Here is a 57,671-nt window from a genome sequence, read left to right as displayed (position 1 = left end):
TAGGTTTAAGCACATTAGGTTTCGCTTTTTCCGAAGGATTTGCCACTGCGAATATCTCTCGGATTATCATGGGTATTGCAAGTGCACCAGGGGTGGCATGTGCGATGTATCTTGCTGCACGTTGGTTCCCTAAGAGATTCACTATTGTCGCAGGCCTAATTGAAATGATGGGCATGCTAGGAGGTGCCGCCGGAGATTACTTTTTGGAACATGCAATAAGTGATTATGGCTGGCGTACGGCAATGATTATTTGCGCTATTATTGGCTTGGTTCTTGCGGCTTTGATTTTAATTTTCGTCAAAGGAAATGCGCATGAATGCTGTGAACCCGAAAAACAAGACAACTGTCAAACACATACATTAAAGCATTTTGTAGCATTATTGAAAAATAGTGACGTATGGCGATATAGCTTATTTGGTGGTTTGATTTTCACCATTATTAGCGCCTTTGCCTCTCTTTGGAGCATTGGCTTTATCCAAGTGCTTTATCCTGAGCAAAGCAATCATGCATCACATGCTACTGCACTGATTTTTATTGGTGCAGCTTTAGGCGCTGCATCCAGTGGCTGGCTTGCTAATAAAATTCGCTGTATTCATGTTATGCAAATATTTAGCCTTATTGCTCTGATTAGCTTTATTATCCTTTTGTATATCGCAATTCCTTTTTATCTTGGTAATATTTTACTTTTTCTACTTGGCTTTGGTTCTGGCGCTTATATTCTACCCTTTGCTTCGATTGAGAAACTATCTCATCCTGATGCTCAAGGCATGGCAATGGGTTTTACCAATATGATCATTATCGGTTTGGGTGGACCAATACTTCAGCCTTTAATCGGTTGGATTTTAAGTTGGTATCAATCTGCCTACCAATGTAACGCTAACACCTTAGGTGGATTTCAAACGGCACTATTGCCTATCTTAATAGGGCTAATTACTGCCGTGATCTTAAGCTTTATTCCTGCAAAGTCGGCAAACGTTTGCAATTAGTTTCTTTGACAGCCAACAAACCAATAACAAACGCAATAGCAAAAAACAAAGTGCAGCCAATAGTAAGCGCGACTTGATAGCCATGGACACTAATACTCTCACCACTCTTAGAAAATTGATTTAATACAATACCAGTAACATTTTGCGCAGCCCATGCACCTAACAAAACAAACATATTATTAAACCCTACAGCAGTTGCCGTTAATGAGGCAGGAACATTCTCGATCATAATGGCAAAAGACAAGGTTTGCGCACCTGCTGCAACACCAAGCAAAAACATCAACATTGAAAATATCACATAGCTATCAATCGCTAACCAATTAAGTAGCAAACTAACAACCACACCAAATACAGCACAAGCCAAAAGCACTTGTTTACGCTTACCTAGCTTGTCTGAGATTAATCCAACTAATGGACTGCCCAAACCCAAACCAAGCCACACAAATGACACGGCACTTGCAGACACTGTTTGACTAAAGAAATGCTCCAAATAACCAACACCACTCATTGAACCAATTACTTCAACTGCTGGATAAACAAAAAAAGCAAAGATCGCGATTAACCACACCTGCTTAATCTTTATCAACATCACAAGCTTTTGCTTAACCGTTAATGCATTCTTGCTATTTGATTCTGTCTTATCCACTTGACGTTTAGACTTATCTCTAACAAATAAAAAGAAAAATAGTGCCAAAATACACCCTGCAATAAACACACCATGGAAGATTAATCGCCAGTCATTATCCGTGACAACAAGCATGAGTACAAAAGGCGCACCTGCTAAAATAGGTCCAATCATTCCAAGTATTTGCGTCATACCACCCATAACACCTAGATGCTGATGCGGAAACCAATCAAGAATAATTTTAAACATCATCGCAAAAGCAAATGCAGATCCCAAACCAACGGCAAAGCGTCCAATCCAAGCGACAGCTGCTGTTGTCGCAAAACTAAATAATAACGCACCAAGCGCGGTAACAATAATGGCAAACGTACCGACCTTGCGCACACCAAAATGATCAATGAGTATTCCCACTGGTAACTGCATTAAAGAATAAGCAAGGAAATAGGCTGATGAAATACTACTTACTGTTAATGCATCTAGATGCAAATCATGGGCAAAAATCGTATTCATCGAGCCAAATGAGGCGCGACAAAAGAATTCATATAAAAAGAAAATGCCAGCTAATGAGAAAAAGAGCCAGCCTTTAAAGAGGCTACGTGAAAAAAGATTAGATTGAGCTAATGATAACATATGGTGATTTTTTAGATTTAAAGTGTCTTTAAATTACCACAGCCAAAGACATAAAAAAATATAATTAATTAATTTAGATTTCAATTATACACTCGCCTAACAGCAGCTCAAAGCCAGACGCTTAAGCGAAGTCGGAGGGAAAATATTATACAAAAGAAACACATGGCTTCGACTAATGCTCAGCCAGCGTTAGTTTTAGATCAACTCTTTTGGCCAATCATCAACGATAGTACCTAATGAATAACCATAAGAAGATAATTTTTCTTTAATTTCATTCAAAGACTTACGACCAAAATTTGGTGTTTTCATCAGCTCAGACTCAGTGCGCTGCACTAATTCACCAATATAACGGATGTTCTCTGATTTTAAACAATTTGCTGAACGCACCGTTAAATCCAACTCTTCAACTGTTTTCAATAAGAATGGGTCGATTTGTGGTTCTTCTTCAACATATAGACGCTCTGCCAACTCATCTTCATCGACGATATTTGACATTTGTGTTTGAATTTTTTGTGCGGCCAAACTCAATGCTTCAGATGGGGTTAAACTACCATCTGTTTTAATCTCAAGAATTAACTTATCCAAATCTGTCTTTTGTGCAACACGTGCATTTTCAACATTATAGCTACAACTTACAATCGGCGAATAAGACGCATCTAATACAAAACAACCATCAACAAACCCTTGATCTGCAGCAACATAGCCAACACCTAGGTCAATTTGCCCATCAATTGAAAGTTTTTCTTTACCTTCATATTGGCAAATATAAACATCAGGATTTAAGATCTCTAAGCCTTCAGAAACCGTTAAATCTGCTGCATAAACATCTTTTGCCTTACCTGAAAGTTTAATCGCAATCTCAGCTGTTTTATGTTCAGGTGAAAGCTTAAACTCAATCGCTTGCAAGTTAAGTAAGATCTCTTCAATTGTTTCAACCGTTGGTAACTGAGCAGATAGATCATCACCATCATTGAACTTAACACGTGTTAACGCAGCCCCTGCCAACGCGTTAGCTAAAATCTGCTTTAATGAGAATCCAAGCGTGTAACCAAAGCCACGTTCTAAAGGCTCCAAAATAATCTTTGCTTCTTTGTCATTTTTCTCGAGATTATTCACTGTTGTCGGATGTAGCAAATGCTCTAATGCCATCGTTTTATATACCCTTTTGTTTATATATCTTACATCTCAATGCTTCTTAATTGCCTGACTATTTCAAGCACCAACTCGCACGATTTGATAAATACGGATGTCGAAATTTTGCAGCATTCTATCAAATTTTTTCTAAAAAACCTAAAAGAAATTGACATTTGATTAAATTCATATTCAAAGCAGCGCAAGAAAGACTATAAAATGCTTTATGCGCAGTATATAATTCAGGGCAGTTACAATAAATCTAACATTAACAATAATGAATAGCTTTCAACAACAACTTAAGCATTTACGTGAACAACAACAATTAACCGTCGACGGTGCTGCAAGCAAAATGAGCTTCACTGCACAAACCATTCAGATGCTAGAAGATACTGATGATCTATTTTCACTGGAGTTACCCACGCAATCACTTAAAAACTATTATCGTAAATATGGCGAATGTCTTGGGATGCCTGAGCGCAAAATTGTGAGCATGTTAAATAGAATTGATTACTTGGATTATAAGCGCTCACGCAAAGGCAAAATGAAACCCTTTGATTACATTAATCGCTTGATCATTTTGATTTTGATTGTTCTGTTAGGGCACACGGTTTACGTTTTATATCAACAACAAAAAGCCAATGCTTTAAAACAAAGTGTCGTTACTTTGAGTTCACCTATTGTTTCTAGTTCAACCGAACAAGAGAATCCAACAATCTTGCCTCCAACGAATAACCAAACAAGTGATTCTACTGCAACACCAAACACAACAACAGCTAATACAAGTAATGCAACTACAATTAACTCCACAAGTGCGTCAACAACAATAAATTCTGCAACACCTACAACACCTCAAGCAAATGATGCAATACAGCAACAATCAGATCAGCAATAAAATGCACACTAACCCAATCACTGCTCGCTTTATCATTGGTATTGAATCCACTGAATTAACCACTCACGATATCAATCGCTTACAAAACAAACACGTGGTTGGCGTGATTTTGTTTAGTCGTAATTTCATAACCTCAGATCAACTAAAGAAACTAACGACAGCCATTAAATCATGTCGTAATGATCTTATTATTTGTGTTGATCAAGAAGGTGGGCGCGTTCAACGCTTTAAAAGCGATCAATTCACACCACTATCCTCACTCTATGAACTTGTACAAACAAATGATAAAACACAACTTAAACAACATGTCGCCACACTTGCCAATGAGCTGAAACATCATGGTGTTGACTTTAGCTTCACTCCGGTAGTTGACTTGTATTATCAAGATAGTCGCGTGATTAACACACGCGCTTTTGCTGAAAATGCAGATGACGTCATACATTATGCCAAACAGTATATTGACGCCATGCATCAATACAACTTACCGAGCGTTTTAAAGCACTTCCCAGGGCATGGCAGCTTAGCTGCTGACTCCCATACAGAAAGTGTTATTGATCATCGAATCTTAAGTGATATTGAACAAACGGATTTACTGCCCTTCATCACGCTTATTAATGAAAACAAAGCCGATAGCATTATGGTTGCCCATCTATCTTACCCGCAAATCGATACTGAGATTGCTTCACAATCGAAGTTTTGGCTTACGACTTACTTACGTCAAAAAATTGGCTTCAAGGGTATCATCTTTAGCGATGACTTTGGCATGGCGGCTGCAACTCAAACAGCTAAGCACCCACTAGAGAATTGTCAGAGGTTCTTTGGCGCTGGAGGTGACATTGCTTTATTATGCAATGAATTTAGCGTGATGAATGAAATACTCGATGTTTTTAGTAATACTTGCTATCAGCATAATAACGCCTTTAACCACCGTTGGCAGTGCTTTCAACATTTTTTTGACAACGGTTTGTAACAATATCCATATTGAACTTCTCAAGAATTTCCCTAGAATAATATTCATTACAAAAGATTATTGAGTGACTTATGGACCCTATTACACAATATATGGATGTTAACAAAGCTTATGCTGAATATGTTCATGCGCTAATTGTAATTATCGCTATTTTACTGATTAATGTGATTATTCGTATTGTACTTGCTATTTTTGATAAAAGCCTTGCCAAAAAATCACCTTATTTGCGCATATTTTATCAAGCAGTTAATCGCCCTGTACGCTACATCACATGGATAATTGGATTATGGATTATTCTCACTCAATTCATAAATTGGCAAGGTGAGCAGCCGCAAATGATTTTTGCAATTGCCAACAAAACTGTAAAGATCTTGGTCATCCTATGTATCGCATGGATATTATTACGATTTGCTCGCGGCATGCGTAAATTATTTATTGAAAAAAACACACGCACTGATGGTGGTTACAATGACTTTAGTATGATTGAGACGGTCTATAAGGCTTCCCAAGCAATCGTTGTTATTTTACTATTTTTCAGTGTACTTGGTGCACTTAATATCCCGATTGTCGCTTTAGCTGGTATGGCAACCGTAGTAACGGGCTTTTTTGCAATTACACAACAGGAGCTTATCAAGAACCTTTTTGGAGGTACCGTACTTTATCTTGATCGACCTTTTGCTGTAGGGGATTGGATTTATACCGTTGATGGTAGTATTCAAGGAACGGTTGAAAAAATAAGCTTTAGACTCACCATTATTCGAGGATTTGATCGACGTCCTATTTATGTACCAAATGCTACTTTTCTAACCGCTGCGGTTGTTAATGCCTCACGTATGACAAACCGCCGAATTTTGCAATATATTGGTGTACGTTATAAGGACTTTAGCAAGGTACACCAGATCTTGCATGACATTCGCCAGATGCTTAAGAGTCACCCTGCAATTGATCAAACGTGTACAACATTGGTTTGTATTGTTAATGGCAACACCAATATGGGCTCAAATACTGAAGGTGTCTTTGGTTCATATTCGATTAATTTTATGGTTTATACCTTTACCAAAACAACCAATTGGGTGAAGTTCCAAGCCACACAAGATGAAGTCATGCTAAAAGTCGGTGAAATCATTGAGCAAAATGGCGCACAAATCGCTTTCCCTACAACCACTTTAGACATCCCTGAAGGCGCATTACATGAAGTCAATAGCAATTAGAGCGCAACTTATTCTTGATTCATTACTTAATAAATTTTAAAAGCACGTCGGTTAACTGTGCCTGAACTTCTTCAATGGTGTTATTGGCATTAATAATGACACTTGTTTGCGGGTTATCTTTAACAAGCTTAAAAAACACCTCGCGCGCCCGATTAAAAAACGTTATCTTTTCCTGCTCGATCCGATCAAGCGCATTTCTTGATCTAGCGCGCTGAAGCCCAAGTTCAGGATCAATATCCAAGTAAATCGTTAAATTGGGTTGAAAGGATGATAGTAATAAATCATTTAACTGCTTAACCTTATCAAATCCTAGCGCTCTACCGCCTCCTTGATAAGCCAAACTTGACCAGTTAAAGCGATCACTCACTACCCATTTGCCACTGTTAAGTGTGGGTTTAATTAATCTTTCAACATGCTGCATACGTGTTGCATACATAAGGAGCAATTCAGCCTCAGGACACAGTGCTTCCTCCTCATACGGTGTAATTAAAAGCTTACGTATCTTTTCAGCTAAAAAAGTACCGCCTGGTTCACGCGTAAAAACGGACTCAATTTTCTCTTGTGACAATATTTCACGAATAAATTCAATGGCGGTACTTTTTCCCGCTCCTTCTAAGCCTTCAATAGCAATAAACTGTGCTTTTTGATTATTTTGATTATATTCTTTCATCTCTAATAACTGCTTGTGCTTGACTCAAGGTTTAATAAATTATCCAACAAACCGCTAACGCCAAAGCGAAAATATTGTTTATTGATATAATAATCATCACATATTGAACGCGCCAATTGAATGTACTCAAGTGCCTCAGCATAACTTCTAATACCACCCGATGCTTTAAAGCCAATCGTACGACCTGATAAAGCAATTTCCTGCAGAATAATCTTTGCCGCTTCTAGCGTTGCGCCAACAGCTGTTTTACCCGTTGATGTTTTAATAAAGTCTGCTTTAGCATTAATCATATCACGACTGACGATTTGGATAAGCTCAGATGATAACTCACCTGATTCTATAATCACCTTCAGCGTACGATCGTGGCACAGCTCTTTTGCCGTTTTGACCATATTTATTGCATGTGGCGATGTGCTATTTTCAAGGTATTCTGTATAGGGAATGACTAAATCAATTTCATCAGCGCCAAGGTTAATCGCATTGTTAACTTCCATAGCAACAGCATCAACAGAAGCCTTTCCTTCAGGGAAGTTAACCACTGTTGCAATCGCAATATCTGGATGAACTTTAGATTTAATATATGAAATAAATTCCGGATAAACGCAAACTGCAGCGACTGTACCTAGATGATTAATGCTCTTTTGTAACAATTGATCCATACTCGCCTGAGTATCTGACTTATTCAAAGATGTCAGATCAATAAGAGAAACAATTTCCGTGAACTGACTGTGATCAACCAACATGTGCCATATCCGCTGATTTGAAAATCGACTGCCCACAGCTTAAGGGTGTTAATCCCATGTAATCAGCGATGCTCTGGCCAATATCAGCAAAGCTCATACGCTCGCCAATGCATTCAGTCGTGATATTTTTGCCCCACACCAGAAAAGGAATATGCTCACGCGTGTGATCTGTTCCCTGCCAACTTGGGTCACAACCATGATCCGCTGCAATAATAACAATGGTATCATCATCTAGTAGTTGATCAAGCTCAGGCAGGCGTGAGTCAAAATACTCCAATGCTTTGGCATAGCCCTCAATATCACGGCGATGGCCAAAACTTGAATCAAAATCGACAAAGTTTGTAAAAATAAGCGAGTTAGGCTCAGCTTTTTGATACGTTGACAGTGTGACATCGAATAACTCTGTTAGCCCCGTGGCTTTAATGCTTTGCGTAATTCCTTGATTAGCGTAAATATCTGCAATCTTACCAACTGAAATCACCTCTCCACCTGCTTCTTTTAATTTATCAAGCAAGGTTGGCTCAGGCGGCAAGACCGAATAGTCTTTGCGATTTCCCGTACGCGCATATTCATTTGCTGACTCACCAATAAAGGGACGAGCGATCACGCGTCCTACTACTAATCCCATTTCATCCAGAAGCTCACGTGCAATCTTGCATATCTTAAGCAAACGCTCTAAACCAAAGTATTCCTCATGTGCTGCCACCTGAAAAACACTATCTGCTGAGGTGTAGATAATCGGCTTCTTTGTTAAACAGTGATTAACACCATGTGCTTTAAGTACCTCAGTACCTGATGCGTGACCTGCGTCAATCACACCTTGCGTTAATTCACTGCGTTTTAGCCATTCATCAATAAATGCTTTAGGAAATACCGATGTGTCTTCAGCTTCAGCATGATTATTTTGCGCGAAATAATGCCAATCAAACATCACTGGCACACCGGCAATCTCCCAATGACCACTTGGCGTATCTTTACCCTTACTATTCTCAACACAATAACCATATTTGGCCTCTACAACAGGCTCTTCTTCATATAAATCAATCGTAAGTTTACGCGCACGACTTAGCTCTGCAGCTTTCTGCAAACCACGTTTAGCAAGATTTGGTAAATCTAATGATCTTTTATACTGCGCACGATAATCGACAATATGCCCCAAGGTATCAGCACCTTGATCACCAAATAGTTTGGCATCCTTAGCTTCGCCAATACCAAAAGAATCCATTAATAATATAATTACTTTTTTATTATTTAACACGAATGCTTTTCCTCAAAATATATTTATGAATATATACCCACCACAAATCATTTTACAGAACTTTTGCGTTGCAACTAAACATCGCAAAATAATTTACGATGGGTATAGGCGTTTAAGTCCAAACTCGCTATGAATAAGAAGTACCGCGACCTTCGTATATTCAACTAGCTCCATATAAGCTTTTTCTTCATCTTCTTGTCCGGTGACTTCATCATCATATTGCAAGCGCGACATATCAATTAAATCAACGATTGCCTCTTGTACTTCTATAGAACCTTTGGTGTAATCGATCTCCATTAAGCCCAGCCCTGACAAAAAGCCTTGACTCCACATCGCCAATGCATCAATTCGCATATAGAATTTTTCATCATCATCTGGCAGCAGCAAATCAAAATGCATATCCTGTGCCAAAAATTGTGCTTTCGTTACCTGATACATTTCAGCTAATACTTTTAATGCATCTTGTGCAACAACGTCACCTGCCTCGATGGGCTCAGCCATCAGCGAGTCCATCCACGCTTCAATGCGCATCTCAGCACCCCCTGTAAAAAGCGCACACAACAAAGCATGTGCCTCAGAAGCTTCAGACAAAGCATTGATTTTGCGCAGTGCAGTAGTCACCTCCTGATAATCAGGTAAAACTTGTTTTTCTGTTATTTGCATGAGTGTTTTTATCATTATAATCAAGATGTCTATATCGTATCATTTTTTTTACAACAAATCACTTGCACTTAGTAACATATGCTTCTATGATTTCAAGTGTAAGTTTAGTGTTGCCTGTGCTGTTAGCCAGTCCTTACATTCTTGAGCCGATGTATTTATATCGGGAGCGTAGATACTTGTTTTAGCGTGCATGCTCGGCCTAGCTGAGAAGCCCAACGAACAGCAAACGCACCCACTTGGTTCTTGAGGGTTCAAGAGCCATGTAAGCAGCGGCAGATATGGGCGGCACTATAAAAATTCCTTTCTCTTTTTTCCATTTTTCCCCTAATGCTGAATCATTAGCAATGATCTTCACTCATTGTCAAATTCATTAATTATTTTTATTCATCCAATCATTAAAGATTAATTTTAGTAATTGAAAAGCCGCTATATAATTCGATCTTGTACATAAGGCACTCTCATCATGTGAGTGTGGAAAATCAAAAAAATATAAATTGGGGACATTTGTTATGAGGTATAAATCTTACTTCTTTAAAAGATTACGTAAATTCAAAAAAATAAATCCAGTGAAAACACATCACTTCATTGCTAAATCAATTGGATTATCTGTGCTCTTTAGCCTATCTTTTTGCTCCTTGAGCTACGGCACAAACTCTGCAACAGAATGCACTAAGACCTCATTAAGCCTACAGCTTTTGGGCTCAGGCGGTCCGATAAGTGATGATAAACGCGCCTCATCTGGGGAAATTATCTGGATCAATGGCAAAGCTCGAATCTTAATCGATGCAGGAGGTGGAACTTATTTACGTTTTGGTCAATCTGGCGCCAAACTCGAAGATCTAGACTTTATTGGCATTACACATTTTCATACTGACCATGTTGCTGATCTTCCAGCAATTTTAAAAGGCGCTGAGTTTTTTAAGCGTGAACGCCCAATTGCAATCGCAGGCCCTAAAGAAAATGCACGTTTTCCAAGCCTAACGCATTATTTGAATAATTTATTTAATGCAAAAAATGGTGCTTATGCCTATCTTTCTAACCTGCTGACACCTAATAACAAAGATGGCGTTTTGACGCTTTCACCAATCGTAGACGTTGATTATCAAAGTCCTCAAAAAACCAAAGTATTTTCTAACGCAGAATATACCATATGGGCATTAGGCATCCCACATGGCAATGTACCTGCACTTGCTTATCGCGTTGAATCAAACTATGGCAACGTTGTCATCTCAGCCGATCAAAATGGTAGTAATGATGCGTTTATCGATTTTGCCAAAGGTGCCGATATTCTTGTTATGCCTTTAGCCATTGACGAGAAGGCAGATAAAATTTCAAGCTTTGTACATGCCAAGCCATCAGTAGTTGGGCAAATTGCTAACAAAGTTAATCCGAAAATGCTGATATTAAATCATTTTATGGGCAAAGGCCTATTATACAAGAAGGAATCGATCGAAATTGTTAAGCAATACTATAGCGGTCCAACGGTTATTGCGCGAGATCTTAGTTGCATACCATTAACCCAAAAATAAAACATATTAAAGGAAATATAACTATGAATAATACAATAACTTTATCTATTGCAATAACATCATTACTTAGCCTATCTATGAGTAATATTGTGAGTGCCAACACTTCAACAACAACACAAGTAAGCTCTGTTTCTACAGATTCTGGAGGAAAATGTGCTGCGGGAAAATGTGGTACAGAGAAGTTTTATGCTGAAGCTAAAATAACACATGATCCACAAGGGAAGCTTGTCTATGCGCGTGATGGTAAATGTGGCACAACAGGTTATGGGATAAAGCCTAGTGATGAAGTTTTAGTAGCTCAAGCTAGATCGGTAGGTGGACGATGCGGCCAATAGCACAGACTGCTTATGGTATTGGGTTACGTCGCGAACACCTAGAAATACTTGCTTGTAAGCCAAAGCATGAGTTAATTAACTTTCTTGAACTAGCGCCTGAGAACTGGATTAACATGGGTGGAACCTATCAATGCCTATTGCAACAAATCGCTAGTAAATATCCACTTATTGCTCATGGACTTAATTTATCAATTGGCAGTTCAGTAGCACTTAACACATCATTTCTTAAGGAGGTTAAATTATTCTTAGACGAATACAATATTAGTATATATAGCGAACATCTGAGTTTTTCTCAAGATGATAAAGGTTATCTTTATGAATTATTACCCGTACCCCGCTATAAAGAAATCTTGGGCTATTTAGCTGATAGAATTAATCAGGTACAAGATATTATTCAACGTCCTTTGGTACTTGAGAATATATCATATTATCACTGTTACCCTGATCAAATGCCTGAATATGAATTCATCCAAGAATTAATTAAATTGAGTGGTTGTGAGCTACTACTGGATATCAATAATGTATATGTTAATAGTGTTAATCATAATTATGACGCACTTGAGTTTGTTAAACAGATGCCTACAAAAGCGATCCGTTATTATCATCTTGCAGGTTATTTAAAAGAAAGTGATACTTTTTTGCTCGACACACATGGTAAAGAGGTGACTCCAGAGGTGCTAGCACTCACACAAGAAACCATTAAATTCCATGGCACTAAGCCAGTTCTACTAGAGCGCGATAATAATGTGCCACCGTTAGAGCAACTTTGTAATGAATTATTACAGATAAAAAGAGGAATTCGCAATGCTTAGCAATACTCACCAAAACTGTAAGATCGCACCATCTCTCTTAGTGATCGCAACTAATCGCTTATGCCAAAACATTCGCTGCAAGCAACATGATTTAACCTATGAAAATAAACCTATTTACCGCAACTTTATTCTGGGCAATATACAATCCGTTATTGAAGGTACTTTTCCTTTATTCAATAAAATGACTTGCCCTAAGTTACTTACTTTACTTATTGAAGATTTTCTTATGCACCACCCTGCAAATGAACCGCAGTTTCACCATATTGCAACAGAATTTCTACGTTTTGCACAGTCCAGTAAAGCAGTACCAGCGCTATTATTAGCAGTACTTGAGTATGAATGGCTATTATTTTCAACTGAAATCAATCCCAAACGGCTCGATTCTAAAGCTCAAGAAACTTATTTTGATGCTATTAATGCCAATGTCAAAATAGTCTTAAACCCAACTGCTCAGTATATTTGCCTACCTTTTGAGTTAGCTGATTGCAATAACTATTGTCCCATTGGCCAAGGACAATATATTTATATTGTATTTCGAAATATTAATGGTTGTGTGATAACAAAAAATTTATCAAACATCGAAATACAATTTCTAAAAAACATTAAATCCACTGGCAATAATACATATCAAAAGAGCTATCAACACCGCAATAGTGAAATGACTAAAGAAATCATGAAGTCATTTATAAAAATCAATTTAATTCACATTGAATACGAGGAGTAAATTATGATACACAACACAATAACATGGATCAATTCAACACTATATAAAGCAAAATCTTTTGACTTTATTGCTCTTCTTGCCGTTAGGCTTTTTCTCTTACCTGTTATCTACGAAGGCGCACACTCAAAAGTTACCGGTTTTAGTAAAACAGTTGCCTGGTTTGGCGCACCTGCTGCTGAAGGAGGATTAAACCTACCATTTCCAGAGTTATTAGCATTTTTGGCAACATCAACTGAAGTGTTTGGTTTAATTTGTATTGCACTTGGTTTATTTACACGCTTTATTACCATCCCTTTAACCATACTTATGTGCGTTGCAAGCCTTATGGTACATTGGTCTCACGGTTGGTTGGCAATTGCCAGTAATAATATGGAGTCTGCAATACGTCTTGGTGACTTCTTAAACTGGTTATCTATAAACTTTCCTGGTAGGTATAATTATATTACTGGGCTGGGAGATCCAGTCATTCTTAATAACGGTATCGAGTTTGCTACTACTTACTTTATTATGCTTTTAGTACTTTTATGTTATGGTGGCGGACGTTATGTGAGTGCTGACTACTGGTTAAGTAAAGCTTTTAATCGTAAAAAGAAAAAATAACATTCATCATATCAACCAATAGCATCTAACTCAGCTTTTGATTTATGAAACTCCTGCTCTTGATAATTATTTGAGTTATTCTGATCAGCATTATTATTTGCTCCATCTTTATCATCACTATCTTGATCACTTCTATTATATTTATAGATGCTGTTGTTATGTATTTTTTCATGAATATCTTCTGGCAACTTATGGTCAACCCAAACCGCTCCTTTAACTAACCACGGCACCAGTAATGAATCCTGCCAAGCTTCTTGCTCAGTGAGCGCCTTGTTATAACTAAGCACACCAACAATTAAACTCACCACAAGTGTTGATTTAACAATGCCAAATAAAAAACCCAATAAGCGATCCGTAACCGTCTGATGATCTTTACGAAAGACACCAAAAATAATATGTGCGACACCTCCTAGAAGCCAAACAAAGAGTACAATCGCAGAAAACGACATCCAAAACGCCACTTCAGGTGAATTAAACCACTTTGTAACAAAATTCATATCAAGAGAATCTGCAAAAAAGTAGGCAGATACTGCAGCAATCAACCAAGTTAGCAAAGAGATTAATCCGCGCACAAAGCCTTGCGAAAAACCAATAATCGCAAAGCCAAACACGATAATAATAAAAATCCAATCAAGCCAATTTAGCAGTGACATTATTTTTCCTTATAAGCCCAAAACAGCTTTTATTGTAGCGTCCTTTTGACACTTATCAATCATTGCGCTGAAACAATGCTTAAAAAGTTCCACACGCTCATAGTCCATATGCTACAATTTGCAGCAAATTTCAAGAAAGGCGTAAATACCATGCAATTCGATTCTTTTGACTCTTTTGACTATGATGTCATTGTCATCGGCAGTGGACCTGGTGGTGAAGGTGCAGCAATCAAAGCAGCTAAATCAGGTCTTAAAGTAGCGATTGTTGAATCCGAGACTATCGGCGGCAACTGCACACATAAAGGCACCATTCCAAGCAAAGCACTGCGACATGCAGTATCTCACTTTTCTTTTCATGCGAAATATCATGATTATAGCTACCCACAAATGTTAGAGAATGCATCACGTGTCATCAATGCTCAAACCGAGCTAAAAACAGGGTTTTATAAACGCAACAATGTGGATATGCTGCATGGTTTTGCACGCTTTATCGACCCACATACCATTTGTATTTGTTCAACACACGAAGAAGAGCAAACCAAAGAACAGTTCAAAGCAAAATACTTTGTCATTGCTACTGGCTCAAGACCTTACCATCCTAAAGATATTGATTTTAATCATCCTCGTATTTTAGACAGCGATAGTATTTTACATCTTGATGATAACCCCAAGACCATCTCTATTTATGGTGCAGGTGTTATTGGCTGCGAATATGCCTCTATTTTCCGCACATTAAAAATCCGTGTGAATTTGATTAATAACCGCGAACGACTATTATCTTTTCTTGATAATGAGATTATTGATGCCTTGAGTTACCATTTTCGCGAGCAAGGTATTCGCACGCATCATAATGAGCATTATGACAGCATTGATGCCAATGATAACGAAGTAATCTTGAAGTTAAAATCAAATAAAGTCATCAAATCAGATTATCTATTATTTGCCCAAGGACGCACTGGAAACACCGATCAATTAGGGCTTGATGCAATTGATATTGATACAAATATCCGTGGATCAATTGAAGTTAATCAGAACTATCAAACCCTTAATCACCCCCATATTTATGCTGTTGGCGATGTAGTTGGTTATCCATCTCTTGCCTCTGCGGCTTTTGATCAAGGACGCTTTGCTGCAACGCATATTGCAGAAGGCAAATGCACCAACCATTTAATTAAAGATATTCCAACTGGAATTTATACCTTGCCTGAAATTAGTTCAGTTGGTAAAACCGAGCAAGAACTCACCGAAGAAAAGATTCCATACGAGGTGGGACATGCCTTTTTTAAAGATCTTGCTCGCGCGCAAATCTCAGGCAAAACTGCCGGCATGCTTAAACTTATTTTTCATCGTGAGACACTACAGCTATTAGGCATTCACTGCTTTGGTAGCCAAGCTTCTGAGATTATTCACATCGGACAGGCGATCATGTCACAAAAAGGGAAAGCCAATACATTGATGTACTTTATTAACACGACATTTAACTACCCTACCATGGCTGAAGCCTATCGAGTTGCTGCATTAAATGGATTAAATAGATTGTAGATTTATTGCCAAACTTCCTTTAATCGTGCATCGCGCCCACATTGCCAACGATAAAATGCATAACTGATAGGATTTTTTAGATAATATTTCTGATGGTATTCTTCAGCTGGTGTGAATATAGTGCTCGGACGTAATTGCGTATATATTGGCTTGTTTAGATAAGTTTTAGTTTTTTCAATCACCGTTTGTGCTATTTGCATTTGTTCATTGTTTCGATATAGAATTGCACTTTGATATTGCGCACCCAAATCGCAAAATTGCCGATCTTTGACCGTTGGATCAATGTGCTTAAAGAAATAATTCAAAAGTTGAGTATAACCCAGAATATCATCCTCATACCAAACTTTAACAACCTCTAAATGGTCTGTTTTCCCTGTTGATACCTGTTTGTAGTTTGGATATAAAGTTGTCCCACCATCATATCCTACCTCAGTTTTAACAACGCCCTTAAGCTTATCAAAATCAGCCTGCACACACCAAAAACAGCCTCCGGCAAAAATTGCTACTTTTGACTGGGCATAGCCAACTTGCATCAAAACATAAAACCCTATCAAACTCACAAACTTTAAATATCGCGACACTTTATCACTCCAATTCATTCATCTATCAATCTATTAAGTTATAGATCACAAAGAAGCCAAATACAATTAAGCGTAAATTACATAAAGCACTAAAAACACTAAAAGCACATTCGATCTGTTTTTATATTTTTTATCTGTCAACTTACAACACATTCTGAATAATAAATCACTTTTTAAGCAGTTATGCTATAAACAACATGGAAAATCCGAAATATTTTAAATATAATTATGCTCAATACGATCATGTGTTACTTAGTTCAATCTATTATTAACAATGATCTGGGAGATTTTTTTAACCTAAAGATGATGAGAGACGCCATGAAAGAAGATAATAGCATATTATTGGTTAGTACCAATAAAGAAAATACCAAAGATCTACAAACGTTACTTCAACGTTACTTGCACCAAACAAACATTGCACTTTCAGGACAAGAAGCCTTGGACTTATTAGCTGCTAATAAAAACACCACAGTAGTGCTCCTTGATTTATTGCTGCCTGATATGTACGGCATTGAGCTATGCAAAAACATTCGTGAACGCTATCCAAACATGGCCATTATCTTTGTCTCAAAAAGCACCGATGCCACCGAAATCGTATTGTGCTTTGAAGCAGGCGCTGATGACTATGTTGAGATTCCGTACAACCAGCACGTTCTTATGGCTCGCATCAAGGCTAAACTACGTGATCGCAATACCACGCAATCACCATACGCTATTACAGGGTCAGTCAATATTGAAGACATAAACATCAGCGATTACAATCAAATCCAATTTGGTAAATGGGTATATCATCCACGTAAGTCATTGGTAACACATCCTGATAACTCAGATATTTACCTAACAGATAAAGAAGGCGCCTTGCTTAAACTTCTACTGTCTGACCCGAGCAAAACCTTTATGCGTGAAGAAATTGCCAAATATTTGAATTTAAATATCAAAGAAAGCATGGTGCGTGATGTTAACATTCATGTTCATCGACTCCGCAACAAATTAACGCAAGGTCACAACTCAAGCTCGCCAATTAAAGCAGTACGTTCACAGGGTTATACATTAGATTCATATTTGACGTATGTTTATGACAATAAAGAAGTTTCGTTTTTGTAATTTCTCTTCCTAAATCACTCCAAATCAGCTAAATTCCCTTGCTGCTCCAACCAATGTTTGCGGTCTAATGAGCGCTTCTTAGCAAGCATCTCATCCATTTCCTCTAGATCAAAGCGCTCATCATTCGATAATGTCAATTGCACAAGACGTCGGGTATCCATTGCCATTGTTGATTCTCTTAATTGCATCGGGTTCATTTCCCCCAAGCCTTTAAAGCGCAAAACATTGGCTTTAGCTGATTTTTTATTTTGGGCAATTTTATGCAGAATAACATTCTTCTCAGCCTCATCTAGCGCATAATAGACTTCTTTACCGACATCAATTCTAAATAATGGTGGCATAGCCACATAGATATGCCCTTTTTCAACCAATGGTTTAAAGTGACGCAAGAATAAAGCACATAGTAATGTCGCAATATGTAATCCATCCGAATCGGCATCCGCAAGAATACAAATCTTGCCATAACGTAATCCTTCTAAATTATCACTACCTGGATCGACACCAATTGCTACGGCGATATCGTGAATTTCTTGTGATGAGAGCACCTCTGATGAATCAACTTCCCACGAATTTAATATCTTACCTCTTAATGGCATCACTGCTTGAAATTCACGATCTCGCGCCTGTTTTGCCGAACCACCTGCGGAATCTCCTTCAACTAAAAAGAGCTCACTATATTGGGTATCTTGTGTTACACAATCCGTTAATTTACCAGGCAATTGTGGGCCTTGGGTGACTTTCTTACGCACAACCTTTTTCTCAGCTTTAAGACGTTTTTGCGCGCGTGAAATAATCGCTTCAGCAATTTGATTTGCTGTTTCAATATTTTGATTCAACCACAAACTAAAGGCATCTTTAACGTGTGTGGCAATAAAGTTCACACAATCACGTGATGATAATCGCTCTTTGGTTTGTCCGGAGAATTGCGGTTCAGGCATTTTAAGTGATAATACATAACAAAGGCCCGCAAAGATATCATCCGGCATAATTTTGACCCCACGCGGCAAGATATTATGCAGCTCACAATACTCACGCATTGCATCTAACAGCCCAGATCTCAAGCCATTAACATGTGTGCCACCTAAAGGTGTCGGGATCAAATTAACATAGCTTTCTGTAATTAGGTTATCACTTTCTTGTGGCCAACAAAGTGCCCAGTCAACAACATATTGTCCATCACTAAAAGAGCCTGAAAATGGTGTCTCTGGTAGTATCTCAAGACCGTCAATTTTCTCTTGCAAATAAGCCAATAATCCACCATCGTATTGCCAAGTCATGCGATCGTTTTGCTCATCGTTTTGATAGTCAACAATAAGCCCTGGACACAATACCGCTTTAGCTTTTAATAGGTTCTTTAATTTACGCGTTGCATATTTGGGTGTATCAAAATATTTAGGATCCGGCCAAAAACGCACCGTAGTTCCTGTATTTTTTTTGCCAACTTCGGATACTATCTTTAATTCTTCAACCTTGTCACCATGTTCAAAAGCAATAAAATAACGCTTACCATCACGTTTGATAAACACCTCAACACGCAAACTTAATGCATTAACCACGGATACACCAACCCCATGAAGTCCACCTGAATAAAGATAATTTTCTTTGGAGAATTTTCCGCCGGCATGCAAACGTGTCATAATCAGCTCAACACCTGATATCCCTTCCTCTGGATGAATGTCAACCGGCATGCCTCGACCATTATCTTCAACCTCAAAACTACCATCATCATAGACTCTGATATTAAGCTTATTGGCATGCCCTGCTAATGCTTCATCCACTGCATTATCAATCACCTCTTGTGCGACATGATTAGGCGTTTGCGTATCGGTATACATCCCTGGGCGTCGTTTAACAGGGTCAAGACCCGATAAAACTTCAATGGATTGAGCAGTGTATTGATTCATAACAAAAGGGTGCTTATTATTTTATGTCTAATTTTATCGTTTATTCTGGCACAAAATCGAGTAATCTTAAATCTAAATGCTGCCTTGAATGGAAAATTATGAATATCCGTGACTTAGAATATATTATTGCTGTTGCCAAACATAAAAACTTCAATAAAGCAGCACAAGAATGCTTTGTCAGCCAACCGGCACTTAGTATGCAAATTAAAAAGCTTGAGGATGAGTTAGGTGTTGCCATTTTTGAGCGCTTCCAAAAGAGCGTGCTTGTGACCGCTATTGGACAGCAGATTATTGACAAAGCACAATCACTATTAACCATTGCTCAAGACATAAGAGACTTGGCAGCAATGCATAATAAAACCGAAGATCTATTATTTAGAATTGGGTTATTCCCCACGCTTGCGCATTATCTGTTGCCACAGCTCATTCACACAACTTTAGCGGATAAGAGCCCTATTAAGATATACCCTATTGAGGAAAAAAGCCCTACGCTGATTCAGATGCTACAATCAGGTAAAATTGATGCTGCTCTTTTAGCATATGACTCCCTACCACAAGGGCTTGAGTTTTTACCGCTATTTAAAGATACATTTAAACTTGCTGTGTATGATGGACATCCTTTAAGTCAGTTACAAGAGGTTGATATATCAAAACTTGACGATGAGGCCATGCTTTTCTTAGAAAAGGGTCATTGCCTGCGCGAGCAAGTCTTATCTTTAAACATCAATCCTGCACAAAGTATCCAATGTAATGCCACAGGTCTTGAGACTTTAAGGCAAATGGTGATTGCTAAGCTTGGCATTACCATTATCCCTGAGCTTGCCACACTTACCTCACACAATGGTATTCATTACATTGACTTTAAGGCACCGGCCCCTTTTCGTGAGATTGGCTTGGTTTATCGTCGTGGCTCTGCAATTACTAAATGGCTAAAAGCCATTGAATCACTCGTGAAAAAAAGCGTGCCAAGTTTGGCTTCTCATTAAATTTTAAACCCGCTATAATCCACCATATTAATAAATAAGTCGACCCTTGCTAATCTTAGGGCTCGCGCTAAAAAACAAATATAAAAATAGGAAAACCATGTCAAACCTGAGTCATTTCATCTCTCAAAATTTAATACTATGTATTATCTTTGTCCTTGCTATTTTGATCTACCTTGGTTATGAAATTCGCCAAGCTAAATCAGGTCGCTTCCAACTATCAATACAAGATGCCATTAACCTCACAAACCGTGATAAGGGTATTTTCTTGGATATTCGTGATAGCAAGCTTTTTAATGAAAGTCATATTGTTGGCGCGATCAATAGCAGCACTGCTGAGCTTAAAGAAAACACCAAAACACTTAACAAATATAAGAACAATCCAATTGTTATCTATTGTGCAACCGGTGCGCAAAGTGCTAGTGTTTGCGATTTGTTAAAAAAGGCAGGATTTGATAAGCTTTACACACTAAAAGGTGGCTTCAAACAATGGTTACAAGATAAATTACCTACTGATAATAAAACTGTTACGCATAATGAAATGAATACTGATAAGAAAGATGTAAAAAATAGAAAAGATAAAAACAATAACAACGACAAAAGCGACAAAAATGGAAAAGCACATCTAAATGATTGAAATATACACTAAACCGACTTGCCCTTATTGCATCAACGCCAAAGCATTGCTTAGCAAAAAGGATGTGACCTTTACTGAGTATAATATCAGTGATAGGCCTGAATTACGCGAAGAGATGATTAATCGTGCTTCAGGACGCACGACAGTGCCGCAAATATTCATCAACAATCAACACATCGGTGGCTGTGATGACTTGTATGCCCTTGAAGATGCCAATAAACTGAACCCATTACTTGGAAAATAACACTTAACTTAACTACATAAGGAAAGATAATGACAACTGAAACAAATACTCCAGATATTCAATTTCAAATCCAAAAACTTTATACCAAGGATATTTCATTTGAAATCCCTAAAGGTGCTGATGCATTTAAGCAGGATTGGAAACCTGAATTAAATGTTGCTTTGAATACTAAAGTGACGGGCTTGCCTGAAGAAAATATGTATGAAGTCGTGCTCACAGTTGAAGCAGATGTTAAATGTGGTGATACTGATGCATTTAAAGCAGAAGTACAACAAGCGGGTATCTTCCTTATTTCTAATATGGAAGAAGGCCAACTAGATCATGCGCAATATGCATTTTGCCCTAATATCTTATACCCATATGCACGCGAGGCAGTCTCTGACTTAGTTGCTAAGGGTGGTTTCCCACAACTATGCTTGGCACCTGTTAACTTTGATATGATTTATCAACAAAAACAACAAGAACAAAAAGATTCATCGCAAAAAGCGAACTAATATTCGGTTTATAGACTTCTATCCACCTCCTCCATAAATAAATTCTTATTTACTGGAGTTACGAACTTTTTATACAAATCTGCCTTTCATTACCTGATAGGCGCTTTTATATAATGACATTTTGGACTAATCCTAAATACTCACCCCTTACTCTGAGCGTAAGTCGAAGCAATGCACTGAGCATCAGTCGAAGTGGGTACGCTTAGGAAAATCACACTTCATAGAGGCTTCGACTTACGCTCAGCCAGCGCTTACATAATCAAAACAATCTCTTAAACTATCTATGTCTTATGGATTTTAGTAGTTGGTATGCCACCGGCACAATAAACAATGAAAACAGTGATCCTAATAATAACCCTGCAACAATAACCATACCGATTTGTTGGCGGGCATGCTCGCCTACTCCTGTACTTAGCAATAATGGAATAGCACCTAAAATCATTGTTGCTGATGTCATCAAGATTGGACGCAAACGTGTTGCAGCGCCTTTGATCACCGCTTCATTTAATGCTATACCTTTAGCTAATAGCTCATTAGAGAATTGTACAATCAACACACCATGTTTAGATACTAATCCTATTAAGGTGATTAAGCCAATATCTGTATAGATATTTAGCGTCCCTCCGATAAGTTTAAGCCCAAGCAAAGCACCAATCACACATAAAGGCACCGTGAGCAAAATAATAAATGGATCAACAAAGCTTTCAAACAGTGCAGCAAGTACCAGATATATAAACAAAAGCCCAGCAATAAAAATAATAATCATGCTGTTATTGCCTTCAAGCATATCTTTAGCATCCCCTTTAAATGCCAAACTTGTACCAGGCAATAGCTGCTCAGTAATTGCCTTGATTTGCTCGACCACTTGCCCCATTGAAGCATTTGGCTGCAAGTTAACACTAATCGACATCGCATGCATTTGGTTATAAGTTGTTAAATAAGGAATTTTCACCACCGGTGCGATGCTTACTAAACGCCCTAGCTGCACCCAGCCACCTGAATCAGTTTTGATATACAAACGATTTAAAACACCAAAACTCTTAAGATCACTTTTGGGTAACTGCACATAAATAGGGAAGCTCTCACCACCGGTCTCATAATCACGTGATAATTGCCAGCCGCCAAACATGATGTTTAATATGGTTTGAATATTAGCCGGATCAACATCCAACAAAGCGGCATTGGTATAGTTAATATTCATATCAAATTGCCCGCTATCCGCAGCACTACCTATACTTGCATAAGATATACTTGGCAGCTTTCCAAGCATATTGATTAAGTTTTCTGCTTTTTTATAAAGTGTTTGATAATCATCCATACTCAATAGATACATTTGAATATCGCCATCACCTGATTGATTACGACCTGATAATGGAAATACCCAACTGCTACCTTGTATGCCTTGAGTGTTTTTAATTATTCCATTTAACTCGCGCGCTACCTTATAGGCATTGGTGACTTGATCCTCTTTTAAAATATTCATTGAGAAACCTGATGTTTGCCCACTTTGTGTATCAACAAAGCCAAATGAATGATCAAATACCTTGCTCGGTAATTTGCTTTGAATCTCATCAAGTTTTTGCATGATAAAATCTGAGCTTGCATTGCTTTGCCCGACAATATTCACACCAACCACGCCAATGGTATCATTAGGCTGCAGTGCTGTAGGCATCGAGCGAAACAAACCAATCCCTGCAATAATCAAAATCACAAAGATAGCAATGACCCAAAAGCGGACTTGCAACACGAAGTAGAGTGATTTTTTATATGCTTTTTCACAGCTTGCAAACACTCTGGTAACAAACTTCTCATAGCGATTTTCTCTTGCATTACCCAAAGTATGTGCGCACATAGTAGGTGACAAAGTCAATGCCACAAAACCTGAGATTAAAACACTTGCAGCCAAGGTAAAGGCAAATTCACGAAAGAAAACGGCTGATTTATCATTCATAAATGCAATGGGGATGTAAACGGCAACCAATGTAATGGTCATGCCAATAATCGCAAAGCCAATTTCTTTACTACCTAAAATTGCTGCATCAAACGCATTATAGCCCTTTTGCATATAGCGGTAGCAGTTCTCAAGGACGACGATCGCATCATCAACCACAAGTCCTACGGCTAGCACAATAGCAAGTAATGTCATCATATTGATACTAAAGCCTAGCGGCCAGATAATCACAAACACGCCAATTAGACATACCGGCAAGGTAACGATGGGCACCAGTGCCGCTCTAAAGCGTCCTAAAAACAATAATGAAATCAATGATACTAAGATAATGGCTTCAATAATCGTCTTAATAACTTCATATAAAGAAGCTTTCAGTGAGGTTGCCACATTAAAGAGTACACTGGCTTTCATGCCCGGTGGCAATGAACCTTGCATTTGTTCAACGGCCTTTGCAACGGCATTAGCGACATCGATCGGATTCGCATCACTGGTTTGCGAGACATTAACCACAACACCTGGCTCACCATCAATAATACTGATTGAGCCATTGGCAAGTGATAAATTGCCCAAATATATTTTGGCAATTTGCTTTAAATAAATCAGCTTGCCATTATGCTTAGCAATAATCAGGTTTTCAAACTTGCTAATACTATCTAATGCACTATCGACATTAATCGTATAAGTGTTGTTATTAGTAATTAGTTGTCCCGCAGAGACATTACGATTCAATTGCTCTAGTTTATTGACAACATCAATGGCTGAGATTTTCAAAATCGCCATTGCTTTGGGATCAAGCTCTATACGTAGTGCGGAGCCTTCGGAATAAACTTGCACATCACCGACGCCTGGAATCTGTGCTAATTGTTTGGTAATCGTATCATTGATATAAGATGTTAAGCTTTCTGTTGAGCGATTGCTATCTTGAAAGCCGATAAGCATTACTTGCGAGCCATTACCACGCTGCTTAATCTGCGGTGTTTGTGCGTTTTGCGGTAGATCAACACCAGCAATATCACGCATCACTTCAGATTGTGCGGTAATGAATTTCTCTTGATCAATATTGCCAAAGTTCAGTTTAATCTGACTTTGATCTTGCATTGATGTCGCTTCGATATAACTTAGATTCTCCGTCCCTGAGATTGCGGCAACGAGCTGTTGGGTAACATCTTTTTGCACTACATCGGCACTTGCCCCTGGATAATTGGTTTGAATCATTAATACGGGTTTAAACACCGTAGGTTCAAATTGTAACTTAACATAACTAAAACTTAATAAACCACATAATACCAATATAGCATTAAGCACAAATGACAGTACGGGGCGTTTAATACAAATCTCAGGCAGCTTCATTTATTTCTCCACCTTAACGGCAACACCATCAGAAATATTACCCTCGGCAGAGACAATCACTTCTTGCCCTTTACTTAAACCTTCTAAAACACTGACATAACCTTTGTCAATTTGTCCAATTTGCACAGGTACTATTTTGGCTTTACCATCAACAATCACATAAACGATAAAACCACCACTTTGCGCGCTTAATGCACTTTCTGGCACCGCCAATACCGTATTCTTTTCTTTGATAATTTGTGAGATATAAACACTCATACCAGGATTTAACAGATTATCCGTGTTTTTAAATACAGCACGCACAGTAAAGGTCAAATTATCATCTGAAACATCTGGAGAGATATAATCAACCTTGGCATGAAAAACCTGCCCTGGAAATGCATCAACTTTAAAATCAACCGTTTGCCCAAGCTTAATACTACTGGCATAGGATTCCGGTAACGCATATTGTAATTGCAGATTCTCCTTATCCACTAAAGACACCAAGGTGTCTCCTGCTGAAACATAACTGCCTTTTGCTAAGGTCGTTAATGTCAAATAACCACTAAAAGGGGCTACAATTTTGGTATTGGATAACTGGTACAATGCGGCATCATATTGTGCTTTTGTCTGCATATAGCTTGCTTTGGCATTATCTAGCTCACTTTGTGACACCGCATTATTTTCTTTATATAAAGTATCTGTTCGCTTATATTGCGCCTCAGATTTTGTAAAGTCTGCCAACGTAGAACTTACATCTGCCATTTGTTTGGTATCATCTAGCGTCATCAGAAGTTGCCCTTCTTTAACATATTGACCACTAACAAAATCAATACTGTTAACAATTCCCGCAATTTGCGCTTTAAGTGTGACCGTATTTGGCGCAATCAATAAACCTGTTCCTTTAGCTGATAGTGGGATATTGCGCTCATTGACCGCTGCTACCATAACGCCTGTAGGTTCAACATGAAAACTCATCTCTTTTTTGGCGGTTGCTAGAAACACAAAATAAATAATGATCAACAATAAAATTGCTGTCACAATTCCGAAAATAATATGTTTTTTCATTCATTAATACCAATGATATAAAGCACTACCGCTTAAACTAGACGATCTTTTGGCGCGATTCAAGAACATTAATAAATGTTGTTTAAAATAACACGTGAATTGTCTATCATGTAGTACCAACTTAAGCCTATAGAAAAATAGAAAAAGTAAAAAAGCAGAAAACAGGAACCTATGCTATGGCACAAATTATTGATGGCAAAAAGAAAGCGCAAGAAATCAGACTAGAAATCAAGGCACAAGTTGATCAATTAAAAGAACAAAACAAACGTATTCCAGGACTTGCAGTAATTATTGTTGGCAATAACCCTGCCTCACAAATATATGTCAATAACAAACGTAAAGCCTGTGAAGAAGTTGGCTTCTTATCTTTAAACTACGATCTTAATGAAGACGTTAGTAACGATGAGTTATTAAACCTTATTAACCAGCTAAACAATGAGCCAACGATTGATGGCATATTGGTGCAATTACCACTGCCTAGGCACATCGATGCCGAAAAAGTACTTGAAGCCATTCGCCCTGATAAAGATGTTGATGGTTTTCATCCTTATAACATTGGCAAATTGATGCAGCGCAATCCACTGTTACGCCCTTGCACCCCCAAAGGAGTGATGACATTATTAGAATCGGTGATTGATAATTTTAAAGGCAAACATGCTGTCATCGTTGGTGCTTCTAATATCGTTGGTCGCCCCATGCTAATGGAGCTTTTATTAGCGGGCTCCACTGTCACCACATGTCACCGTTTCACTAATGATCTCACTGAACATTTAGCGCGTGCTGATATTGTGGTTGCAGCCGTTGGTAAACCGCACTTTATCAACGGATCTTGGCTAAAAAAAGGCGCTGTGGTCATTGATGTTGGTATCAATCGATTAGATGATGGTAGCATTGTCGGTGATGTCGATTTTGACAGTGCCTTGGAAAATGCCGCTTTCATCACCCCAGTCCCAGGTGGCGTAGGGCCGATGACCATTGCCACTTTACTAGAAAATACGTTATTTGCTTGTGAGTATTTACATAGCAAGGCATAATGATTCGCGAGAAGTTTGGAGCGAATATACATGAAGCTTATTAAAAATCATCTTTCAATTTGGATCGGTGCCATCGTTATTGTGTTGGCGATTATTTTAGGGGTGACTGCACTTTACCATAATAATGCACATGCCATTATCAGTAGTAAATTAGAAAACACATCTAAGGTTACCAATGACAAACCCAAAACAGTTAAAAGCTCAACAGATGATGAGCCTATTAATTACACACAACTAAGTCCAAAGGCTGCCTATGATAAAGGGGTTGAATACAGTAAACAAATCAGCCAATCAGGTGGTAACAATATCGATAAAGCAGTTGACTACATTCAGTACTCAGCTGCCACAGGATATGCAGAAGCACAATTTAAGCTTGGGCTTATGTACTTCCAAGGATTGGGCGTGCAATCAAACCCTGCTGTTGGCTTCTACTGGATTGAAAAGGCTGCTAAAAATGACTATGCTGAAGCACAAATTTATTTGGCATATATGTACAAGAAAGGCATTGGCGTATCAACCAATCTCTTTAAATCAAACTATTGGTTACGCCAAGCACGTGCTAATGGCATTGATTTGAGTTTAGATGCATTGCCATTTTTCTAAGCTAGAAAGCCCACGATAAAATGATTTATGATGAATATGAAGATTTTGTAAATTTTTTGTAAATATTTACAAAAATACCTTTCCATTATGCAAAAAGCTTAGTATAGTGGCGCTCTCTTTCGACGAGTTGCTAGTATCAACTTCCTCCCTCCTCCCTCCTTGAATAGATCTAGTGGCTCGTCGATTGTTTTCTTTTTAATGTTCCCTTGTAGCCAAAAACTGAATATCTGGATTGCGCTCTTGTGCCATTTGTAGATTAACACGCGTTGTTGCTAAATAGGTTAAGTGATCACCGCCATCTAGCGCCAAGTTATCTGCATATTTATTTTTAAATTGCTCAAGTTTTTTCTTGTCACTTGCCTCTACCCAACGAGATGCGACAACATTGACCTGCTCATAACTACACTTAACACCATATTCATTTTCCAAGCGATGGGCGACAACATCAAACTGTAGCACACCAATCGCGCCAAGAATAAGATCATTATTATTCAATGGTCTAAAGACTTGAGTCGCACCTTCCTCAGATAATTGAATTAAACCTTTCAAAAGCGCCTTCATCTTCAATGGATCATTTAAACGCACACGTCGGAAAAGCTCAGGTGCAAAGTTAGGAATACCCGTGAATTTAAGTATCTCACCTTGAGTAAAAGTATCACCAATCTGAATCGTGCCATGATTATGCAAGCCGATAATATCCCCAGGATAGGCTTCCTCTAAAGACTCGCGCTCGCCTGCAACAAAAGTTAATGCATTAGCAATCTGCACTTGTTTATTCATGCGCACATGCTGCAACTTCATGCCTTTTGTATATTTGCCCGAACAAATTCTAAAAAACGCCATACGATCACGATGTTGTGGATCCATATTCGCTTGGATTTTAAAGACAAAGCCCGTTAATGGCTCTTCACTTGCCTTTACTTCACGTATATCAGTCGTTCTTGGTGTTGGTGATGGCGCACATTCGGTAAAGGTGTCTAGCATCTCTTTAATACCAAAGTTACTCAATGCCGTACCAAAAAACACAGGAGTCAACTCACCGCGACGATATTTCTCAAGATCAAACGCGTGACTTGCCCCTTTGACAAGTTCCACTTCTTCTCTTAGCTCATCTGCCAAATAACCAATTTTGTCATCTAGTTCGCTATTATTAAGCCCTTTGATGACTTGATAGTCATGGATATGATGACCATGTCCCGTCTCAAATAAAATGACTTCATCATTATATAGATGATAGATCCCTTTAAACTCTTTACCTGAGGCAATTGGCCAAGTCATTGGTGCGCATTGAATATTAAGGACATCTTCAACTTCATCCATCAACTCCATTGGATCGCGTGTATCACGATCAAATTTATTGATGAAAGTTATAATTGGTGTTGTTCTTAAGCGACACACTTCCATCAATTTAATGGTACGCGCCTCAACCCCTTTTACGCCATCGATAACCATCAAAGCTGAGTCAACTGCGGTTAAAGTGCGATAAGTATCTTCCGAGAAGTCCTCATGCCCTGGAGTGTCTAATAGATTGACCACACAATCATTATAAGGAAACTGCATTACCGATGTGGTGACTGAAATACCCCGTTGCTTCTCAAGCTCCATCCAATCAGATGTTGCATGACGACCTGATTTTTTACCCTTTACTGTACCTGCTAATTGAATTAGATTTCCAAATAACAACATCTTTTCGGTTAACGTAGTTTTTCCGGCATCCGGATGCGAAATAATCGCAAATGTGCGTCGCTTATTCAGCGCCTGTAGAAATTCAGACATTATTTTTCCTCAAAAAATTCAAAAAATTAAATTCAAAAATACTTTGCTCTTGTAAAAGAGCAAAGCCTACCTGTTTTACTGATAAATGTAAAAACTTTATGAAAAAATTAACGCATTAAAGACTACATTGGCAACTCAACTATTCTTAGGATTACTAACAGATCATATTCTAAATTAATGTTTATGTTCAATGATTTTATCCACTTCGGTAAAACTTATTTTCTTAACACCAAAAGGCATATCGATCATGACATGCTCGGCTGAGATATGTTTAAGCACCCCAACATAACGAATATTATGTGATTTAACCGTCACAATACTTTGTTTATTATACATATCAAACAACCATCGCTTGGTCTTATCATTTATCTGCATGATTGTCTCCTCCATACATAAGATATCAATATCGTATTTATACCCGTCACAAACCACTTTGCAAAAAACACCGCAAAATGATTACGATGGGTATACAACGAAAAGATATCCCATAAGCTTGAATACAAACTTACTTTTTGTTTTCTCTCTTAATCTTGATAATGATAGATAGGAACTGACGAAAATACAATATTCAAGAAAGCAACTTTAGCCGAAAAAAACGTGGATCTTAAATCCCACTATGGAAACGAAACTCAGTATCAGGTGACTCTATCAGCTGCTTTTCTACTGCAGCAAAGCGCTTAATATGGTGCTTGATATCATCGGTGGCAAATTGTTGTGCAAATTTAAGATAAATAGTGAAATGACGCTGCTCTGATGCTAATAATCCCAAATAAAATTTCTCTAGCTCCTCATCTAAAAAAGGCGCGATAGCACCAAAGCGCTCACACGATCGTGCTTCGATAAAAGCACCAATAATAAGTGTGTCAACAAGACGTCCTTCCTCTGACGTGCGCACATGCTTTTTTAGCTCTTTGACATAGCGCGACTCTGACAATAGACGATATTCAATATCGCGCTTTTTGAGAATGCTTAGTACCTGTTCAAAGTGCACTAACTCCTCGCGAGCAATCTTTGACATTCTAAGCAAAAGCTCTGGATACTCAGTTGACTTGCGATACATAAAGCTAATAGCAGCAGATGCTGCCTTTTTCTCACAATGCGCATGATCTAACAGTAGGATATCAATCGATTTAAGCGCTTTATCTATCCACGCTTTGGGGGTTTTGCATGGCAAAAACGTATCAATTGTTGCTTGATTAAAATAATTCATTCTAAAAACTTACACTATCATTCTGTTTTAATTTCAGGCTTAATCCCTTCGACTTACGCTCAGGGGACCACTCATATTAAGTGCCTAAGCAATAGCTTATTGGTAACAATGGATATTCGGGTCAAGCCCGAATATGGCAACTTAATTGTTAGTCATAATCTCATGTTATTCTTGATTATGCATATCAACAGCACCTAATTTTGATGACGTATTTTCTACTTGTTGTTTACGATGATTGAGTAATGCTTCAAAATAATGCTCATCAATTCCACCGGTAACATATTTGCCATCAAACACTGAGGTATCAAAATACTGCAAGTGTGGCGCCTGTTTACGTACAGCGGCAACTAAATCATCGGTTGTTAGATAAAATAAATGATCCACGCCAATCCACTGACGAATTTCATCAATACTACGATTGTGACCAATAAGCTCATCATGCGTTGGCATATCGATACCATAAACATTAGGGTATTTGACCACAGGTGCCGTTGATACGATTGAGACTTTACGTGCACCCGCTTTTCTTGCCATCTCAACAATCAATTTTGATGTATTACCACGCACAATAGAGTCATCAACCAACAACACATGCTTACCTTTAAACTCATGATCAATGGTATTGAGCTTCTTGCGAATAGATTTCTGGCGCGCTGCTTGATCTGGCATGATAAATGTGCGTCCAACATAGCGATTTTTGACAAAACCTTCACGATATGGCACATCTAAAACGCGTGACAATGGCAATGCAGCATGGCGCCCTGAGTCAGGCACAGGAATCACTACATCAATATCATGCTCTGGCAATTCAGCTAAGATGTTTTTGCCGGCAATGCGTCCCATCTCTAAGCGCGCACTGTAAACAGACGCCCCATCAATCACAGAATCAGGTCGCGCTAAATAAACATATTCAAAAATGCACGGTGATAAGCTAGCGTTCGGGGCGCATACTTTGCGCGTAAGCTCACCATCAAGAGAGATAAAGATCGCCTCACCGGCACCTAAGTCACCAATCACCTCATAACCATCACAGTCTAATGCAACGGTTTCAGAGGCAACCATATATTCTTTTTTGCCATCGACTTCCTTTACACCCAACACCAAAGGACGAATGCCATGCGGATCACGAAAGGCAAATAAACCAGCGCCCGCGATCACACCAACAACGGCATAGCCACCAATACAACGTTGATAAAGCTTGGTTAATGCATTAAAAAAGATATCGGTTGAAAAGTTTGTTAATGAAACTTCTGCTTTGTGTAATTCTGAGGCCAATACATTAAGTAAAAGCTCCGAATCTGAACTCGTATTAATATGACGAAAGTCATGCTCCAACAACTCTTTGCGAATTTGCGTGGTATTAATTAAGTTCCCATTATGTGCCAAGGCAATGCCATAAGGTGAGTTGACATAAAAAGGTTGTGACTCAAAAACACTATCTGATCCTGCGGTTGGATAGCGCACATGACCAATACCTAAATTGCCTTGCAAGCGCTCCATGTGACGTGTACGAATCGCTTCAACGACAAGCCCTTTATCTTTGCGTAACGACATATGATAACCATCACAGGTCAAAATACCTGCGGCATCTTGCCCACGATGCTGCAACATCGTCAACGCATCAAACAACTTTTGATTTGCAGGCTCATGCCCAATAATCCCAACAACACCGCACATAGTTCTCAATCTTCTTGCTGTTTTAAGACCGCGTCATTTTATACTACTGATATATTCATCACAAACCATTTTGCAGTATTTCTTATTTGCAAATTTAGTAATAGCTCAAGAGTAAATTTTATAAGCTAATACCTCTCCCCTTGTGGGAGAGGTCGTGCAGCTTAAGCTGCGCGGGTGAGGGGGGGGGCAAACGTTAAGCGCAGTCGAAGCCTTTATACGTTTATCATTTGCATATTTACCCTTCGACTCACGCTCAGGGTACGGTAACGATAAACGGATGAAAATTTAAACCTAACCAATTTTTTAAAAGACTTTTAAACCATTTCTTTTTATCATAGAGCCACACTTTATTTTTACTTTTAATGGAAAACATATGAACATTATTCTTCTAGGTCCACCAGGGGCTGGTAAAGGCACACAAGCAAAACGTATTGAAACACAATTCAATATTCCACAGATCTCCACAGGTGATATGTTGCGAGCAGCGATCAAGTCAGGTTCTGAAACCGGTATGAAGCTAAAGAAAATATTAGATGCTGGCGAGCTTGTTTCTGATGATTTTATTATGCAAATCGTTAAAGAGCGTCTATCGCAAGCTGATTGTAACAATGGTTTTATGCTTGATGGCGTACCACGCACATTAGGGCAAGCCGACGCTTTTAAAAAGCTTGGTATTAATATTGATTTTATTATTGAGATCACTTTGGATGACAATATCATTATCAAACGCATGTCAGGCCGTAGAATCCATGAGGCATCAGGTCGCACCTATCACATTGACAATAACCCACCCAAAGTGACTGGCAAAGATGATCAAACTGGTGAAGACTTGATTCAACGCGAAGATGACAAAGAAGAAACGGTTAAAAATCGCTTAAATGTCTATCATGCGCAAACTGCACCATTGATTGAATACTACCAGCATTTTGATACAGCAGGCACCAAGCTTAAAAGGCCTACTTATGTTAAAGTCGATGGCAATCAAAGTGTTGATACAGTGACCAAAGAGATTTTCCAAGTGCTTAGCCAGCACGCAACTGCCTAATGTTACATTTCATCCAATTACGCACTTTTTTCTAATATGCATCTGCATCACTTGTTAGGGCTATGACCACATTCCTGACTACTTTTATTGCGTAAGCGTTGGCTGAGCGTAAGTCGAAGCCTCTATGAAGTGTAGTTACCCTTCGACTGATGCTCAGGGTACGGTGAGCATACTTTGGTGTATTAGGTGAATATTTAGCCTTAACCCTTGTTAGCAAATCAGATGCTTTGCCAATGGTGCCGGCAATGCATACTCCTTTATATTATCTTTGCTCACCCAATAAGCATCATCAACTGTTGCTTTCCGAGTTAATTGATACACTTTGATATCATAATAAAGCTCGAAATGGGTAAATATATGCTTTTGCTCTTCACATAGCATATGACTATATTCACCAATGTTTAACGCAGACTCTGGTAATGCATACAACCCACCCCAGATACCTTTGTTTGGTTTTTTGATCAGGAGCAGCTCATCTTGATATTGATACAAATGAAACACTGCTGATTGAACTGGCTTTACCTTTTTTTCTTTTTTTCGCGGATATTGATCAACACGCTCACTGGCAAAACTCAAACAAATACCTTGCAATGGACAAAGCCCACACTTTGGCTTAGTTCGTGTACAGATTGTCGCCCCCAAATCCATTTGTGCTTGTGTATAATTTTGTGTTTTGTTTGTTGGCATAAGTGTATACGCCAATTGCCATAATTTTTTCTCAATGACGGCACCTGATAACACTTCATCAATAGCAAAAACACGTGCAAATACGCGCTTAACATTGCCATCCATAATCGGTGTTGCTTGCTTAAATGCAATTGATAAGATCGCATGTGCAGTTGATCGACCAATGCCGGGTAATCTTAATAAATCATCAATATTATTAGGCATTACACCATTATATTTCTGATATACAACTTGCGCTGTTTTGTGCAGGTTTCTAGCACGCGCATAATAACCAAGCCCTGCCCAATATTGCATTACCTCATCTTGATTTGCTTGCGCTAGATCACTGATATGCGAAAATCGATCAATAAACTTGAGAAAGTATGGAATAACCGTTTTGACTTGTGTTTGTTGTAACATAATCTCAGACAACCACACATGATAAGGATTAAAATCACCTTGCCATGGTAAGTCATGACGCCCATATTGATTAAACCATGCCAGTAACAATTGATGATATTGTAAAACGTCAAAATGAAGTTTAATCTCAGTCATATTGAACTAATGAATCAATAAAGATATCTTGCGGCATTTTATCACGTCCATTGAGTCCATTAAGCTCAATCACAAATAATGAACCCAAAACATTGGTTCCAGCTTTTCTAACCAACTCAACACAAGCACTCGCGGTACCTCCTGTTGCTAATAAGTCGTCTACCAACAATACTTGATCATTGTTAGAAAAAGCATCTTGATGCACTTCTAATCTATCAGCACCATACTCTAACTCATATTCACAGGCATGTATCGCGCGTGGTAACTTACCAGGCTTACGAATTGGCACAAAGCCAATTGATAAATGCTTTGCTAACGCCACACCAAAGATAAACCCACGACTCTCAGGCCCTGTAATAATTGTGGGCTTTAAGCCTTTTTCTTTGATGCGCTCAGCCATAAGGCTTGCCGTTTGCGTTAGACCATCGGCATCTGCCAACAATGGCGTAATATCACGAAATAAAATACCTGGCTTTGGAAAATCAGGTACAGCGGTAATTAAAGATTCGATTGTTTTAATACTCATTATTTAAAAAGGTTTTTCTCTGACATAGATTGTGTACATGGTAGCACGTTGATGCGAATGTTGTCATTTAACATTTAAAAATCTAGCTTGTTACATTCGCGAATTGAATTGAATTAAATCACTTGCTGACATACCAACCATAATTTGCAAAAATTACTTGTGCATCGGATACTTTGAAATAGTTGCCATTTATCCCCTAACTCTTCTAAAGTTTTAAACCACATATACCCACCGTAAATACTTGGCGATGGGTATATCGCGCACTCCCCCGAGAGCTTAACCCCAGAATTATCATATATCCCATACCATAATCAAAACCTTTCAATGTACATACGTCAACACCCATGTACACTTATCATTATGCAGCAATCACACCATACAATGAAAATACCAAATCATACAAAATAATTCCGCCCTAGCTTGGCAAATCTGATCTGTTTAAGCTAGGACAATCAATTATAAAAGTATGATCACTCATTATCACTCCAAAAAATATGTCCATTGCAAAAGATAAGTTGTTTGCTCAACAGAGGAATTACCAAAATTTCTGAAATAACTTAAAGACAATAAATTCTTCAGCGTCAAATAATAGTTTGCTGGTATCATTGATACATGACTCACAGCCTTTGTATTTAGGTAACTTTTAATTTGATTCACTCGAACACGTAATTTCTGTCATATCATTTAGCTCATAGTGCTTTCCAACAATGATTGCCGCAAAATAGCCACCTTGGCCTGTTAATGTGACAGGCTTTTGATTCATCATTGCTGCAACACCCAAAGCATAAACAGATCGACCTTGATTACTATTAAAATCAATGTGTTTATAACTATAATATATCTTGCAAGCTTCACCATTTGGCGTTTTCGAAACACTTACCTTCCACATATTCCATGATCCAATACTAGACATAACGTCACCATTTGAATCTATGGTTTCAGGCGTTTCAATCCCAACAATATATACATTTTTTGCCTGAAATACATCATCGGCAATTGCAGTAGTAAAGCTTGCAACAGCTAACATAGCTGTACTTAGTAATTTTTTCATTTATTTCTCCAGAATAACTTGCTTTTTTGTTTACTTTTCACACCATAAGCACCCGCAAGTTATTATTATGTTTAGTTGCAGCAAAGATGCTTAGGTGCTTAGGTGCTTAGGTGCTTAGATGCTTATGAATAGTTTTTTTTGATTTTTAAAACATCTAGACTTATAGCGCTAAAGTTGCGTTATCTTTACAATCAAAATCATTCTGAAAACGCATGGTACCCTGTAATAACTGTATTTTTTGTAGGATCTTCAATACAAGAATTTACTTCTTTATAGTCTGTGCCGCCTACTGCATAAATCTGCAGACAACCATAGCCACTTATTAATCCATTAGAGCTCGACGTGTATATGCTATCTATAGATAACTCTTCACCATCTTGAAGTGGTGAAGTATACACCACAGAATCACTCCAACTCAACACCCTATCTTCAAAGGGTGACATAAAAGTCGCAATAAAGCCGTATTGACTTGCATTAATGCTCTCCATACTTTGCGATTTAAGAAAACCTATGACTTCATTATTAGCACTTATATTTGCATTTCTCCCCCACATTCTCACTTTATAAGAAGATGATTTTTTTTCGGGTGTTAACAGTGCAAATGAGTTATTTGTTGAGCTAATAATAGGGTTTAATTCTTTTGAGCTAGAACCCTTTTCAGGCGTTACCGTAAGTATAGAGCTTTGATCAATATCTCCCCAAACCTCTGCACGATAGCTACTATCTGGTTGCATATCCACCACCAAGAAAGCATTCTCTGCTGCAAAAATTTCAGGCATTTTATAGCTTTGAATATTTGGAGACTGAACACTTTCTAACCGCCCCCATGAGAGAATTTTATGCTGATTAGAAGTACCTCCCGCCACCTGTTTAAGCGCAGTAAATGAGCTTGAGCTTGCTGTAATATTTCTAATATATGAAGCATCAAGGGGAGGCGTCTTACCACCTTCATCTTCATTGCCCCAGCTAACGACAGTAAGATTCCCCAACAGTACAGTAAACGCACTTCTTGTTGCATATACCGCAATGGCATGATTATCAGCGATTGCATCCTTAACATCTTGTGGCATCACACCTCCTGCCTCCTTAGCACCCCAAGCATAAACACGATAATCTTTAGTTAAAACAGCATAGGCATAGGGAGCATTATCAAGATCACTACCGCTTCGATACACTGCTCTGACATTATTTTTAAGATGCTCTAGTTCATCATGCGATAACGGAGGATACGATAATTCACCATCTTTTGGCTTAGCTACTTTAAGCTCCCCACTCGTATTGACAATGACATATTCATCAATCCCTGGATAAACAGCTGCAACACCTTCTTTGATAAATGCTTTATTTTCTGCATCTCTGAAATTAGTACTCTGCATTCCGCCACCCCATGCAATAAAGGTACCAACACCATCATCTAGTAAAGCTGCTAAAGACGCTTTGTTTGAGTACAACTGCTTGACACCATGGTCTTCAAAATACCTTATATACGTACCTAACATATCCGTTACTGCACTATTTCCACCTTGTTTTAATTGCCCATTGTCATCAATATAGGCATAAGCATCGTTAGCAGTCGATGCAAAATATTTATCCTCAAAATTATTCAATGAATTAAATCCATGGTTAGCGCTTTGATTTAGCCAGCTTTTAGAAAAGACAGTTTCTGGAATACCATCACGGTGATGCCCTATATAGATAGATGTTGTTTCTGTCGAGCCTGCGACATTACCAGTACCACCTGATGATCTTGGCGTCACTTTTAGTGTAAGAATACCCCCTCTTTTACTCTGAATATAATCGCTTCCCAGATTAATGCTACGAAGACCGGCAGCTGAGCTTAGATATTCACCATTAAAGTACCAACCATATGCAGAAGCACCTTCCTCATTTTCAAAGCTATCATAATATTTATACTCTGCACTAACTAAAATGTCCTCACCTAACTCTGGTGCTTTATTTCCTGAAGTCACTAGCATAAGGTCTTCGATATAAACAGTACCTCTTGTTTCAGATTTCTCATCAACAGTTTTTGTTAACACATGACGACTTTTACCCCTTTCATCTGATTGGGAAATAACTTCTTGTGCTGTCAACAAGTCAACACATAATACTCCACCAACTAATCCCATTGATAGATATCCTATTAAACAATTACTCTTCATTCACTTTCCCCATTCAAATAATACAACATAAATCTAATAGCAACCCTCGGCTAATCCGAGGGTACTTGAGCGGCAGAACCGCTATACAACTTTGTTATGTGGTTAACACTTCACGTTTTAAAGCGAGCGAATAAATACTCAATTTATTTAATTTCAATGCGCTCACTGGCTCTCAATGGGCTTTCTTTAATCACATCAACCAAGCATAGGCTCATACAAACGTTTATGAACACAACTACCAAGAACGATAAAAGGCAGGGCAGGCAACACCAACAGGCGCAACATTCAGGAAACAATCAAGATTAACCTGTTGAAAAGTTGCCATTTCATTTTCATTTTTTATCCCTAACACTGGATATCGACCATCTTTTGATAACGCTGTTGCTGTAACTGTGAACTTAGGAAATACGGCAGAATATAGATGACCGAATGCGTAGATATATACGACATCACAACCATCACTATTTGTAACACTTTGATCCGCTACCACTTTACACGCTGGGTGGGACGTTTTGTCAGCATATTCATTCACAGTAAACAACGTCACATCTGCTGATGATGATGTGTTTATAAACTGGACGCTATGAAAGTCGTTACCCACGCCTAAGGACATTGGTTTGAATGTATGTCCACTATCCCCAGAATAATAAAGCAGAGGATCTGGCACCTTATGGTCATCATCACTTGCAAAGCCTACATATATTTTTGAACCATCATCTGACATGGCAACGCGTCTCGTATCAAAGTAAGCATAATCAATGTCTGATAAATCATTAATAACCTCCCAGGTCATCCCTTGATCTAACGAACGGTAAGCAAAACTTTTATAATATGGATCATCTGTAGTAAATTCCCCCACCATCCTAGCCCCACCTAGCAAGAGAACATCAGCATCATTTGAGACTAAAGACATCGTTAGAGAATAGCCCAATGGTAACGATGAGCCATTACCATCGATACTAGTGAGCCTATGATTAATAGACTTCCAATCCTTGCCATAGTTCGTTGACAGATAGACATAGTGCTGAGCTGGCTGACCTAAGTCATCACCCACAATTGCTCCAGGGCTAATAACGCCTGAAGAAACCAACATTATCCTGCCATCATCAGACATATCCACATAAAAAGCATAAACTTTCGTGCTAGGCATTTGCAATTTAAATGATTTAAATGACATGCCATAATCAGATGATAAATAAATCGTATCATCACCATTAAAAAAATCATTAAATGCTAGCATGATGTATTTACCATCTGCCGACATTACTGCACCATCACCGTGAAGATCACCTGAAGAATAATCACGATAAATAGTGGTAACATGCCATGTTTTGCCATAATCTCTCGACATATATACATTAACATTGTCAGACTCTCCTTCTTTAGGTACTGATGTAACAACCATCACACTCTGACCATCTGGTGATATTTTGTGCGACTCAACAATGAAATTGTCGTCACTATCTAGATCCAAAGTCACATCATCCCATATGTTTCTTGATTGATCATAAATATAAACATCATGATCAGTACTACCAATAGCATAGTTTCCATCTTGTGAAGTTGAAATCAATAGAGGATATGTCTCGTAATCGTCGCTAGATGAATAACGATATTTATCAGGCTCCTTAACGACCATTGCAGATGACAAAGTAACATCATCCACCACACCATCTAATGCGACCTTAAGCTGATGTGGACCAATAGCCGTCTCTTTATTTGAGCGAATGGTAAATGTAACAGGCTCCCCCAGTTTAACCTCTGCCTGAGCATTTCTTGATGATAATGTTGCTATGCGCAGTTTCTGCACATCTTTAATCTCTTGCCTTGCATCAATTAGCTCTACTTTCACATAGGTTTCATCACCCCCTATTTTACTAATGGCAGGTAAAGCAGCGGTATTAATCGTCAAATGATGTTCAACAGAGGATCTATTTGAAGCAACAAATGTCAGATCATCTGCAATAAAAGCCTGTGACACGCTCTTCTCTAACACTGTCTTTTCTCCATCAATTTTTTGACTGCAGCCACTTAACACTGCAATCATCAGTACTGTAATCAATACAATAACGCAGTGATGGTATGCCTTTTTAATACCGCACCTCATAGCAAAACCCTTCTTAAATAAATCACATTCAAATTAATCATTACAATCCTGCAATAATGGCCAAAAAGTAATAAAGGTAAAATATAAGCACCTAAGTAAATGTTAATTTTTCTAAACCTATTTATTTTAAATAGGTTAGATCATGAAAATGCCTGATAACATATGTACAGGCAGTTAGATATTTAAGGCTACTTTTGAAGCTTACACATCACATATTGATGCGTTGTATCAAACACAGAAAATTCATCCCCAAGGTTTATACTACTATCGCCAGTACCAACCGATTCACCAAAATACACTGCACTATACATCGTAACCTGTTGATCGTAAATGTGAGACACTTTTGAATTGCTGATATAATTATTCTTATTAGCAGGCCAACCATAATCACCTGAAAGCGTCTTGCCTTCTAGAGCCAACCATTCAGCTAAATATTTAAGATCATTCACAGTTGGTGTTGTCATCGTTTGACCATTTAATTTTAAACCGGCACAAAAGGCAATAGGATCAACGACATCTGCTGATAACAGTGCTCTCGAGCTATCATCACCATATACATAAGACATTGAAACCCAATCCACACCATCTTCTTTTGCCGTCCCATCATAACTTGGTATTGGAAAATCAGCAGGTGCATTATTCATACGCTCTACACTTAGCGGCGAACAAAAATAAGCTTTATTTGTTTCAACACAGTCTTTATTAAAGGCATATGGCGTGTAGTTAATCTCAACATCCACTGGATTACCTGCCCCCCCTTTTTTGGCAAACACCACTTGATAGCTAATCCTGTCTCCTAACTTTACACTATCCAAGATATTTGTATTTAGATCATTTAGATCAAAAATAGACTGTATGACGTGAGAGTCACCACTAACTGATTTAAATTGAGCTTTTCCAAGCACTTGTGCGTTAGCTGAATTTCCAGCCGATTCTCCTCGAGGATTTAAATAATACGTTACAATTGTCTTCTCAAGATCGAAAACTACACCTTCTTGACCTATTGCCTTCATGGTTATTTTAGAATTTTTATCAAAACTACCATCAACATATGGACTCAGACCCGTGCCACCCTCTTGAGAAAAACTAATTGGCTCGTCCGCCATAAAGCGCTCATCTTTTGAGCCCGTGTTTGCCTGAGATAATCCAGCACACAATAAAGCCGCTGCAAAAACACTACCACACTTATTTATCATAAACAACCTCCAGAATAACTTGCTATTTTGCTGTTTTTTGTTCTATTTCCACATCAGAGATACCTGCAAGTTATTACTATGTTTTAGTTTCAGCAAAAAGTTTCCCCGTTGAGTAGCCAGTATTATATTTGCAAAAATCAGCCAGTCATCAAACTAAATAATACTACCTGTGACAGTTTCTTAACTTTAAAGTACAAAACAATTCATTCCCAAAAGTATATCTACTGCAAAAGATAGGTTTTTGCTCAATCGATTCAATGATAGTTACCGCGATATTGCAGAACGCTTTGCCTTTAGGGGGCGGTCGGATTAAACTAGTTAACACCATGCTTTATACAAAAAATTGATTGAGTCTATTTCATTCTTTTTTATTTCAGTTAAAAAGTTTCGTTGCGTTGCCACTTGTGTCATGCTGTTTGCCAAACTCAGCTTATAGCGACGAGTATACTTTCTAACCGTGGTAACTTTAAAACCAGTGATATTTGCAACCATTTTATAGGTCAGACCATCTTGAGCAAACTTAAACAATACACATTCAATTGATTGCTTATATTTCTCCTCAACGAAGACCTTAAAACTCACCCCATATTGATTAGCTATCATAATTTAATTCTCAATTATCTTCACCATTTACATGACTTTTTCACACTAAAACTATGCAGCAATTGCATAAAAAAACAAAAAGCCAATTCACACTAAATCATTCTTCATCTTCCGGTATAGTCTTCACTCACCCTCTAATATCAATTATGGCCATTCTGGTGTAAAGATAAGATCAAAAGAATCACTATACTCCCCTGGGTTTGGTGGATTCTCAGCGATCACTTGCATATCAAAGTTATATAGATTTGGAATGTTCTTTAGCTTAAAATTCTTATCATCTGGTTTAATTTCAATATTATCAAGCTTCACCTGATATGCCCATTTATCTCTACCATTGCTTAAATGACATGCATTATTGTGATTACTATTACAGTTTAGCTGTACCCTATAATTGACTAAAGTACCTTCATCAACATTCGATGTATGCTTAATGTGTGTTTTGCTGTGATAGGTTGTATTATTGGAGTCATATGGGTAATCAGGCACAAGTCTTAGCTCATCATTAGCCACTAAAAATTCATGCTTTAGAGGAATTTCCAGGCTCTGTATATTAACCATTATTTGATCCAGATCATTACCATTATCATTTCCAACACCCACCAAAAAGCTCCCTGAATAGTTACCTGCAGGTAAGTCTTGATTGTAATCATATCCATTGCCACTTACTACAGAGACATGAAGTACACTTCTCATATAATCAGGATCTAGGCAGTAAGGATGGACTTCAGGGCTACAATAAGAGGTTGGATCGACTCGACTAACGTTGCCGCCATGATCATGCAACCCTTCATTCAAAAGATGAACTACGATGTTATATTTTTTGTGATTATATTCATTAATAACTTCTACCAATATCAAACCCCATGGGTAAGCATCGTAATCGTTTAATGTGTTACCTATAGGCTGTGAATATCCAGTGTTATCAGCTTTTACACTAGTAGGGTCGTCAAACAGAAATGATTCATGATAATTATTGTTGATAATACTCCCATCTTTTTTAACAGTAAAACCAACCGAATGACTAAACTCAGGAACTAAATCAGATGTTGAATAATTGGTGTTAAATTTTTTAATAGTGATTGCCTCAACCGCACTCGCTGTATTGAACATTGGTAAGAGACTAAATACACAAAGATAAAACCTAAAATAATTATGAATATACATAAAAAGCCCCTACTATAATATAGATTTCAAGAGATTTACTTAGCATTTGATTACTCCTATCCACTGACCTTTCTCAATGTTTTCAACATCTGTAAACTCATGTTTACAACTGCCATTAATTTGAATTGATGGATTTAACTTATCGATATAGACCATAAAATACCCTTCTTCATCAGTTAATGTTTGATTCACATGGTTTTTAACTACTACATTTTTTTTAGGTTGCCCCTCAACCAACGCCTGCCCAATAATCTGTATCGTTGATGTTGCTTTTTCATTGATTTGAACAATATTACCAGGTAACAAGGTAAAAGATTGTGGTGTTTGTGAATATTGTAAATTAGCATGATCATTACGTGCCTCTAATAGTCTCATTTTATACTCACTATATGCCGGTAGCATGATTAAGTTTTGACCTGAATGTAGGGTATGGCGCTTATCATTAATCTCAGCTTCAATCGTCGCATCATATGGCATGCTCATATCAATCACCACACCAGCGTCATTATAAGCGTTCCGGTAGAAAGTAGGGATAAAATCCGTAACTACAAAACTACCTGACAACGAACCATAGGCTGAATGCGTTGTATCGGTGCCCGTTGTTTGCCGTGAGATATCAATATAGCCATCGATAACTTCAGAACCCAAATCAATAGATACGCCTTGTGAATTACTATCTTCACCTTGATCAATATCCAATGCAATATCGTCGATATAAGGAGCGTTTATATTTGGTGAGTACCCAAGACTCGCGCTATTGACGCCATTTTGAGACTGATGTCCTAATGAACTATTTATATTACTGCCATCATCAAAAGAATAACTAAAGTTTAGCATCACAGAAAAGTTGTTCGTGATAGAGCTCGCTGATGGTGAGTAACTATAGTTCAATGATGAGTAAATACGTAAATTGCGATCACTGTACCAGGTCATATAATGTGAGAGATTACTATCAAATTGATAAGCATTTAGGTCATATAGTAACGACAAAGACAAAGAGCCCATATACCAATCACCCAAACTTAAAGAACCTGAAACACCAACGCTGTGGTAGTCATTAGAAAATGCGCTAAAGATATCTCCCAACCCTGAGTCTTCTTTTCTATACCAAAGCGTGGTATAAAGATTGTTAGAAATGGCTGTATTAGCATTAAAGTTATAGCCATAGCCACGTTGATTATCAAATGCTGCCGACATATTAAATGAAGTATCATCAGACCATGTATAATCAATACTCAATTCTGCAGTAGCAATATTATCAACCAGATATGCCGCATAACTTGCTACTGCAGTGGTTGTTAATAAATGCGAATAGCTTGCGCCAAGATAGAGGTCATCAAAATTTTGTGGCAAAAATCCATTTTCACGATAACTATGTGGTGCTGCAAGACCGAACCAAATGTTATAGTGTGAGGATCTATCACCAAAATCTAATGATGTTGTGGGTTTAACAACTGCCGTTTTTCGTGTTTCTATCAAGGTGCTACCTTGATAAATTCTAAGCTCAACCTGATAAATCCCATAGGGAAAATCAGACGTATCAAGCTCGTGTGTTCCAGCAGCGAAATACTGTGAACTGATCATACGAGCATCTTTATATACCTCAACCCGAGTATTACTCTGCGCGTAAATAAAAATTGGCTCCTGTGAATTACTATTTTTATTACGCTTCATATTGTTTGAGCTAGATAATTGCATGATTAATCCCTCAACTGTAGCTATATAATTTAAGCCCGTAATATTTGATAACATACCGGTATAGCCAGCTGTGAATGAGGCATCCGCAAACTCATGTGTTAGATACAATGTCTCAAGATTCAGCAAACTACTGTTTTCATTACCTGAGGCATAGATTCCGCTATATAGCGCAGTATTATTGACGCTGCTGACGTTATTTAAGTCTAGCGTATAATTGCTTGCATTATTATTTGATGCATTAAAATAAAGGTTATAGTTAAAGATACTGCCATACTGCGTCTTATCACCTAAGTGAATATAGGTTTGATCTCGATGATTTTGATATGCAATAGCCTGTGGAGCAATGTCAATCGTTAGCTGAAAATTACTATCTGTAAACATACTACTTGCCAAAATCTCATTGGCACTGCAGACACCTAACGCTTGATACTCAGGCAAACAATAAATTGTACTGTCAAAAGGAATGCCATTTTCCCATATCTTTTGAATAATGTTTTGAGCCGTGTCACTAAGTTTGATTGGAGTAAATATGTCACTTAAATTAATCTGCAATGATTGATCTTTAATTGTCATTTGTTGATAACCAAGATCAATACCAGCAACAACTACTTTTACATCAACCTTCTGCATTTGAGAAAACTCCACAAAATCACTGGGAATACTCGCATATAACGCTCCACTGGAGGCTAAGATGCTAAAGAGAAAGCAACACATTCTAAAAGACATAAACAACCAACCACCCGATTAAAGTCTCTATTTATTAACAATACGCTGTAAAGCATAACGTTAATAATCACTTACTAAATTTTGCTATAGCCTATTAAAAATAAATAGAGTTAGAAAAATGAATATCTATTCACTAAAGTTACTGAGGGACTTGCTATACCTAGTTAGTAGTTCCCAAGGAAGCATCAAACTGTAGATCAACAGTATCCGTATACTCTCCTACATACACGCCACCACTACCCAAAGTAGTTGGTTGGATAGCTATTTGAATCGCACTTGATGTACCTTCTGCGGCACTCAGCGAGAGATCCTGACTAGCGGTCGTCAAAGTCTTACCATTAACAATCACATCATAATTAATTGGTGTAGCATCCGTTTCTGGTGAGAACAGAACAGTCGAACCTATAAGCTTAGCATTTAGTGAAGTTAGATCTCCACCAGTTACTTTGTAATTTAGCGCTATCGTTTTACTTTCTAAAACGTTTTTATCAGCATCAAATAATAATTCAATATCATCTTTAACCGCCTCAAAAATGATATTTGGCTTGTTAATATCTACAATGTTAGCATACAGATTAAAGCTAAGATTTGACGTCTGATTAGTTTCAACAGAAAATCCAGTACTGGCCATTAAAATACCGCTGCTTATTAAGCTTGTTAATATTATATTTTTATTTGTTAATTTCATAGTATAAACCTCTTTAATATATTGTACGTTAATGTGTTGATTAAACACGTTCAATCATTGCAACAGTTTTACATGCCTAAACTGTTTACTTAAATTGTTTACATAAAACCACATGAGCAATAAGCGTACTCAAAACATGAGCATAACTAGATAGTTAAGCCAACTGGTTAAACTCTACAACCTAACCTGTTGTAACAGGAGATAATAATTTAGCATGATTATACTATTGCATTTTTATGTAAATAACTCACCCAGAGAGTACATTCAACTGATGAGCCAGCATTTACACAAACTTCAATATCACCTATTTATTCAAGCGTAAATTTCTGCTGTTTTTTACCTTCATAAATAGTGTAAGTGACAGTATCTCGTTGATATTTTTTTAAACTAATTGTTATATTTTGACCTGCATAGACATTTTTCTTGTCAAGAACAACATCATTCTTACAGGGATTATCCGCCGATTCTTGACACTTGCCTCTAACTTCCACTTTCACAAAGCTATTTCCTTTGTTATTAAAAGCAAGCTCATGGTTAGCGACCTTGTGCTCAGTTTGGTAATGTATATTTTTAGCCAACGGTGTGACAATCAATAGCGTACCGTAAGCAATATTCAATTGCACTCCAGCTTGCATCTTATTTTCTACATTAAAAAAACCATTTTCAAGACTTGGTAACACTGGCTGAACTACGATTTTATAGTAATGATCTTTCGTAAAATTCTGGCGACCTTTAGGGTAACTTAAGCGTAAAATTTTTTCATACTTAGGTGGTAAAATCATCTTTAAAGGTGATACCAAGAGATCCGAAACCATCTCCTTAAGCCCCATCGGTGTCTCTTTATTTACACCAAAAGGATCTTCAATTTTATATAGCAAAATATTGACATATTCCGTTTTATCACCTGTATTCTTGATTACTTTGGTAAACTCAGAGCTATCATCGTCCCATTCTTCAATCAAAGCCCCAGGGTGAATCGATGCATACCCTACTGACAGCATTAAGCCACAAAATAAAGATAGCACAAACTTTTGACAAGTTTTTATCAAAAAATCACTTGCACATACATAATAGCATTTAAACATAACAAACCAATACCCCATAATTTTTTATCAAAAATGATTTGACAGCGCAAAATCAATAATATGTTTTATCTTCATTCATTCACAAATTGATAAATGATGTAACTCTAAGTTTTTATTTATTGATGCAAGCATCAATCGTAACTTAAGCAAAGCCAACCCCCGTTGCCTTGCATATGTTGCATTATCAGCCAATTTCAGACAAAAATGAAATAACGAAATACAACCAAATACTTCATCAAATATCTATGCACTATGATTTCTTCAGATTATGGCAGATAAAAAGATCCTAGAAATGATTTGCTTTCGTTGTTTTGTTATTTAAGCTAAGACAAAGCATAAGCAAATTTTCAATCCCTTTTTATTATTTTCCAATGTCACCGTTGCCTGATGCTCCTCAAGCATTTTCTTGACAATCGCTAAACCAACTCCTGAACCGCGAATGCTACCATGCCTTCCATTCATAATACGTTGGAAAGGTTCAAAAATTTTATGCATATCTTTATTATCAATCCCTGGACCATAATCTTGAATGGTAATATAAAACTGCCCTTTATCTTGATAAGTTGACACCTCGACTTGTTTGCCATACTTGATGCCATTATCCACCAAGTTATTTAAGGCTAATTCAAAACTCACCTTATTAATACTCGTTACAAAAGCTTTATTTGAAAGCGTCACAATGCTAAACAAAGGGATAGCTGTAGCATATTGTTCAAATATTTGTTGTGTTAGCTTTGCTAAATCAGTTGTCTGCTTTGCGGCACTGCCTTGCTCCGACTTGGTATACTGTATAATTTGTGACAAAATTTCATCAATCTCACTGATAAGCACCTCTAGCTTATCAACAGCTTCAGGATTATCTACTTTGTACAAAGCAACATTCATTTTCATCAAAGGTGTTCTAATGCCATGTGCTAACGACATCATCATATGAATTTTTTCATTTGAAAGACTATCAACACGCTTAATCAAAATCTCCAAATCTTTGACTGCCATTCTAATAATAGCAGCACTTGTAATCGGTATATCTGTATCGTTTTTGTCATTGAAGCTCATACTTTTTTGATACAAGTTATGCACTCTTTTCCATGCTTTTTTCAATTGATAGACATTCCAATAGTAGCTCATCAAGATAATAATCAAAAGCGCTTGAATAAGAATAAAAACACTCAACTTCCAAGGCATTTTCAAAGGTTTAATACTAAGTAATACCCATTCTCTTAATTCTTCAACATAGACACCAATCCGCCACCCATGAAAAAAATTGACTCCCGGTAATATTTCGTCAATTTGCTCCTTAGTAATCGGGCCTTCTGGATGTGTATAATCCAGGTTTTGTGGTCTGCTTTTTTGTATGGTTATAGATACCATACTATTACTTAACTTAGGTAAGGCGTTTTTTAAATGCGCTTTCTCAATTTTATCAAAATCAAAATACTCTAAATTAGACAAGTAATACAAAATATTAGAAACACGACTGGATTTTAACTCCAAAAAATAATTAAATGCAGACAAGGTTATTTGAATAAACAAAAATACACTAGCAATTGCAAGAATAATTGAAAGCCAACTAGAGTAAACGCGGAACTTCAGTTGTTTAATCTTCTTTAACCACATCGGCAAGAATGACATATCCACCTCCATATTCGCTTTGGATGAGCTCCTCACCGCCAATTTTCCTAAGCTTTGATCTTAAGCGATAGACAAGTGTTGATACCGATCTATCCTCAAAATCATACTCGCGATTATAAATTTCTTTGGTTAATTGAGGTGTTGACATCGCTTCTTTATTCGACTCAATCAGCAACAAGATTATCTTACATTCATTGGTATTAAGCGCTAGTTTATCCTGTGAATTAAAAATAACCTTTTTAATCGGGTCAAAGTTAAATCGATCTAAACGATACATTCCTTTGTTCGCAGTTTGAGTCATTGCTTGATTGATCGGTGCACAGACGCGTAAGACATTTTTCACTTTTGTTAACAAAATACGCATACTAAAAGGTTTCCGCATATAGTGTATCGCTCCCAACTCATGGGCAATGAGCTCTTCAACATCTGACTCTAATGCACTGATCATGATGATCGGAATTTCATATTTCTCAAACAGCCTTCGACAATACGAGCGACCATCTTCTAAAGGCATCATAATATCTAAAAGCACAAGATCTGGTTTTTTATCTATAATTAATTCATCTGCTTCTATCGGATTTTCAGCTGTGATCACTTCAAAGCCATTTTCCTTTAAAACTTCAGCAATACCTTCACGTATTTCCGTTTCATCATCTACCACAAGAACAGTCTTTCCTTGCATAACATTTTCCCCAAGAAACATTTAACTGCATCAATGGTAGCTAAACCATTTGATTAGTCAAGCAGGTAATAGGATAAGGCGTCTAATACGATGGCTTTAAATGCTAATGAATAACTTGTCATTTTTGTGCTCATGAATATGCCTTCTATTCATTTCACTTTTAACTTGAATTTAGGAAAGTCAAAGAGAACTGATACAACAAACAATAAGTTCTATCAAGTGATGTCACTTAACGCTACAATAGCCCAATATTTTAATTTTATAACTTTGCGGGCTTTGTTATGTTATCGATGAAACTTAAAAAGACTTCATATATTGTTACGCTATTTATCGGCTGTTCGGGCTTGCTATCTGCTGCTGATTTTCAGTGTAGTGAGAAATTATTAAGCGCTCCAATTACGCCATTTAAAACCAAGCAAACGCTTAATTTTACAAACTGGGCAGACTATATGTCACCGGATCTTATCCCATGTTTTAGTCACCTTTCTAACTCTCGTGTGCGTCTAAGCTATACCACTGATGATAATATGACACGCGCTAAGGTGATGACTGGCGCCTCTGGATTTGATGTTATTGAGCAAGGCGCACTTTACCTACCAAGTGAGATCAAATCACATGCACTTATTAAGCTTGATAAAAGCAAATTACCCAACTGGGCACATCGCAATAAAGCCATTTATGATAAGATTTCTCAAATTAATGATCCAGGTAATAATTATGCGATTGTCTATAGCTATGGGACAACGGGTATTGCCTATAATGTCAAAGAAGTTGCCAAAGTCTTTGGACACGCTGTTGTACCCAATGGTTGGAAGTATTTATTCGATCCAAAGTATCTTAAAACATTATCTAAATGCGGTGTTTCAATGCTTGATGAACCTGAGCAGGTATTTGGCAATTATTTTTATTATGCGGGTATCAACCCGAATACCACTGACAAAGCAGCTTATGAAAAGGCAGCGTTGTATTTGATTAAAAATGTGCGCCCATATGTTAAGTATTTTGATAGCAACAAATACCAAAATGATTTCACTGCCGGTAATTTATGTGTTGTTATGGGCTACTCAGGAGATGTTGTGCGCTCCGTTGAGCGCGCTAAAGAGATCAATCCCGATCAAATCTTAAAATATGTCTTGCCCGCAGAAGGAACAAATATCTGGTTTGATATGCTGATGATTCCTAAAGGTGCTAAAAATCTTGATGCTGCCTATGCTTTTTTAAACTTCAATATGGATCCTTATATTGCAGCAATGAATAGCAACTATATTTATCAACCCAATGGCGTTGTTGATAATAGCCAATATTTGAATGCTTTATTTAAAGACCTTAACGTTAATCCAACAGAAGCTATGATTGAGAAAATGTATGTATTAAATATGCATCCACCTGAGTTACAAGCCTTTGTCTCTAAAATGTGGATGTATGTAAAATATGGGATTAGCTTTACCCCGAAGTATTATCATCCTGATAAAAAGTAATAACAATCGCTAAGCCAATTCAGCTGCTTTATCTTCTGAATAAACAGGGAATTTAGCACAAAGTGCCACAACCTTTTGTTTAATTTCCTGCTCTTTTGCTTCATTGCCAAGATCATCGATAATGTCACACATCCAATGCGCAATTTGCGCACACTCATCTTCTTTGAAACCACGCGTGGTAATAGCAGGTGTGCCAATGCGTAACCCACTGGTGACAAAAGGAGAACGTGGATCATTCGGCACTGAGTTTTTATTTACAGTGATATTTGCGCGCCCCAAAGCGGCTTCAACATCTTTACCTGTGATATCTTTACTGATTAAATCAATTAAAATCAAATGATTCTCAGTACCCTTTGAGACAACATCAACACCACGCGACATTAATACTTCCGCCATCTTTTTAGCATTTTTCACCACCTGTTGCTGGTAAGACTTAAATTCAGGTTGCAATGCTTCTTTAAAAGCAACTGCTTTGGCAGCGATGACATGCATCAATGGTCCACCTTGTGTGCCTGGAAAAACAATTGATTGGAACTTTTTCTCAAGCTCGGGGTTTGATTTAGCCAGAATAATCCCACCGCGCGGTCCACGCAATGTCTTGTGTGTTGTACTGGTGACCACATCAGCAAAAGGAACAGGATTTGGATAAACGCCTGCGGCAATTAAACCTGCAACATGCGCCATATCAACCATCAAATAAGCACCAACTTCATCAGCAATTTCTCTAAAGCGCGCCCAATCAACAATGCCTGAAAATGCAGAGAATCCAGCGATAATCATCTTGGGCTTATGCTCTTTCGCTAAACGCGCCACCTCTGTATAATCAATATCACCAGTTTGTGGATCTAAACCATATTGAATCGCATTGAATAACTTACCTGAGAAACTGACCTTAGCACCATGTGTTAAATGTCCACCATGCGCTAAAGACATGCCAAGCACCGTGTCTCCTGGTTGAAGCAGTGCAAAGTAAACAGCAGCATTTGCCTGTGAACCAGAATGCGGCTGCACATTAGCATAATCCGCACCAAATAGCTCTTTTAAGCGATTAACCGCTAACTCTTCAGCGACATCGACATATTCGCAACCGCCATAATAACGCTTACCGGCATAGCCCTCGGCATATTTATTGGTAAGTTGTGAGCCTTGCGCTTCCATCACTGCGGGACTTGCGTAATTCTCTGAAGCAATTAGTTCAATATGCTCTTGTTGACGCTTATTTTCATTTTCAATGGCTTGAAATAATTCTGGATCAAATTGTGCAACGGTAACGTGGCGATCAAACATCGATGTATCCTCCAAGATAAGGTTATATAACTTAGGAATCGTCATCAAATAAAGCAAATGTTTGCGTTGCCTATTCTTTCTCTATCTGTGTTGCTTAAACTTTGCCATAGCCTTGCTATGTCTGCGTTTAAGACGCCTTGATAGAAAACAGATTTGCTTTGCCAAGCATTTACTTTATTTTTCTCCAATCCCTTAGGAATTTGGTGTATCATTCTACACATCATTATCACAAAATCCTATTGAAAAACGGCAATGACTGAAGAATATTACCAAGATCACAACAGTGATGATTTTACTGAAGAAAAAAGTCGCACACAAATTAAAAAAGAAGCCCATGATATCACCGACTTTGGTAAGAAATTAACTGAACTAAGTGAAGAACGCATCAAAAAAATGCCACTAGATGAAAAAATTATTGATGAAATCATCAAAGCAAAATCCATGCAACGCATCGCGTTGAAACGTCAGCTGCAATACATTGGCAAACTGATGCGCAACGCTGATCTTAGCACAGCTTATGCTACTTACGATGGTTATACACAGAAAAATCAGGTTGAGATTGCTAAAATGCATCGTTTAGAGCAATTGCGTGATGCGCTTGTGAACGAACATACGATGAAAGCAGCCCTTGATAAGCTTATGAATGATCATCCGCATACTGATACACAGCAGTTACGCCAGTTGATTCGCAATCATCACAAAGAAGTATCACAGCAAACCTCCGGCAAATCCTACCGCCAGATTTTTCAACTACTAAAAGAAACCCTAGGTTAAACAATGCAAAAGCGCTTTATCTATGCTTTTTGGATTGTCATTTTTATTCTTATCACCTATCTTGCGCATTCTTATTTGCAACATGAAGAAAAAGTAAATCTAACACCAACATCACAACAAAACGCACTTGAAAAGACGGTTGTATTAAATGCTTATAACCATCATTATGTCAGCTTTGGCTTTATTAATGGCGTCAAAGTCAAATTTCTAGTCGACACAGGTGCGAGTTCCGTCTCCATTCCAGAGCATATTGCCAAGCAAATTGGATTAAAGAAAGGCTCAGGCTATAGCGTCAGTACTGCTAATGGCAATATCACCGTTTATCAAACATCAATTGATCAATTGCGTATTGGTAATATCACATTGCGCAATGTTCGCGCTAGCATTAACCCTCAAACAGATGATGATTTCATTCTTTTAGGTATGAGTGCATTGAAGCAACTTGAGATGATTCAAAAAAACAACACATTGATTTTAAGGCAAAAAACATAGGAAATTGTATAGCAACCATTTACATTCCTTGTTTATTTCGTATACTTTCAATATACAAATAAAACTTGCCGATTATGATAAAGTCATTCAAGCACAAAGGCTTAAAACAACTTTGGGAAAAAGGGATCGCAAAAGGTATTCAACCCAAACATGCGGATAAACTGCTTAGCCTACTAACTGCTTTGGATCATATCAGTAACGAACAAGAAATTATAACTTTGTTTTATCGATTAAGACCTCACCAACTCCATGGCAAAACAAGGCCATGGGCCTTAGATGTTAATGGCAATTGGCGCTTAACATTTGAGTTAGTAGATGGCGATGTTTATGTCGTTGATTACAGAGACTATCACTAAAACGTGGAGCATGAAAATGAGCAAACATACACAACACCCTGGTCTTGTATTTAAAAGTCTTGTGATTGATGAGGACAAAGACCTCAATATCTCAAAAGTAGCAGACATGCTAGGTATTACTCGCGTTGCGTTATCCCGAGTGGTTAATGGCAAAGCAAGCCTTACACCAGATCTAGCAGCACGTATTGAAAAAGTTTTTAACATCAGCTCAGCACTGATGTTAAAAATACAGGCATCATATGATAGTCAAAAAGCGACTAAAAAACTCGAAAGCTTGGAACTCACGCCTTACCAACCAGCATTTAATCAACATATTTAGAAACTTAGCTAATACGCATTCCGGGGGTTGCCCCTTGATCAGGCTCTAGTAGATATAGTGAGTCTCCATCACCGGCACACAGCACCATTCCTTCTGATAATCCAAAACGCATTTTGCGTGGTGCTAAGTTTGCCACCATCACCGTGTATTTACCCACTAAACTCTCCGGATTATAAGCTGCTTTTATGCCTGAGAATACTTGTCTTTGCTCTTGCCCTAAATCAAGCTTCAAACGCAATAGTTTATTAGAACCCTCAACGTGATCCGCTTCAATAATTTGCGCGACACGTAAATCCACTTTGAAGAAATCATCGATTTTAATTTCATTGGCGATATTTAAACTATTTTTCACCTCAGTCTCAGGTGTGACCTCTGTTACTTGTTCTGCTTCTAATTGCATCTTTTTTGTCTCCTCAATAATTAATTCAATCTTTTCTGGCTCAACACGCGCAATTAATGGTTTAAAGACATTAATCTTATGCCCCAATAACACATTAGGAATCTCCGCCCATTGCAATTGATTGATATTTAGAAAATGCTCGGCTTTCAATACTAACTCTGGCATTACTGGCTTTAAATAACCAATAATAATTTTAAAGAGATTGATCGCCAGACTGCACACCTCATGCACCGTTTGCTCTTGACCTTCTTCTTTAATCAACTGCCATGGTTTATAAGCATCAACATATTGATTCGCCTGATCAGCAAGCTGCATAATTACACGTAATGCTTGTGCAAAATCACGTTTCTCAAAAAGTGTCGTGATCTCTTCATGTGCCGCATGAAAGCGCTCAATTAGTTCCTGATCATGAATATGCTCAGATAACATGCCATCAAAGCGCTTATTGATAAAGCCCGCGCAACGACTGGCAATATTAACGACTTTGCCTACGACATCTGAGTTCACCTTTTGCACGAAGTCTTCTAAGTTCAAATCGATATCATCAATTCTAGGGGTTAATTTACTGGCAAAATAATAGCGCAAATAATCTGCTTTTAAATGATTTAAGTAAGTTCTTGCTGCGATAAACGTACCACGCGATTTTGACATTTTCTTACCATTAACTGTCAAAAATCCGTTAGCAAAAACACCAGTAGGTGTTCGATAATCTACAGCATTTAAAATTGCTGGCCAAAAAAGCGCATGGAAATAAATAATATCCTTACCAATAAAGTGATAAAGCTCTGCCTTGCTGTCTTGACGCCAATAGGCATCAAAGTCAATACCTGCGCGATTGCATAAGTCTTTAAAGCTTGCAATATATCCCATTGGCGCATCAAGCCATACATAGAAAAACTTCTTATTATCCGTACCTGGAATTGGGAAACCAAAGTATGGTGCATCACGTGATATATCCCAATCTTGCAAACCTGACTCAAACCATTCTTTGAGTTTATTTTGCACTTCAGGCTGCAATGCCTTGTTGTGCTTCATCCACTTTTGAATATCTTCACTTAATTCACTGATCTTAAAGAAGAAATGCTCACTGTTTTTTTGAATCGGTGTTTCACCACTGACTACAGACTTAGGATTAATCAAATCTATTGGCGAATAGGTTGCGCCACAGACTTCACAGCTATCACCATATTGGTCCTCTGCCTTACATTTAGGACACGTCCCTTTAACAAAACGATCCGGCAAAAACATCTCTGCCTTTGGATCATAAGCTTGCGCAATTTCACGCGTGCTAATAAGATCATTTACCTTAAGCTTTAAATAAATAGCTTCGACAATTTCCTGATTCAATGGGTGATGAGTAGAATGATAATTGTCAAACTCAACCTCAAAATCAATAAAATCATCGCGATGTGCTTGCGACATTTGCTCAACTAATTTTTCAGGTTTGATCCCTTCTTTTTTCGCTTTAAGCATAATCGGTGTGCCATGCGTGTCACTACCACAAACAAAGTGGCACTGATTACCACGCATTTTTTGAAATCTCACCCAAATATCTGATTGAATATAACCAAGCATATGCCCCAAATGCAAATGACCATTGGCATATGGCAATGCATTAGTAACTAGAATATTTCTCATATTAATTGTATAGAATGCTGAAAGTGCCGATGATTATATACCACTTATTTGGTATTTTACAGACTTGTTGACAGGATGTACTGACTTTAGTTTACCGTCCCCAAAGAATATAAACACCAAAACCACTGGGTGATAAATTTTTCAAGGTGACATCACCACCAGTTTGATGCACCAACTCATAAACAATTGCAAGACCAAGGCCACTGCCTTGCTGTGTGCGTGACATATCCTGATTATCAGCTTGCACTCTTCGACGGAAAAGCTCATTTAAACTCATATCATCCGGCACGCTAGGACCATTATCTTCGATACTTAATATGATATTTGATTTATCCATTTGCAAACATACCGTTACATCCGTTGCAAACTTAAGTGCATTACCGATGACATTATAAAGAATCCTAACAAAGGCATCTTCACTACCATAAATAGATACGTGATACTCCGGAGATTTATATATTAATGGCACTACCTTAAGCGGCAGATGAATCTTTTTTATTGGCATTTTTCTGCATCCTGTTAATTATTTCAGCTCTTTCTAATTCCCTACTTTTATTAAGTCGCCTAAATGCTTTGGGGCGCTTTTTAACAGCTCGAGGCTCAATCTGTCCTGGTCTATTCCCCGCCTTGTTTTTTAAGATTGCCTGCAGCAATATGTCATGAGCTTTATCTGAGTTTGCTGCGAAGCTTAACCATGATACAAAGCTATTAAACAATTGTATTGTCCCTTTGAAACTAACTTGTACGGGAAGGCGTTCACTTTTACGAC

55 protein-coding genes and 1 other RNA gene (1 of these 56 running past the window's edge) are annotated in these 57,671 nt (G+C 37.8%); 24 read left to right on the top strand and 32 right to left on the bottom strand.

Features of this window, described 5'->3' with window-relative positions:
- Positions 1-986: the 3' portion of an MFS transporter gene (locus IE867_RS00275; protein ID WP_192482774.1), read on the top strand. Its footprint begins 256 nt before the window's first position; 986 of the gene's 1,242 nt are visible here — the last part of the coding sequence; its start codon lies off the left edge, out of view; it ends in the stop codon at positions 984-986.
- On the opposite strand, the gene IE867_RS00270 is transcribed toward IE867_RS00275, so the two are convergent.
- The gene (locus tag IE867_RS00270; RefSeq protein ID WP_192482773.1) at positions 952-2,241 is read right to left on the bottom strand and encodes an MFS transporter; all 1,290 of its coding nucleotides are present in this window, start codon (positions 2,239-2,241) and stop codon (positions 952-954) included. The two genes, IE867_RS00275 and IE867_RS00270, sit on opposite strands and share 35 nt — an antisense overlap.
- A gap of 195 nt (positions 2,242-2,436) precedes the next feature.
- Entirely contained in the window at positions 2,437-3,390 is a 954-nt protein-coding gene (locus IE867_RS00265; RefSeq protein WP_192482772.1) for a DNA-directed RNA polymerase subunit alpha, read from the bottom strand.
- 259 nt (positions 3,391-3,649) lie between these two features.
- On the opposite strand from IE867_RS00265, the gene IE867_RS00260 reads away from it, so the two are divergent.
- From IE867_RS00260 to IE867_RS00250, 3 genes are all read left to right on the top strand, one after another.
- A complete protein-coding gene (locus IE867_RS00260; protein WP_192482771.1) occupies positions 3,650-4,267 on the top strand; it encodes a hypothetical protein in 618 nt (205 codons plus the stop codon).
- A 1-nt stretch (position 4,268) separates the two neighbouring features.
- On the top strand, positions 4,269-5,237 hold the full coding sequence (nagZ, locus tag IE867_RS00255; RefSeq protein ID WP_192482770.1) for a beta-N-acetylhexosaminidase: 969 nt from the start codon (positions 4,269-4,271) through the stop codon (positions 5,235-5,237).
- A gap of 71 nt (positions 5,238-5,308) precedes the next feature.
- On the top strand, positions 5,309-6,448 hold the full coding sequence (locus tag IE867_RS00250) for a mechanosensitive ion channel family protein (RefSeq protein WP_192482769.1): 1,140 nt from the start codon (positions 5,309-5,311) through the stop codon (positions 6,446-6,448).
- A 22-nt stretch (positions 6,449-6,470) separates the two neighbouring features.
- Here IE867_RS00250 and tmk read toward each other — a convergent pair whose 3' ends face one another.
- The 4 genes from tmk to IE867_RS00230 all read right to left on the bottom strand — a co-directional run bounded on the left by tmk (position 6,471) and on the right by IE867_RS00230 (position 9,782).
- A complete protein-coding gene (gene tmk / locus IE867_RS00245) occupies positions 6,471-7,118 on the bottom strand; it encodes a dTMP kinase (RefSeq protein WP_192482768.1) in 648 nt (215 codons plus the stop codon).
- Between the two features lie 2 nt (positions 7,119-7,120).
- Positions 7,121-7,861, bottom strand: a complete 741-nt coding sequence (gene deoC, locus IE867_RS00240; protein WP_192482767.1) for a deoxyribose-phosphate aldolase — start codon at positions 7,859-7,861, stop codon at positions 7,121-7,123.
- Positions 7,851-9,119, bottom strand: a complete 1,269-nt coding sequence (locus IE867_RS00235) for a phosphopentomutase (protein ID WP_192482766.1) — start codon at positions 9,117-9,119, stop codon at positions 7,851-7,853. The genes deoC and IE867_RS00235 overlap by 11 nt, the downstream gene beginning before the upstream one ends.
- A 93-nt stretch (positions 9,120-9,212) precedes the next feature.
- Positions 9,213-9,782 carry a UPF0149 family protein gene (locus tag IE867_RS00230; protein ID WP_192482765.1) on the bottom strand — a complete coding sequence of 190 codons (570 nt, stop codon included), beginning with the start codon at positions 9,780-9,782 and terminating at the stop codon, positions 9,213-9,215.
- A gap of 108 nt (positions 9,783-9,890) precedes the next feature.
- Here IE867_RS00230 and ssrS point away from each other — a divergent pair.
- From ssrS to IE867_RS00200, 6 genes are all read left to right on the top strand, one after another.
- Positions 9,891-10,071: non-coding RNA, 6S RNA (ssrS, locus tag IE867_RS00225), on the top strand.
- A gap of 220 nt (positions 10,072-10,291) precedes the next feature.
- The gene (locus IE867_RS00220; RefSeq protein ID WP_192482764.1) at positions 10,292-11,311 is read left to right on the top strand and encodes an MBL fold metallo-hydrolase; all 1,020 of its coding nucleotides are present in this window, start codon (positions 10,292-10,294) and stop codon (positions 11,309-11,311) included.
- 23 nt (positions 11,312-11,334) lie between these two features.
- Complete coding sequence (locus IE867_RS00215; RefSeq protein WP_192482763.1) at positions 11,335-11,646, top strand: hypothetical protein; 312 nt, start codon at positions 11,335-11,337, stop codon at positions 11,644-11,646.
- On the top strand, positions 11,634-12,458 hold the full coding sequence (locus IE867_RS00210) for a DUF692 domain-containing protein (protein WP_192482762.1): 825 nt from the start codon (positions 11,634-11,636) through the stop codon (positions 12,456-12,458). The genes IE867_RS00215 and IE867_RS00210 overlap by 13 nt, the downstream gene beginning before the upstream one ends.
- Positions 12,451-13,182, top strand: a complete 732-nt coding sequence (locus IE867_RS00205) for an HvfC/BufC family peptide modification chaperone (protein ID WP_192482761.1) — start codon at positions 12,451-12,453, stop codon at positions 13,180-13,182. The genes IE867_RS00210 and IE867_RS00205 overlap by 8 nt, the downstream gene beginning before the upstream one ends.
- 3 nt (positions 13,183-13,185) lie before the next feature.
- A complete protein-coding gene (locus IE867_RS00200; protein ID WP_192482760.1) occupies positions 13,186-13,782 on the top strand; it encodes an HvfX family Cu-binding RiPP maturation protein in 597 nt (198 codons plus the stop codon).
- 11 nt (positions 13,783-13,793) lie between these two features.
- Here the strand turns inward: IE867_RS00200 and IE867_RS00195 are convergent, their stop codons facing one another.
- A complete protein-coding gene (locus IE867_RS00195) occupies positions 13,794-14,435 on the bottom strand; it encodes a CvpA family protein (protein ID WP_192482759.1) in 642 nt (213 codons plus the stop codon).
- Positions 14,436-14,585: 150 nt separating this feature from the next.
- On the opposite strand from IE867_RS00195, the gene sthA reads away from it, so the two are divergent.
- Positions 14,586-15,977 carry a Si-specific NAD(P)(+) transhydrogenase gene (sthA, locus tag IE867_RS00190; protein WP_192482758.1) on the top strand — a complete coding sequence of 464 codons (1,392 nt, stop codon included), beginning with the start codon at positions 14,586-14,588 and terminating at the stop codon, positions 15,975-15,977.
- A 2-nt stretch (positions 15,978-15,979) separates the two neighbouring features.
- Here sthA and msrA read toward each other — a convergent pair whose 3' ends face one another.
- On the bottom strand, positions 15,980-16,558 hold the full coding sequence (gene msrA, locus IE867_RS00185) for a peptide-methionine (S)-S-oxide reductase MsrA (protein WP_318779291.1): 579 nt from the start codon (positions 16,556-16,558) through the stop codon (positions 15,980-15,982).
- 318 nt (positions 16,559-16,876) lie between these two features.
- Here msrA and IE867_RS00180 point away from each other — a divergent pair, with 318 nt between their 5' ends.
- Positions 16,877-17,662 carry a response regulator transcription factor gene (locus IE867_RS00180; RefSeq protein ID WP_192482756.1) on the top strand — a complete coding sequence of 262 codons (786 nt, stop codon included), beginning with the start codon at positions 16,877-16,879 and terminating at the stop codon, positions 17,660-17,662.
- A gap of 14 nt (positions 17,663-17,676) precedes the next feature.
- Here the strand turns inward: IE867_RS00180 and parE are convergent, their stop codons facing one another.
- Positions 17,677-19,566, bottom strand: coding sequence for a DNA topoisomerase IV subunit B (gene parE, locus IE867_RS00175; protein ID WP_192482755.1), 1,890 nt, complete (start codon positions 19,564-19,566; stop codon positions 17,677-17,679).
- Between the two features lie 23 nt (positions 19,567-19,589).
- Here parE and IE867_RS00170 point away from each other — a divergent pair, with 23 nt between their 5' ends.
- The 4 genes from IE867_RS00170 to secB all read left to right on the top strand — a co-directional run bounded on the left by IE867_RS00170 (position 19,590) and on the right by secB (position 21,924).
- The gene (locus tag IE867_RS00170) at positions 19,590-20,552 is read left to right on the top strand and encodes a LysR substrate-binding domain-containing protein (protein WP_192482754.1); all 963 of its coding nucleotides are present in this window, start codon (positions 19,590-19,592) and stop codon (positions 20,550-20,552) included.
- A 97-nt stretch (positions 20,553-20,649) separates the two neighbouring features.
- Positions 20,650-21,186, top strand: coding sequence for a rhodanese-like domain-containing protein (locus IE867_RS00165; protein ID WP_192482753.1), 537 nt, complete (start codon positions 20,650-20,652; stop codon positions 21,184-21,186).
- Positions 21,179-21,430, top strand: a complete 252-nt coding sequence (gene grxC / locus IE867_RS00160) for a glutaredoxin 3 (protein WP_192482752.1) — start codon at positions 21,179-21,181, stop codon at positions 21,428-21,430. Before IE867_RS00165 ends, grxC begins: the two co-directional genes overlap by 8 nt.
- Positions 21,431-21,459: 29 nt before the next feature.
- Positions 21,460-21,924, top strand: a complete 465-nt coding sequence (secB, locus tag IE867_RS00155; protein WP_192482751.1) for a protein-export chaperone SecB — start codon at positions 21,460-21,462, stop codon at positions 21,922-21,924.
- A 277-nt stretch (positions 21,925-22,201) separates the two neighbouring features.
- Here the strand turns inward: secB and IE867_RS00150 are convergent, their stop codons facing one another.
- Together IE867_RS00150 and IE867_RS00145 are read right to left on the bottom strand one after the other, a co-directional pair.
- A complete protein-coding gene (locus IE867_RS00150; RefSeq protein WP_192482750.1) occupies positions 22,202-25,225 on the bottom strand; it encodes an efflux RND transporter permease subunit in 3,024 nt (1,007 codons plus the stop codon).
- Positions 25,226-26,272: an efflux RND transporter periplasmic adaptor subunit gene (locus IE867_RS00145; protein ID WP_192482749.1), complete on the bottom strand. Its 1,047-nt coding sequence runs from the start codon at positions 26,270-26,272 to the stop codon at positions 25,226-25,228.
- 176 nt (positions 26,273-26,448) lie between these two features.
- Here IE867_RS00145 and folD point away from each other — a divergent pair, with 176 nt between their 5' ends.
- Together folD and IE867_RS00135 are read left to right on the top strand one after the other, a co-directional pair.
- Positions 26,449-27,306, top strand: coding sequence for a bifunctional methylenetetrahydrofolate dehydrogenase/methenyltetrahydrofolate cyclohydrolase FolD (gene folD / locus IE867_RS00140; protein ID WP_192482748.1), 858 nt, complete (start codon positions 26,449-26,451; stop codon positions 27,304-27,306).
- Positions 27,307-27,336: 30 nt separating this feature from the next.
- A complete protein-coding gene (locus tag IE867_RS00135) occupies positions 27,337-27,909 on the top strand; it encodes a tetratricopeptide repeat protein (protein WP_192482747.1) in 573 nt (190 codons plus the stop codon).
- A 195-nt stretch (positions 27,910-28,104) separates the two neighbouring features.
- Here IE867_RS00135 and IE867_RS00130 read toward each other — a convergent pair whose 3' ends face one another.
- The 4 genes from IE867_RS00130 to purF form a co-directional block, all read right to left on the bottom strand.
- Positions 28,105-29,685, bottom strand: a complete 1,581-nt coding sequence (locus IE867_RS00130) for a peptide chain release factor 3 (protein WP_192482746.1) — start codon at positions 29,683-29,685, stop codon at positions 28,105-28,107.
- Between the two features lie 174 nt (positions 29,686-29,859).
- A complete protein-coding gene (locus IE867_RS00125; protein WP_192482745.1) occupies positions 29,860-30,060 on the bottom strand; it encodes a hypothetical protein in 201 nt (66 codons plus the stop codon).
- Positions 30,061-30,289: 229 nt separating this feature from the next.
- Positions 30,290-30,895, bottom strand: a complete 606-nt coding sequence (gene miaE / locus IE867_RS00120; RefSeq protein WP_192482744.1) for a tRNA-(ms[2]io[6]A)-hydroxylase — start codon at positions 30,893-30,895, stop codon at positions 30,290-30,292.
- Positions 30,896-31,060: 165 nt separating this feature from the next.
- Positions 31,061-32,572, bottom strand: a complete 1,512-nt coding sequence (gene purF / locus IE867_RS00115) for an amidophosphoribosyltransferase (protein ID WP_192482962.1) — start codon at positions 32,570-32,572, stop codon at positions 31,061-31,063.
- Between the two features lie 373 nt (positions 32,573-32,945).
- On the opposite strand from purF, the gene adk reads away from it, so the two are divergent.
- Positions 32,946-33,617: an adenylate kinase gene (gene adk, locus IE867_RS00110; RefSeq protein ID WP_192482743.1), complete on the top strand. Its 672-nt coding sequence runs from the start codon at positions 32,946-32,948 to the stop codon at positions 33,615-33,617.
- Positions 33,618-33,827: 210 nt separating this feature from the next.
- Here the strand turns inward: adk and mutY are convergent, their stop codons facing one another.
- The 13 genes from mutY to IE867_RS00045 form a co-directional block, all read right to left on the bottom strand.
- On the bottom strand, positions 33,828-34,838 hold the full coding sequence (gene mutY, locus IE867_RS00105; RefSeq protein WP_192482742.1) for an A/G-specific adenine glycosylase: 1,011 nt from the start codon (positions 34,836-34,838) through the stop codon (positions 33,828-33,830).
- Positions 34,831-35,364: an adenine phosphoribosyltransferase gene (locus tag IE867_RS00100; RefSeq protein ID WP_192482741.1), complete on the bottom strand. Its 534-nt coding sequence runs from the start codon at positions 35,362-35,364 to the stop codon at positions 34,831-34,833. The genes mutY and IE867_RS00100 overlap by 8 nt, the downstream gene beginning before the upstream one ends.
- A 643-nt stretch (positions 35,365-36,007) precedes the next feature.
- Positions 36,008-36,415, bottom strand: coding sequence for a hypothetical protein (locus IE867_RS00095; protein ID WP_192482740.1), 408 nt, complete (start codon positions 36,413-36,415; stop codon positions 36,008-36,010).
- 197 nt (positions 36,416-36,612) lie between these two features.
- A complete protein-coding gene (locus IE867_RS00090) occupies positions 36,613-38,577 on the bottom strand; it encodes a hypothetical protein (RefSeq protein ID WP_192482739.1) in 1,965 nt (654 codons plus the stop codon).
- Between the two features lie 235 nt (positions 38,578-38,812).
- Positions 38,813-40,684, bottom strand: a complete 1,872-nt coding sequence (locus tag IE867_RS00085; protein ID WP_192482738.1) for a WD40/YVTN/BNR-like repeat-containing protein — start codon at positions 40,682-40,684, stop codon at positions 38,813-38,815.
- A gap of 188 nt (positions 40,685-40,872) precedes the next feature.
- Positions 40,873-41,880 (bottom strand): hypothetical protein, encoded by a 1,008-nt coding sequence (locus IE867_RS00080; protein ID WP_192482737.1) that lies wholly within the window; start codon positions 41,878-41,880, stop codon positions 40,873-40,875.
- Between the two features lie 318 nt (positions 41,881-42,198).
- Positions 42,199-42,483 carry a hypothetical protein gene (locus IE867_RS00075; RefSeq protein WP_192482736.1) on the bottom strand — a complete coding sequence of 95 codons (285 nt, stop codon included), beginning with the start codon at positions 42,481-42,483 and terminating at the stop codon, positions 42,199-42,201.
- 144 nt (positions 42,484-42,627) lie between these two features.
- Positions 42,628-43,647, bottom strand: a complete 1,020-nt coding sequence (locus tag IE867_RS00070) for a hypothetical protein (protein ID WP_192482735.1) — start codon at positions 43,645-43,647, stop codon at positions 42,628-42,630.
- A 39-nt stretch (positions 43,648-43,686) separates the two neighbouring features.
- The gene (locus IE867_RS00065) at positions 43,687-45,975 is read right to left on the bottom strand and encodes a TcfC E-set like domain-containing protein (RefSeq protein WP_192482734.1); all 2,289 of its coding nucleotides are present in this window, start codon (positions 45,973-45,975) and stop codon (positions 43,687-43,689) included.
- Between the two features lie 256 nt (positions 45,976-46,231).
- Positions 46,232-46,759 carry a hypothetical protein gene (locus tag IE867_RS00060; RefSeq protein WP_192482733.1) on the bottom strand — a complete coding sequence of 176 codons (528 nt, stop codon included), beginning with the start codon at positions 46,757-46,759 and terminating at the stop codon, positions 46,232-46,234.
- A gap of 308 nt (positions 46,760-47,067) precedes the next feature.
- Positions 47,068-47,808 (bottom strand): fimbrial biogenesis chaperone, encoded by a 741-nt coding sequence (locus IE867_RS00055; RefSeq protein ID WP_192482732.1) that lies wholly within the window; start codon positions 47,806-47,808, stop codon positions 47,068-47,070.
- 354 nt (positions 47,809-48,162) lie between these two features.
- Complete coding sequence (locus IE867_RS00050) at positions 48,163-49,476, bottom strand: sensor histidine kinase (protein WP_192482731.1); 1,314 nt, start codon at positions 49,474-49,476, stop codon at positions 48,163-48,165.
- Positions 49,442-50,158 carry a response regulator transcription factor gene (locus IE867_RS00045; RefSeq protein ID WP_192482730.1) on the bottom strand — a complete coding sequence of 239 codons (717 nt, stop codon included), beginning with the start codon at positions 50,156-50,158 and terminating at the stop codon, positions 49,442-49,444. The genes IE867_RS00050 and IE867_RS00045 overlap by 35 nt, the downstream gene beginning before the upstream one ends.
- A gap of 281 nt (positions 50,159-50,439) precedes the next feature.
- Between IE867_RS00045 and IE867_RS00040 the strand changes: the two genes are divergently transcribed.
- Positions 50,440-51,636 (top strand): extracellular solute-binding protein, encoded by a 1,197-nt coding sequence (locus tag IE867_RS00040; RefSeq protein ID WP_225629898.1) that lies wholly within the window; start codon positions 50,440-50,442, stop codon positions 51,634-51,636.
- 9 nt (positions 51,637-51,645) lie between these two features.
- On the opposite strand, the gene glyA is transcribed toward IE867_RS00040, so the two are convergent.
- Positions 51,646-52,923 carry a serine hydroxymethyltransferase gene (gene glyA / locus IE867_RS00035; protein WP_192482729.1) on the bottom strand — a complete coding sequence of 426 codons (1,278 nt, stop codon included), beginning with the start codon at positions 52,921-52,923 and terminating at the stop codon, positions 51,646-51,648.
- A 252-nt stretch (positions 52,924-53,175) separates the two neighbouring features.
- Here glyA and yjgA point away from each other — a divergent pair, with 252 nt between their 5' ends.
- From yjgA to IE867_RS00015, 4 genes are all read left to right on the top strand, one after another.
- On the top strand, positions 53,176-53,697 hold the full coding sequence (gene yjgA, locus IE867_RS00030; protein ID WP_192482728.1) for a ribosome biogenesis factor YjgA: 522 nt from the start codon (positions 53,176-53,178) through the stop codon (positions 53,695-53,697).
- A gap of 3 nt (positions 53,698-53,700) precedes the next feature.
- On the top strand, positions 53,701-54,189 hold the full coding sequence (locus IE867_RS00025) for a retropepsin-like aspartic protease family protein (protein WP_192482727.1): 489 nt from the start codon (positions 53,701-53,703) through the stop codon (positions 54,187-54,189).
- Positions 54,190-54,263: 74 nt separating this feature from the next.
- Positions 54,264-54,545, top strand: a complete 282-nt coding sequence (locus IE867_RS00020) for a type II toxin-antitoxin system RelE/ParE family toxin (protein WP_192482726.1) — start codon at positions 54,264-54,266, stop codon at positions 54,543-54,545.
- Positions 54,546-54,561: 16 nt separating this feature from the next.
- On the top strand, positions 54,562-54,864 hold the full coding sequence (locus IE867_RS00015; protein ID WP_191092702.1) for a HigA family addiction module antitoxin: 303 nt from the start codon (positions 54,562-54,564) through the stop codon (positions 54,862-54,864).
- 4 nt (positions 54,865-54,868) lie between these two features.
- Here the strand turns inward: IE867_RS00015 and metG are convergent, their stop codons facing one another.
- The 3 genes from metG to IE867_RS14580 all read right to left on the bottom strand — a co-directional run.
- Positions 54,869-56,902, bottom strand: coding sequence for a methionine--tRNA ligase (gene metG / locus IE867_RS00010; RefSeq protein WP_192482725.1), 2,034 nt, complete (start codon positions 56,900-56,902; stop codon positions 54,869-54,871).
- 91 nt (positions 56,903-56,993) lie between these two features.
- Positions 56,994-57,407, bottom strand: a complete 414-nt coding sequence (locus tag IE867_RS00005) for a sensor histidine kinase (RefSeq protein ID WP_192482724.1) — start codon at positions 57,405-57,407, stop codon at positions 56,994-56,996.
- The coding region (locus tag IE867_RS14580; protein WP_225629897.1) for a hypothetical protein at positions 57,376-57,671 on the bottom strand (296 nt) is incomplete at its 5' end. The genes IE867_RS14580 and IE867_RS00005, both read right to left, overlap by 32 nt.

It is taken from the genome of Cysteiniphilum marinum, from assembly GCF_014857925.1.
Taxonomy (GTDB): Bacteria; Pseudomonadota; Gammaproteobacteria; order Francisellales; family Francisellaceae; genus Caedibacter; species Caedibacter marinus.
Note: the sequence above shows the minus strand (reverse complement) of the source record. Positions and strands in the feature narration are given on the sequence as shown.

Excerpts from the sequence above, each read along its gene's own strand:
- IE867_RS00270 (WP_192482773.1), bottom strand. The coding sequence starts at position 2,241 with ATGTTATCATTAGCTCAATCTAATCTTTTTTCACGTAGCCTCTTTAAA.
- IE867_RS00265 (WP_192482772.1), bottom strand. The coding sequence starts at position 3,390 with ATGGCATTAGAGCATTTGCTACATCCGACAACAGTGAATAATCTCGAG.
- IE867_RS00260 (WP_192482771.1), top strand. The coding sequence starts at position 3,650 with ATGAATAGCTTTCAACAACAACTTAAGCATTTACGTGAACAACAACAA.
- nagZ (WP_192482770.1), top strand. The coding sequence starts at position 4,269 with ATGCACACTAACCCAATCACTGCTCGCTTTATCATTGGTATTGAATCC.
- IE867_RS00250 (WP_192482769.1), top strand. The coding sequence starts at position 5,309 with ATGGACCCTATTACACAATATATGGATGTTAACAAAGCTTATGCTGAA.
- tmk (WP_192482768.1), bottom strand. The coding sequence starts at position 7,118 with ATGAAAGAATATAATCAAAATAATCAAAAAGCACAGTTTATTGCTATT.
- deoC (WP_192482767.1), bottom strand. The coding sequence starts at position 7,861 with ATGTTGGTTGATCACAGTCAGTTCACGGAAATTGTTTCTCTTATTGAT.
- IE867_RS00230 (WP_192482765.1), bottom strand. The coding sequence starts at position 9,782 with ATGCAAATAACAGAAAAACAAGTTTTACCTGATTATCAGGAGGTGACT.
- IE867_RS00220 (WP_192482764.1), top strand. The coding sequence starts at position 10,292 with ATGAGGTATAAATCTTACTTCTTTAAAAGATTACGTAAATTCAAAAAA.
- IE867_RS00215 (WP_192482763.1), top strand. The coding sequence starts at position 11,335 with ATGAATAATACAATAACTTTATCTATTGCAATAACATCATTACTTAGC.
- IE867_RS00210 (WP_192482762.1), top strand. The coding sequence starts at position 11,634 with ATGCGGCCAATAGCACAGACTGCTTATGGTATTGGGTTACGTCGCGAA.
- IE867_RS00205 (WP_192482761.1), top strand. The coding sequence starts at position 12,451 with ATGCTTAGCAATACTCACCAAAACTGTAAGATCGCACCATCTCTCTTA.
- IE867_RS00200 (WP_192482760.1), top strand. The coding sequence starts at position 13,186 with ATGATACACAACACAATAACATGGATCAATTCAACACTATATAAAGCA.
- IE867_RS00195 (WP_192482759.1), bottom strand. The coding sequence starts at position 14,435 with ATGTCACTGCTAAATTGGCTTGATTGGATTTTTATTATTATCGTGTTT.
- sthA (WP_192482758.1), top strand. The coding sequence starts at position 14,586 with ATGCAATTCGATTCTTTTGACTCTTTTGACTATGATGTCATTGTCATC.
- IE867_RS00180 (WP_192482756.1), top strand. The coding sequence starts at position 16,877 with ATGAAAGAAGATAATAGCATATTATTGGTTAGTACCAATAAAGAAAAT.
- parE (WP_192482755.1), bottom strand. The coding sequence starts at position 19,566 with ATGAATCAATACACTGCTCAATCCATTGAAGTTTTATCGGGTCTTGAC.
- IE867_RS00170 (WP_192482754.1), top strand. The coding sequence starts at position 19,590 with ATGTCTAATTTTATCGTTTATTCTGGCACAAAATCGAGTAATCTTAAA.
- IE867_RS00165 (WP_192482753.1), top strand. The coding sequence starts at position 20,650 with ATGTCAAACCTGAGTCATTTCATCTCTCAAAATTTAATACTATGTATT.
- grxC (WP_192482752.1), top strand. The coding sequence starts at position 21,179 with ATGATTGAAATATACACTAAACCGACTTGCCCTTATTGCATCAACGCC.
- secB (WP_192482751.1), top strand. The coding sequence starts at position 21,460 with ATGACAACTGAAACAAATACTCCAGATATTCAATTTCAAATCCAAAAA.
- IE867_RS00150 (WP_192482750.1), bottom strand. The coding sequence starts at position 25,225 with ATGAAGCTGCCTGAGATTTGTATTAAACGCCCCGTACTGTCATTTGTG.
- IE867_RS00145 (WP_192482749.1), bottom strand. The coding sequence starts at position 26,272 with ATGAAAAAACATATTATTTTCGGAATTGTGACAGCAATTTTATTGTTG.
- folD (WP_192482748.1), top strand. The coding sequence starts at position 26,449 with ATGGCACAAATTATTGATGGCAAAAAGAAAGCGCAAGAAATCAGACTA.
- IE867_RS00135 (WP_192482747.1), top strand. The coding sequence starts at position 27,337 with ATGAAGCTTATTAAAAATCATCTTTCAATTTGGATCGGTGCCATCGTT.
- IE867_RS00130 (WP_192482746.1), bottom strand. The coding sequence starts at position 29,685 with ATGTCTGAATTTCTACAGGCGCTGAATAAGCGACGCACATTTGCGATT.
- IE867_RS00125 (WP_192482745.1), bottom strand. The coding sequence starts at position 30,060 with ATGCAGATAAATGATAAGACCAAGCGATGGTTGTTTGATATGTATAAT.
- miaE (WP_192482744.1), bottom strand. The coding sequence starts at position 30,895 with ATGAATTATTTTAATCAAGCAACAATTGATACGTTTTTGCCATGCAAA.
- purF (WP_192482962.1), bottom strand. The coding sequence starts at position 32,572 with ATGTGCGGTGTTGTTGGGATTATTGGGCATGAGCCTGCAAATCAAAAG.
- adk (WP_192482743.1), top strand. The coding sequence starts at position 32,946 with ATGAACATTATTCTTCTAGGTCCACCAGGGGCTGGTAAAGGCACACAA.
- mutY (WP_192482742.1), bottom strand. The coding sequence starts at position 34,838 with ATGACTGAGATTAAACTTCATTTTGACGTTTTACAATATCATCAATTG.
- IE867_RS00100 (WP_192482741.1), bottom strand. The coding sequence starts at position 35,364 with ATGAGTATTAAAACAATCGAATCTTTAATTACCGCTGTACCTGATTTT.
- IE867_RS00095 (WP_192482740.1), bottom strand. The coding sequence starts at position 36,415 with ATGAAAAAATTACTAAGTACAGCTATGTTAGCTGTTGCAAGCTTTACT.
- IE867_RS00090 (WP_192482739.1), bottom strand. The coding sequence starts at position 38,577 with ATGAAGAGTAATTGTTTAATAGGATATCTATCAATGGGATTAGTTGGT.
- IE867_RS00085 (WP_192482738.1), bottom strand. The coding sequence starts at position 40,684 with ATGAGGTGCGGTATTAAAAAGGCATACCATCACTGCGTTATTGTATTG.
- IE867_RS00080 (WP_192482737.1), bottom strand. The coding sequence starts at position 41,880 with ATGATAAATAAGTGTGGTAGTGTTTTTGCAGCGGCTTTATTGTGTGCT.
- IE867_RS00075 (WP_192482736.1), bottom strand. The coding sequence starts at position 42,483 with ATGATAGCTAATCAATATGGGGTGAGTTTTAAGGTCTTCGTTGAGGAG.
- IE867_RS00070 (WP_192482735.1), bottom strand. The coding sequence starts at position 43,647 with ATGTATATTCATAATTATTTTAGGTTTTATCTTTGTGTATTTAGTCTC.
- IE867_RS00065 (WP_192482734.1), bottom strand. The coding sequence starts at position 45,975 with ATGCAGAAGGTTGATGTAAAAGTAGTTGTTGCTGGTATTGATCTTGGT.
- IE867_RS00060 (WP_192482733.1), bottom strand. The coding sequence starts at position 46,759 with ATGAAATTAACAAATAAAAATATAATATTAACAAGCTTAATAAGCAGC.
- IE867_RS00050 (WP_192482731.1), bottom strand. The coding sequence starts at position 49,476 with ATGTCATTCTTGCCGATGTGGTTAAAGAAGATTAAACAACTGAAGTTC.
- IE867_RS00045 (WP_192482730.1), bottom strand. The coding sequence starts at position 50,158 with ATGCAAGGAAAGACTGTTCTTGTGGTAGATGATGAAACGGAAATACGT.
- IE867_RS00040 (WP_225629898.1), top strand. The coding sequence starts at position 50,440 with ATGTTATCGATGAAACTTAAAAAGACTTCATATATTGTTACGCTATTT.
- glyA (WP_192482729.1), bottom strand. The coding sequence starts at position 52,923 with ATGTTTGATCGCCACGTTACCGTTGCACAATTTGATCCAGAATTATTT.
- yjgA (WP_192482728.1), top strand. The coding sequence starts at position 53,176 with ATGACTGAAGAATATTACCAAGATCACAACAGTGATGATTTTACTGAA.
- IE867_RS00025 (WP_192482727.1), top strand. The coding sequence starts at position 53,701 with ATGCAAAAGCGCTTTATCTATGCTTTTTGGATTGTCATTTTTATTCTT.
- IE867_RS00020 (WP_192482726.1), top strand. The coding sequence starts at position 54,264 with ATGATAAAGTCATTCAAGCACAAAGGCTTAAAACAACTTTGGGAAAAA.
- IE867_RS00015 (WP_191092702.1), top strand. The coding sequence starts at position 54,562 with ATGAGCAAACATACACAACACCCTGGTCTTGTATTTAAAAGTCTTGTG.
- metG (WP_192482725.1), bottom strand. The coding sequence starts at position 56,902 with ATGAGAAATATTCTAGTTACTAATGCATTGCCATATGCCAATGGTCAT.
- IE867_RS00005 (WP_192482724.1), bottom strand. The coding sequence starts at position 57,407 with ATGCCAATAAAAAAGATTCATCTGCCGCTTAAGGTAGTGCCATTAATA.